The following is a 57,671-nucleotide window of genomic DNA, read 5'->3' on the forward strand; positions in this document are numbered from 1 at the left end:
CTACGTGCGCTACGGCGGCGACACGATTCAATTGGCGCCGGCGTTTGTTGCCGAGCCGGCGGAGATCGACCGCATGGTCAACGCGCTGGGTGATGCGCTGGCCGAGACGGCTTGACCGGCTCTGGAAATTTGCTGCCGATGCGCCGCCGCATTCAGGCCGGCTTCGACTGTTTTTTTTCGGCGCCGTCAGCCAGGACCGCTTCAACCAGTCCATCGACAAAAGCTTTGTTCAATGCCCTGAGGCCAAACTGGAAGCGGTACCAGATCGTGCCGTAGATCTGGTCGTATAACGCCTCGGCCGGGCGCGGAGACAAGATGCTGCCATCGGCTTGGCCGCGCCGGATCACGCTGACACCCAGCTTGCGCCGGATGCTCAGATACCGTTCGACGAACACGGCAGAGTTCCCGTTTTCCGCCATGCATTCGGCCAGCACCGCCATCTGCACGCGGCCCAAATCGCCCTGCAAGGCGGTGACATAACTCTGCGCATGCGCCCTGATGGCCTTGGCCGGGGGCTCTGTTTCCGACAGGGGAAGTAGCAGCGTTGCCTGGCGCATGTAGGCATCGATGAGCAGTTGCAGCCGGCCGTCCCACCACTTGTAAATGGTCATCTTCGAGACGCCGGATTCAGCGCAGATCGCCTGGATGGTCGCGCCGCGCAGGCCGCCCGATGCACACAGCCGGTACGCAGCTTCGAGCACCGCCGTGGCGGCGAGTTCAGAACGGGGTCTACCGCGAGGCTTGGCAAGGGGATGGGGCATGCGGGCGTCCTGAAGCGTCGGTGGATGCAGCGCCGGTCATGCAGCGCTTGGAATAGCGCCCCGATGTTATCGGGTGCGTCGTTGTCGATGTCGGTGGGGAATGCACCAAAGCCGCTCGCGACGGCTCTCAAAGTCCGCCTAAATCCGGCATGTTTGTTGCGTAGCTAGTTACTGTACGACGCGTATAGTTAATGCGATCTGTGCAATGCGCGAGTCGCCCAAACCAATCGGATAAACATGAAAAAAGACTTTGCATCGGCAGCTGTCGCGAGCGACAGCGAAGTCTTTCAGGCCGGCAACGTCGTGCTGCAGTCCGGCCGCACCTTCCGCAACATGTCGATCGTCTACAAGACCTTCGGCACGCTGAACGCCGACCGCTCGAACGTGATCGTCTACCCGACGTCGTACAGCGCGCAGCACCACGACACGCAGTTCATGGTGAGCGAGGGCGGTGCACTCGATCCGTCGAAATACTTCATCGTGATCCCCAACCTGTTCGGCAACGGCCTTTCGAGTTCACCGTCGAACACGCCCTGGCCGGACGTCGGCACGCGCTATCCCGATGTGACGTACTTCGACGCGGTGCACGTGCAGCGGCGCATGCTGGCCGAGTTGTGGGGCATCGACAAGGTGGCGCTGGTGTACGGCTGGTCGATGGGGGCGATGCAGGCTTATCACTGGGCCGCCCTGTTCCCGGACGCGGTCGAGCGCATCGCAGTGGTCTGCGGATCGGCCCGCTGTGCCCCTCACAACAAGGTGTTTATCGAAGGCGCGATGCACGCGCTGATGGCCGACCCGGCCTACCGAGACGGCGTGTTCACCGAGCGGCCGGTGCGCGGCTTTCGCGCCATGGGCCGGGTCTACGCAGGCTGGGCACTGTCGCAGACTTTCTACCGCGAAGAGATGTGGCGCGGGCTGGGCGCCTCGTCGCTCGAAGACTATCTGGTCACGTCGTGGGAGAGCACCTTCGCGCGCCGTGACCCGGCCGATCTGCTGGCGCAGTTCCGAACCTGGCAAAGCGGCGACATCAGCGCCAACGACCTGTATGGCGGCGATTTGAAGAAGGCGCTCGGCGCCATCCGCGCCCGCGTGCTGCTGATGCCCGGCGATCACGACCTGTACTTCCAGGTCGACGACAACCGCGCCGAGATGGCGCACCTGCGCAATGCCGAGCTCGCACCGATTCCGTCGGTGTGGGGCCATCGCGCGGGCAACCCGGTGAACCAGCCGGAGGACCGGGCTTTCATCGAAACCCGCGTCAAGACGCTGCTTGCAACATGACCACTTCCATCCACATCGACACCGCCGCTCCCGACCATGCGACGAACACTGCCGCGCCGCGCGCCGCTCGCAAGCCGGCCACTTTCCGCGTCGGCGCGCAGGACCTGAAGGCGCTGGCCGTGCGTTCCGACGCTGCCGCCGTGCGCCGCGCCGCCGGCCACCTGAGCGCCATCGCGCTCGGCGGCTTCGCGTTGTGGCATGCGCTCGGCACCGTGTGGGCCGTCCCGCTCACGCTGCTGCAGGGCTACTTCATCGCCTTCCTGTTCACGGCGGTGCATGAAACCGCGCATCAGACTGCTTTCAAGACACGCACCGGCAACTACCTGCTCGGGCACTTTGCCGGGTTCGCGATCTTCCTGCCCTACGAGTACTACCGCGCCTACCACTGGGTGCACCACCGCCACACGCAGGACCCTGCGCTGGACCCCGAACTCGCGTCGCCGTTGCCGCACACCCGTCCTGGCATCGCATGGCTGTGGACCGGCATGCCGATCTGGATCGGCCGGGCCCGACTGCTGTTCGTCCATGGCGTGTTGGGCAAGGTCAGCGTGCCGTGGGTGCCCGAGGACAAGCGAGCGTTGATCGTGCGCGAGGCGCGTTGCTGCCTTGCAGGCTACGCAGGTGTGATTGCCGTCTCTCTGGCGGCCGGATCGCTGGCCGCGCTCTGGCTTTGGGTCATCCCGTTGGCGGTCGGCCAGTTGTTCCTGCGCCCCTACCTGCTGGCCGAGCACACCGGCTGCGCGCATTCGCCCGACATGCTGGAGAACACGCGCACCACGTACACCAACCGCGTCGTGCATTTCTTTGCCTGGAACATGCCGTTCCATGTCGAGCACCACGCCTACCCCGCCGTGCCTTTTCATGCGTTGCCCCGGCTCAATGCGCTGCTGGCCGCGCACATCACCCACACCGTCGATGGCTACCCCGCAGCCACCGTCGACGTGCTTCGCCATCTCCGTTCGCTTCCTGCCTCGTCTTCATCAACCCCCGAAAGAAAACTTCCATGAATGCACACAAAAGAAGCCTGCTCGTGCGGCTGCTCCTTGCCGGCGCAAGCATCTTTCTCACGCAGCTGCCGGCGGCGGCCCTGGCGCAAGACAAGCCGGTGTCGGGCGGGACGCTCAACATGCTGGTGCAGCCCGAACCGCCGTCGCTGATGCTGGGCCTCAACCAACTCGGCCCGACGCAATTCGCGGCCAGCAAGATCTACCAATCCCTGCTGACGTACGGGCCCGACCTGAAGCCGCTGCCTTCGCTCGCCACCTCGTGGACCATCTCGCCCGACAATTTGACCTACACCTTCGTGCTGCAGAAGAACGTCAAGTGGCACGACGGCAAGCCTTTCAGCTCCGCCGACGTGGTGTTCTCCGCCGACAAGTTCCTGCGTGAGACGCACCCGCGCCTGCGCGCGCTGATGAACCAGCGCGTCGAGTCGGTCAAGGCCGATGGCGACGACAAGGTGGTGTTCAGGCTCAAGGAACCGTTCAACCCCTTCATCTATGCCTTCGAGGTGTCGACCATGCCGATCGTGCCCAAGCACATCTACGACGGCACCGACTACCGCACCAACCCGGCCAACAACACGCCCATCGGCACCGGCCCGTTCAAGCTGAAGGAGTGGAAGCGCGGCTCGTACATCCACCTGGTCAAGAACCCCGACTACTACAAGCCCGGCCTGCCTTACCTCGACGAGATCTACCTGCGCGTGATCCCCGACGCGGCCTCGCGTGCGGTGGCCTTCGAGCGCGGCACGGTCGACGTGCTGCGCGGCGGGGACGTGGAGAATTTCGAAGTGCGACGCCTGCAGAAGCTGCCCGACGTCGGTGTGACCACCGCCGGCTGGGAAATGTTCTCGCCCAACCTGTGGCTGCAGATGAACCTGCGCAAGCCGCCGTTCGACAAGAAGGAAGTGCGCCAGGCCATCATGTATGCAATGGACCGCAACTTCGTTCTGAAGAACATTTTCTTCAACGTCGGCAAGGTCGCGACCGGCCCCATCGCGTCGACTACGCTCTACTACGACAAGAACGTCCCGAGCTACAACTACGACATGGCCAAGGCCAAAAAGATGCTCGCCGACGCGGGCGTGAAGCCGGGCGACTACACCATCAAGGTGCTGCCCATTCCCTACGGCTCGGTCTGGGACCGGCTGGGTGAATACACCAAGCAGCAACTGGAGCAGCTCGGCTTCAAGGTCACCATCGAGGCGACCGACCCGGCCGGTTGGTCGAAGAAGGTGTCGGACTTCGACTTCGACCTGACGATGAACTTCCTCTACCAGTACGCCGACCCCGCCATCGGGGTGACGCGCAACTACGTCAGCACCAACATCATCAAGGGCACGCCCTTCGGCAACAACCACGGCTACAACAACCCCGAAGTCGACCGCTTATTGGGCGCTGCGCCCCTGCTCAAGAGTGCCGACGCCCGCCAGCGCATGTACTCGGAAGCGCAACGCATCCTGGTCGACGACGTGGCGGTGGGCTACCTGATCGAAATGCAGTACGCCACGCTCTACCGCAACAAGGTGCACAACTTGGTGACGACCGGCATCGGCCTGAACGAGTCGCTCGACAACGTCTGGATCTCGAAGTAACGCTCGCCTGCAGGTCGGAATGAACTCGCTCGAGTTTCTTTTCAAGCGGCTGCTGAAGGCGGCGTTCGTGGTGCTGGGCGTGGTGGTGTTCAACTTCCTGCTGATCCACCTGGCGCCGGGCGATCCGGCGACCGTCATCGCCGGGGAGTCGGGCGCTGGCGATGCGCAGTTCCTGGCGCAGTTGCGCCAGCAATTCGGGCTCGATCAGCCCTTGTACGTGCAGCTGTGGCTGTACGTCAAAGGCGTGCTGACCTTCAACATGGGCTTCTCTTACCGCAACAACCTGCCAGTGAGCGAGCTCATCCTCGACCGCCTGCCGGCCACGCTGCTGTTGAGCGCATCGGCCTTCGTTTTCTCGCTGCTGCTGGGCGTCCTGCTCGGCGTGATGGCGGCGGTGCGGCGCGGCAAGCTGGCCGATTCGCTCATCATGTCCGGCGCGTTGCTGTTCTATGCCACGCCGCTGTTCTGGGTCTCGCTGATGGCGATGCTGGTGTTCTCCATTCGCCTCGACTGGCTGCCGCCGTTCGGCATGGAGACCATCGGCGGCGGCCTCACCGGTGCAGCCCGCATCTGGGACGTGATGCAGCACATGGTGTTGCCAGTCGTCACGCTCGGCCTGTTCTTCACAGCGATCTACACGCGCCTGACGCGCGCCTCGATGCTCGAAGTCGGCTCACTCGACTTCGTCAAGACGGCGCGCGCCAAGGGCGTGCCAGCCGGGCAGATCACACGCCGCCACGTATTGCGCAACGCAATGCTGCCGGTCTTCACCTTCGCCGGCATCCAGGCCGGCCAGATTCTCGGTGGCGCGGTGCTGACAGAGACCGTGTTTGCCTGGCCCGGCATCGGCCGCCTGATGTTCGACGCGTTGATCCAGCGCGACTATCCGGTGTTGCTGGGCGTGTTCCTGGTGACCTCCGTGCTGGTGGTGCTGGTGAACCTGCTGACCGACGTGTTCTACCGCTTCATCGACCCGCGCATCGAGGCCAGCTCATGAGACATTTCTTTCGACGCTTCGCGCGCAACAAGGGCGCCGTGGTCGGCCTCGTCATCGTCGGCGTGGTGATGCTGGTGGCGCTGTTCGCCGGCCTGGTGTTCCCCGGCAGCCCCTGGAACGCCGTCGGCGATCCTTTGCTCGACCCGTTGACCGATGCGGCCTATCCGCTCGGCACCGACATGCTGGGCCGTGACATCGCCTCCGGGCTGGCCTACGGCGCGCGCGTGTCGCTGCTGGTCGGGCTGGTCAGTACGGCGGTAGCGACGTTCATCGGCATCTCGATCGGCGCTGTCGCCGGCTACTACGGCGGGCGCATCGACGATGTCCTGATGCGCCTGACCGAGTTCTTCCAGACCATCCCGACGCTGGCGATGGCCGTGGTGCTGGTCGCCATCTTCCAGCCCAGCCTGACGTCGATCATCACCGCCATCGCCGTGGTGTCGTGGCCACCAGTGGCGCGGCTGGTGCGCGGCGAGTTCATGTCGCTGCGCTCGCGTGAGTTCGTGCAGGCGGCGGTGGTCATCGGCCAGAGCGCGCCGCGCATCATCTTCACGCAGATTCTGCCCAACACCATGTCGCCCATCATCGTGACGGCCTCGTTGATGATCGCGACCGCCATCCTGACCGAATCGGCGCTGTCCTTCCTGGGCCTGGGCGACCGCAACCTGATGAGCTGGGGCTTCATGATCGGAGCCGCCCGCACCATGATCCGCGAAGCCTGGTGGATGAGCTTTCTGCCGGGGCTGGCGATCCTGCTGACCGTGCTGGCCGTCAACCTGATCGGTGAAGGTTTGAACGACGCGCTGAATCCGCACCTGCGCAACCGGGGCGAGCGATGAACGGCGGTCGGGGCTCGCCCTTGTTGCAGATCGAGGGCCTGTCGATCCCGATCCCGGGCGGCGGCGACCGCGCCTTCGCCGTGCAGGACATCCATCTCACGCTGTATGCGGGCGAGATCCTGTGCGTGGTGGGCGAGTCCGGCTCCGGCAAGTCGATGAGCGCCAATGCCGTGATGGGCCTGCTGCCGTCGTACATGCAGCCTTCGGCCGGCCGCATCCTGTTTCAGGGCCAGGATCTGCTGCGCCTGCCGGAAACCGCACTGCGCAAACTGCGCGGCAGTGCCATCGGCATGATCTTCCAGGAGCCGTTGTCGGCGCTGAACCCGGTGATGCGCGTGGGCGATCAGATTGCCGAGGTGCTCGAGGTGCATGGCTTGCGCGACACCGCGCAGGTGGCGCGCCGCGTGCGTGAGCTGATCGCCTTCGTCGGCCTGCCAGATCCCGACGTGATCCGACATGCGTACCCGTTCCGGTTGTCCGGTGGTCAGCGTCAGCGCGTGATGATCGCGATGGCGCTGGCGCTCGAACCCGCGGTGCTGATCGCCGACGAACCGACCACCGCGCTGGACGTGACCACGCAGGCACAGATCCTCGCGCTGATCCAGTCGATCCAGCGCAGCAAGCGAGGCGGCAGCGATGGCAGCGCCAGCGGGATGGGCGTGATGTTCATCACCCACGACTTCGGTGTGGTCGCCGAGATCGCCGATCGCGTGGCGGTGATGGAGAAAGGCGTGCTGGTCGAGGTCGGCACGGCGACGCAGGTGCTCAACGCGCCGCAGCATCCCTACACGCAGCGTCTGATAGCGGCCGTGCCGCGACGGCGCACCGACCTGCGCGACGCGGTGGCCGACAGCGTTCCCGTGCTGGACGTGCGCAACCTGAAGAAGACTTACGCCACCGGCGGCGGCTGGTTCGCGACCAGGCGCGTGGTGCAGGCTGTCGACGACGTCAGCTTCACCGTGCGCCGTGGCGAAACGCTGGGCATCGTCGGCGAATCGGGTTCGGGCAAGTCGACCATCGGCAAGTGCCTGTTGAAGCTGGTGTCGGTCGACGCTGGACAAATGCTGTTCAACGGCCGCGACATCGCCGCGCTGTCGGCGCACGCCTTTCGCCCGCTGCGCAAGGACATCCAGATGATTTTTCAGGACCCGTTCGCCTCGCTCAATCCGCGCCAGACGGTTGGCCGCATCGTCAGCGACGGCCCGGTCGCGAGCGGCAAGACGAGGGCCCAGGCCGAGGCTCGGGCGCGCGAACTGCTGACGCTGGTGGGGCTGGAAGACTCGTCGTTCGATCGCTATCCGAACGAGTTTTCCGGTGGCCAGCGACAGCGCATCGGCATCGCACGCGCGCTGGCGCTCGACCCGCAGGTGCTGGTGGCGGACGAATCGGTTTCTGCCCTCGACGTGTCGGTTCAGGCGCAGGTGCTGGCGTTGCTGCATCAGCTGCAGCAAAAGCTGCAGATCGCGCTGGTCTTCATCACGCACGACCTGCGGGTGGCGGCACAGGTGTGCGACACGGTGCTGGTGATGCACCGTGGCCGCATCGTCGAGCGCGGAAGCCCGCAGCAAATCTTCGACCGACCGCAGCACGCCTACACGCAGCGCTTGATCGCCGCCGTGCCGGGTCAGCAGTGGAACCCGACGCAGGCGCACAGCACCGCACCCCTTACCCAGGCTGCCTGAGCGGCCACCTATCTCAAGGAACGACGACATGAGCACACTTTCGATCGACGGCGACCGCCTCTGGGCCAGCCTGATGGAGCTGGCCCGCATCGGCGCCACACCGGCCGGCGGCGTGTGCCGTCTGGCCCTTACCGATCTGGACAGGCAGGGCCGTGACAAGGTCATTGGCTGGGCTCGCAAGGCCGGCTGCACCATCCGCATCGACCAGATCGGCAACATCTTCGCGCGCCGCGCTGGCCGTGAGAACGACCTGCCCACCGTGGCCTCCGGCAGCCACATAGACACGCAACCCACCGGCGGCAAGTTCGACGGCAACTACGGCGTGCTGGCGGTGCTGGAAGTTTTCCGCACCTTGAATGACCACGACATTCAGACCCGCCTGCCTCTGGAAATGGCGATCTGGACCAATGAGGAAGGCTCACGCTTCGTGCCCGTGATGATGGGCTCGGGCGTGTATGCGGGCGCCTTCACGCTCAAGACCGCGCTGGCCGCGGTCGACCGCGACGGCATCAACGTCGAGAGCGCCTTGAAGGCCATCGGCTACGCTGGCGACACGGCTGCCGCCGTCTCGGCCGGCGCACCGCTCTTCGCGGCCTACTTCGAGGCGCACATCGAACAGGGCCCGGTGCTGGAAGACGCCGACATCGTGATCGGCGCGGTGACCGGTGCGCTCGGCCAGCGCTGGTACGACATCACCGTGACCGGCCAGGAGGCGCACGCCGGCCCGACGCCGATGGCACTGCGCCGCGACGCGCTGCAGGCCGCTACCCGGCTGATGCAGGAGACCGTAGCCGTCGCGCTGCGCCACGCGCCGCACGGTCGCGGCACGGTCGGCACGGTCGACGTGTTCCCGAGCTCGCGTAATGTGATCCCGGGCCGCGTGAAGTTCACCGCCGACTTGCGCAACATCGACGACGAAACGCTGTCGAAGATGGACACCGAGATCCGCGCAGCCTGTGCCGAAGTGGCTGCCGCGACCCGGACCAAGGTCGACATCGAACAGGTCGTGTACTTCCCGCCGACCGCCTTCGCACCGCATCTTGTCGAAGGCGTGCGCCAGGGCGCGCAGACGCGCGGCTATAGCTGCATGGACGTGGTGAGCGGAGCCGGCCACGACGCGGTGTACGTCGCGAGCCAGTTACCGGTGGCGATGATCTTCGTCCCCTGCAAGGACGGCATTTCGCACAACGAAAGCGAAGACGCCAAGCCAGAGCACCTGACCGCTGGCTGCAACGTGCTGCTCGACGCCATGCTGCACGCGGCTGCCTGAGCCCCACGACCCATGGCTGCCATTCACTATCTGACGCACATCGAGTTCGAAGCCGGCGCCGTTGCGCTGCTGCCCGGGGTGCTCGCTGAACTCGCCATCAGACGACCCATGCTGGTCACCGATGCGGGCATCGTGCAGACCGGGATCCTCGCCCGCATCCTCGCGCTATTGCCTTCGCCGGACGACGTCGCCGTGTTCACCGGAACGCCGCCCAATCCGACCGAAGAGACAGTGGAAGCCGCCGCTGCGCAATACCTCGCGCAAGGCTGCGACGGGTTGGTCGCCATCGGCGGCGGCTCGCCGATCGACCTGGCCAAGGGCGTGGCATTGATGGCAACGCACGAAGGTCCGTTCGCGCGTTATGCCGGCATGGCCGCGATGCCTTTGATCGGGGCGCACGCGGCGCCGATCGTCGCCGTGCCCACGACCGCCGGCACCGGCAGTGAGGTCGGCCGAGGCGCGCTGATCCGGCTGCGCGACGGCCGCAAGCTGGTGTTCGTCAGCCCGCATCTGTTGCCCCGGCGCGCGCTGTGCGATCCGGACCTGACACTCGGCATGCCGGCTGCGCTGACGGCGGGCACCGGCATGGACGCCTTCACGCACTGCATCGAGACTTTTCTTTCGCCCCGCATCAATCCGCCCGCCGAGGCCATCGCGCTCGACGGCGCGGCACGCGCCTGGCGCTGGATCGAACCTGCCGTGACGCACCCGGACGACCGGCAGGCGCGCTGGGAGATGATGATGGCCGGCATCCAGGGCGGACTGGCCTTTCAAAAGGGTCTGGGCGCGGTGCATGCGCTGGCGCACCCGCTGGGCGCGCTCACATCGCCGTCACTGCACCACGGCACAGTCAATGCGGTCATCCTGCCGGCCGTGTTGCGCTTCAACGCGGACCACGTGGGCGACAAATACGCACGGTTACGCACGGCCTTCGGGCTTCACGAAAGTGTCGATCTGGCCGATGCGGTGCAGGCGCTCAACCTGCGACTCGGACTGCCGACGAGCCTGCGCGCCATGGGCGTGCCGCCCGATGTGCTCGAACACATCGTCGACGGTGCACTGGCCGACCATTCGACACCGACCAACCCGCGTCCGCTGACGCGCGAAAACCTGGCGACCCTGTTCACGGAAGCCTACCAGTGAGCACCGACATCGCGGCTGCCGACACAGTTGCCGAACGCATCGTCCATGGCACCTGTCCGCACGATTGCCCGGACACCTGCGCCATGCTGATCACGGTGAAGGATGGCGTTGCGACCAAGGTGCGGGGCGATCCGGATCACCCGACCACGCAAGGCGTGCTGTGCACCAAGGTCTCGCGCTACCTCGAGCGCACCTACAGCCCCGACCGCGTGCTGCACCCGATGCGCCGTGTCGGCGGCAAGGGACTGGGGCAGGGCAGCTTCGAGCGAATCGGCTGGGACGAGGCGCTCGACATCGTTTCGGCAAAGCTGAAAGCGATCGCCGCAGTCGACGCGCAGGGCGTCATGCCGTACGCGTATTCGGGCACGCTCGGGCTGGTGCACAACTTCGGCATGCCGCGGCGTTTCTTCCACAAGCTGGGCGCTTCGCAACCCGAGCGCGTGCTGTGCGCAACCGCGGGGCGCATGGGCTACAACACCGTGATCGGTGCGCAGATTGGCACCGACATCACGCACTTCGCCGAGTCGCGGCTGATCATTTTGTGGGGCACCAACCCGATCACCTCGAACCTGCACTTGTGGACGCGCATTGCCGAAGCGCGCCGCAAGGGCGCGCGCGTGATCGCAATCGATCCTTACCGCTCGCAGTCGGCGGAAAAGGCCGACTGGCACCTGGCGCCGCTGCCCGGCACCGATGGCGCGCTGGCGTTCGGGATCATGCATGTGCTGATCCGCGAGGGCCTGATCGACCGCGACTACATCGACAAGCACACCCTTGGCTTCGATGCGCTGGCGAAGCGTGCGGCGGACTTCACACCCGACGTGGTTGCCGGCATCACCGGGCTCGATGCCCATGACATCTGCCAATTGGCGCGCGAGTACGGCGCCGAGCGGGCCAGCGCCATCCGCGTCAACTTCGGCCTGCAGCGTCATGCCGGTGGCGGCAATGCGGTGCGCGCCATCGCTTGCTTGCCGGCGCTCACCGGCGCATGGCGCGAAGCGGCCGGCGGCGTGCTGCTGGACAACGCGGGCTCGCATGCGATCGACCTGGCTGCGCTCGATGGCCGGCACTTGTTGCCCGACCCGGCGCATCCGCCGCGCAGCGTCAACATGGCGCAGATAGGCCGCGCGCTCAACGAGTTGGATGACCCGCCGATCCAGGCGATGTTCGTCTACGCCTCGAACCCGATGGCGGTCGCGCCCAACAACATGCTGCTGCGCCAGGGTTTCCTGCGCCCCGACCTGTTCACCGTCGTGCACGAGATCTTTTTGACCGACACCTGCGACTACGCCGACATCGTGCTGCCAGCCACGACGCAGCTCGAGCAGTTCGATGTGCATCGGCCTTACGGCACGCTGTACACCATGCTCAACCAGCAGGCCATCGCGCCGCTTGGCGAGGCTTGCTCCAACGCCGAGCTGTTTCGTCGGCTGGCAGCGCGCATGGGCTACGACGACGACTGCTTCAAGCAAAGCGATGAAGAGGTCGCGCGACAGGCTCACGACATGACAGCGCCCGTCAATGCGACGCTGGATTTCGATGCGCTGAAGCGCAATGGCTGGCAGCGGCTCGACGTGGCGGACCGCTATGCGCCGTTTGCCAACGGTAACTTCCCGACGCCTTCGGGCAAGTGCGAGTTCGAGAGTGCCTCCGCGGCGAAACAGGGATGGAGCGCCGTGCCGGAGTTCATTCCGCCGCGAGAGTCGTCATTGGGAAACCCCGAGCTTGCGAAGCAATTTCCGTTGATGTTGCTCACACCGCCTGCACGGCATTATTTGAACTCCAGCTTCTCGTCGATCAAGTCGCTGGTGAAAGAGGTGGGTGATCCGTGGGTGGAGATTCATGCGGACGATGCTGCTGTACGCGGCATCGTGGACGGCGCCCGTGTGCGAGTTTTCAACCAGCGTGGCGCCTTCACCGTGAATGCGCGAGTCAACACGAAGGTGCGCCCCGGTGTTCTTGTGGCACCTTCGATCTGGTGGCAGAAGAAGTCGGCGGACGGGGAAAACTCGAACGCCGTGACCTCCGACGAGCTGACCGATATCGGCCGCGGCGCTACTTATTACGACACTGCAGTGGAGATAGCGCCGCTTTTTCCACTAGGGACCATCGGGCTCCCAACCAGTACAAAGTCCGACGGCTTGGCGGCCGGCTTCACGCTGGCGGCATGGGAGCGAAGTCTGGAGCCGATAGGGCCGGTTGAACCGGAGCCGGCTCACTCCAATGCGCGACTGAAGCTTTGAAAGGCCTCTTGGTACTCGGGAAGCCAACGGGACAAAGGTGGCCTGTTTTCGACGATATCGCCGGCTGCCCACAGGATGCGCTTCTCGTCGAGCGACCGCGGCACGTCATTGTCCGGGCACAGGATGTAGAAGTCTCCGGCATCCAATCGTTCCATCATGAAGTCCACGGTCTGCTCGGGTGTCCATGCGGCGGCAGGCCTTTCGGCTCGACCTTGTGCAGTGAGTTGGGTAAACACGAATCCCGGAATAAGCAAGTGCGCGCTGATTTGGCAGCTCGACGTATTTCTCAATTCGTGCTGCAGCGCTTCAGTGCAGGCTTTGACGCCAACCTTGGACACGTTGTATGCCGGATCGCCCGGCGGGGTCGTAATGCCTTGCTTGGAGCCGGTGTTGATCACGCAACCAGGTCGGCCGCGCCGGATCATCGAAGGCACGAACGTCTGCACCCCATGGACCACACCCCACAGATTCACGCCGAGCACCCGGTGCCAGTTTTCGACAGGCCCGAAGACAGTGCTGCCCGGCTGGATACCGGCGTTGTTCATCAAGACATCCGTGCCGCCAAAGCGGTCCCTCACCACTTGCTCCAGCCGCTGCAGGTCTTCGACTTCGGCGACATCGGTTTGCTGATAAATGACTTGGCTTTCACCGCCGGAAGCCACTGCGGCGACCTGTTTCGCCGCGCGTGAAAGTTGGTCGACGTCAATGTCCGCGAGGCACACATTGAGCCCCAACTTGGCAAAACGTAGCGCGGCCGCAAAGCCAATGCCGGCGGCGGCGCCCGTGACCACGGCTACGGAACCGGGTGTGAGTGCTGGGTGTGTCATGAATGAGTCCATTGATCAGGTTTGTTGAAAAAAGGCACCTCAGCGCGCAGAGAGCGACTGGGCCAGAAACTCCACGAAGGCCAGCACCCTCGGGGAATGTTGATGTCGTTGCGGATACACAGCAAAGATATCCGCGTCCGGCGTCTCGAAGGTCGGCAGGATCTCCACCAGGCGACCACTGCGCAAGTGCCGGGCGACGTCCCACTGAGCGCGCATCAGGATGCCATGCCCCTCGAGCGCCCAATTAACGGCAATCTCTCCGTCATTGGTCACCAGGTTTCCGCGTACTTTGATCGACTCGGTTCGACGACTTTCACCTCGGCCACTGCTGAGTCGCCAGACGCCATGGGCTTCATCGCCTTGCCGGATACCGATGCAATTGTGGGTGGTCAGTTGCTGTGGAGTCTTGGGCTGTCCGTGGCGCGCGATGTAACTGGGCGCTGCGCACAGGAGGCGCCGGTTGTTGGCGAGGCGGCGGGCGATGACACGCGAGTCGGGCGGCTCGCCAAAGCGCACGCACACGTCGAAGACGTCGTCGGTTATCAGCGGTGGATTGACCGAGAGCTGGAGTTGTACCTCGACCAACGGGTACTTGCGTGCAAATTTTGAAATGATCGGCGCCACCTCGCAGCGACCGAAGCCCAGGGTCGCATTGACGCGCAGCAGCCCCTTGGGCGTCACCTTGGCACTACCGAGCAACTGCTTCAGCTCATCGATTTCTCCGAGGATGCGGCGCGCGTGCTCCAGGTAAATTTCTCCCTCTGGAGTCATGCTCATTCGCCGCGTGGTCCGGGTGACCAGTGCCACGCCGAGCCGAGCTTCCATCTGGGAAAGTCGTTTGCTCACCGCCGGCGGTGAAATTCCCAGCTCGCGCGCTGCTGCCGTGAGGCTTCCCGAAGCGGCGAGAGTCGAAAAAAACCCCAGATCGCCGGGCTGGATATCCGTCAGCATGGTTGCCTGCATTCTTGACTTGAAGTTAACAAAGGATTGCTTTCACGGGAGCGTAGCGCGGTACCTATGACCCTACATTGCACTGCTCGCGATCTCCATTGCGAGTGGAGGAGAACGATGCGGAGCCCCGCTCGTCCCTTCAGCCATAAGAGCAATGCCAGGAGACAAAGTGGAAGCTGGATTGAACCCGCCGAGCCGGTGGACGCTGCCTGCGATAGGGCGGGCGTTGCTGAGTCTCACACGCGCCCGTGAAATGAGCGTGCTGATAGCGTTGGTGCTTGTCAGCGCGGGCATTGCGATGGCGACGCCGTACTTTCTGACGAGCGACAACCTCATGGGCGTCTTCCGCTCATTTTCGACAACCGCGATCATGTCGATCGGCATGGTGATGGTCATCATCACCGGGGGCATCGATCTTTCGGTCGGCTCGGTAATGGGACTCGCGGGTCTGGTCACCGCTCTGGCTTTTCAGCACGGCTTTTCGACTGTCGTCAGTGTGGCGTGCGGACTGGGTGTCGGAGTGGCGTTCGGAATGACGAATGGCTTGCTGGTGACTGTCGGGCGCTTGCCGCCCTTCATCGCGACGCTGGGCACGTTGAGTATCGGACGCGGCCTGATGTATATCGTCACCAAGGGTGTTCCCGTTACGCCCGAGACTCCGGAGATATTCAACCAGATCGGGCAGGGTTACCTTGGCAGTGTGCCGGCACCTGTGGTGATCATGGTCGTGCTGGCGATCGTTTTCTCCGTGGTCATGTCCTATACGACCTTCGGCCGGCACGTCTATGCGACCGGCGGCAACGAGCATGCCGCCTGGATCAGCGGCGTGAACACCGCCCGCACCAAGCTCATCGTGTACACGCTGTCCGGAGCCATCTCTTCCCTGGCTGGCATCGTCGCGTTCTCTCGCTTTCTGTCTGCCGAGCCGGCCTCTGGCTTCGGCGTCGAACTCGACGTGATTGCCGCCGCTGCGATCGGCGGCGCCAGCCTCGCGGGCGGCGTGGGCAGCGTGCAGGGCACCGTCATTGGCGCCGCCCTCACTGGAATCATTGCAAATGGCGTAGTGCTGATGAACATCAATACCTATGCGCAACAGGCCATCACTGGAGCGGTCATCCTCATCGCCGTGAGCATCGATGTTTGGCGCCATGGAGCAAAGGAGAACTAACCCCGCCGATCAAACAGAGGCCCACTTTGGGCCGCAAGGTAACCACCCCGAATCTTCAAACTCAAAAACTACGAGACATCATGAAAAAAATTCTTTCGCTAATTCAAGTTGCCGTTCTTGCCTTGCCCCTGTCGCTGGCATCTCAGACCAGCGCATTCGCAAAAGACCTGAAGGATCTGCAGATCGCCGTGATCCCCAAGGTGGCGGTACCCTTCTTCGATGATTGCAATACCGGCGCCAAGGCAGCGGCCGCAGCGCTGGGTGTTCAGTACCAGTGGGTAGTGCCGCAAAACACGCAGGGCTCGACCCAAGTGCGAATCCTTGAAGATTTGATAGCCAAGAAGGTCGATGGCATTGCCATCTCGGTGAATGAGCCGAAGTCGGTCGAAGCTGCCATCAAGAAGGCCATTGCGAGTGGCATCAAGGTCGTCACCTTCGATTCGGACTCTCCCAACAGCGGACGGTCGATGTATATCGGCACCATCAATACCGCAGCGGGTGAGACGATGGGTGAGTCGATGGCCAAGGCACTCGATGGCGAAGGGGAAGTCGCTGTGGTGACGGGTCAACTCGGTGCGGTGAACCTGAACGAGCGCATTGCAGGAATCAAATCGGCGCTAGGCAAGTATCCGAAGATCAAGATCGTCGCCACCGAAGGCACCGAAGACGATCTGGCAAAGGCTGTCGCCACGACCGAATCGATCATGCGCGCCCATCCTGCGCTCAAGGGAATCTTCGGTGTCAGCCAGGTCGGTGGTCCGGCAGTCTCCAAAGTCATGGCGACCAAGGAGTTCGCCGCCAAAAAGAACACGGTCAAAGTCTTTGCGTTTGATGATCTGCCGGACACCATCAAGGGTGTGAAGGAGGGCTACATCCAGGGAATCATGGTCCAGCGTCCGGTCACCATGGGCAAGCTGTCGGTCGAACATCTGGTCGATCAGATCAGCGGGAAGGAAACGACTTCGTCCAACGTTGACACCGGCGTCAACGTCGTGACGAGTCAGAACCTTGGGTCTTACACCAAGTAACCAGCGTCGACAGGGGCCCGACGCGGGCCTTTGTCTTCCGGAGTCGCGCGTGGCATCTTTTCTGCAGGTCAAAAATATATCGAAGACCTTCACGGGAGTGAAGGCTTTGAGTCAAGTCAGCCTCGATGTGGCCTGTGGAGAGGTCTTGGCTATCGCTGGCGAGAACGGCGCTGGCAAAAGCACCTTGATGAAGATCATGACCGGCGTCTACCAGCCGGACGAAGGCGGAGAGATCTGGATCGACGGCAAGCGCGTGCCACAGCTCACCGGCACGGCTCACGCACGGGACCTCGGCGTGTGCATCATTTACCAGGAGCTGTCCGTCGTCGACAACCTGACGATTGCAGAGAACATCTTCCTGAGCAAAGAAATGACCAACCGGCTTGGTTTTCTCGACAGGCGCAGCATGAACGCGGCGGCACGCGGCCTGCTCGATACGCTGGGCATCACGCTCGATCCCACCACCCGCGTAGGTCGACTCAGCGTCGGCCAGAAGCAAATGGTGGAAATCGCCAAGGCGATTTCGAATCGCTCCAAGATCGTCATCATGGACGAGCCGACCGCCTCCCTCAGTCACCATGAGGCCATGGCCCTGAAGGCGACGATTCGAAAGCTCAAGGCCGACGGTATCGGCGTCATCTACATCACGCACCGGCTTGAAGAGATCTTCGACATTGCAGACCGCGTTGCAGTGCTGCGCGACGGGCAAAGTGTCGGCACCCTCGCCGTCGGCGATATCGATCGCACCCGACTGGTGCGAATGATGGTCGACCGCGAACACAGCGACCTCTACGGCGAGTACGAGTGTCATGCCACCCGGACAGTGGCGCTCGAAGTCAACGGCCTGGACCTGAATCACCGGCTTACCCAGTCGGGTGCGGTCGGGGGCAACAGCTTTCGGGTTCATGAGGGCGAAATCCTGGGGTTCTTCGGATTGATTGGTGCAGGGCGCACCGAGATGATGGAAATGGTCTTCGGCCTTCGTCCGCATCGCGGCTCGGTGGCCATCGGGGGCCAGGTTGTGGCTATCCGGAGTCCACGCGACGCGATCGACAACGGTATTGGCTTTGTCACCGAAGACCGCAAAAAAGATGGACTGGTGCTCGGTATGACAGTGCGCGAGAACTTCAGCCTGACCCACCTGGAAAGCTATACGAAGCTGAGTTTTATCGATCGTCTTGCCGAAGCGCTGGGTTGTCAGACTTTCGTGCGCCGGCTCGGCATAAAAACTCCGACCGTCGAACAGAGATCCGACAAGCTCAGCGGAGGTAACCAGCAAAAAATCGTGATCGCGAAATGGGTTGCTCGCTCGCCCAAAGTCCTCATCGTCGACGAACCGACGCGCGGCATCGACATTGCCGCGAAAGCCGATGTCCACAAGCTCCTTCAGGAGCTCGCCAGCCGCGGGATGGCGATCATCGTCGTGTCCTCCGACTTGCCCGAAGTACTGGCGATCAGCGATCGTGTGACCGTCGTGCGGGAAGGCCGCATCGTCGCAGAGTTGAGCCGTGAAAACGCATCGCAAACTTCGGTGATGGAAGCCGCCGCAGCTTGAATATTTTCTTTGCAATCCATTTGAAAGTTGAACCATGAAAACCGTCGCAGTCGTCCACACCGGACCCGCAACCGTGCAACCGATCAAACAGCAGTTTCAGGAACTGTTGCCCGACGTGCGTGTGATCAATATCGTCGACGACAGCCTGCTGAACGACGTGATCGCAGCAGGTCATCTGACCGAGGCGGTTGCCGGCCGCATCCTCACCTACATGCAGGAGGGGCAGAAGATGGGCGCAGTCGCCATCCTCAATGCCTGTTCATCGGTAGGGGAAGCGGCCACGGCTGCGCGTGCGGGGCTTTCGATTCCGGTCGTCAAGATCGACGAAAGGATGGCCGAACGCGCCGTTGCCCTGGGGCCCCGCATCGGTGTGGTGGCAACCGTCCGTACGACGCTGGAGCCGACCATCCGGCTGATCCGGGCCAAGGCCGAGGAGACCGGCCAACAGATCGAGATCAGCGAGGGGTTGGCCGAGGGCGCCTTCCAGGCTTTGCTCGAAGGCAAGACCGAGGCACATGACGAGGTCGTCCGACGGACTATCCTGTCGCTGGTGGACAAGGTCGATGTCATCGTCCTGGCGCAGGCCTCCATGGCGCGACTGACCAGCTCGCTCGGTGACCTGAAAGTGCCCGTGCTGTCGTCTCCGCGCAGCGGCGTGGAGGCGGTGCGCGCCTTGCTCGAAACGCTTGTTTGAGTCCACTGCCGCTTTTGTTACTTTTTAACCGACCAACAACATTCTGAAGAAGGCATCGACATGTCAAAAAATATCATCGTGACAGGCGGCAGCGGCATGGCTGGCAAGTGGGTCGTCAAGGACCTGCTCGATCACGGGCACCGCGTGATGAACCTCGATCGCACCGTGCTCAAGGACTCGGCGGCGCGCACCGTCATCACCGATCTGACCGACGCGGGCCAGGTCTTCAACGCGCTGTGCAGCACGACGGTGCGCCACGAATTCAGCCCCTCGATCAAGCCTGAGCCGATCGATGCGATCATTCATTTCGCGGCGATCCCGCGGATCATGACGCACCCGGACAACGAGGTTTTTCGCATCAATGTGATGAGCACCTACAACGTGCTGGATGCAGCGTCCAAGTACGGCATCAAGAAGGTGATCATCGCGTCGAGCGAGACCACCTACGGCATTGTCTTCGCGGACAGTTACCGCATGCCCGAGTACCTGCCGTTGGACGAGGACTACCCGGTCGATCCGATGGACAGCTACGCCATGTCCAAAGTCATCAATGAGGCAACGGCCAAGGCGTTCCATGCGCGCACCGGCTCGGACATCTACTGCCTGCGCATCGGCAACGTGATCGACCCGGTCGAGTACGCAAAATTTCCCGAGTACTTCAAGGATCCCGGGTTCCGACGCCGGATTACCTGGAGCTATATCGATGCGCGCGACCTTGCGACGGCTTCGCGTCTGGCCGTCGACACGGACGGGCTGGGTTTTCAGGTAATGAATGTTGCTGCCGACGATGTCTCTTCCGACCTGCCGACCGCCGAGTTGCTCAAACGTTTCTATCCGACGGTGCCACTCAAGAAGGAGTTGGGCGAGTTCGAAACGCTCTTGAGCAACGAGAAGATCAAGCGCCTGCTCGGCTTCAAGCAGCAGCACAACTGGCGCAGCCACGTCAGCTGACTTCGCACGATATACGGAGCCTTGCATGCACGACTACAGATTGGCAGCTATTCCCGGCGATGGTATCGGGCCCGAAGTCATCGAGGCCGGCCTGGAGGTACTGCGTGTGTGCGCCGCGACCGACGGTGGCTTCGGCGTGGCGATCCAGGCCTTCGACTGGAACTCCGAGAACTACCTGCTGCATGGTCACTACATTCCCGACGGCGGGCTGGAGCAACTGCGGACTTTCGACGCCATCCTTTTCGGTGCGGTGGGCAGCCAGCGCGTACCCGACGATGTGTCGCTGTGGGGCTTGCGACTGGCGATCGTGCAGGCCTTCGACCAGTACGCCAATGTGCGGCCAGCGCGGCTGTTGCCCGGCGTCAGCAGTCCGTTGGACAAAGGCGACGACATCGACTGGGTCATCGTCCGCGAGAACTCTGAAGGCGAGTACGCAGGGCACGGCGGCCGGGCGCACCGCGGCTTGCCGATCGAAGTCGGAACCGAGACGGCCGTGTTCACGCGCGTCGGCGTGGAGCGAATCCACCGCTTCGCTTTCGAGCTGGCGAGTCAGCGGCCGCGCCGTCATCTGACGCTGGTCACCAAGTCGAACGCGCAGCGCTTCGGCATGGTGATGTGGGACGAGATCTTCTTTGAGGTTGCACGCGACTACCCGACGGTCAGGGTCGACCGGGAATTGGTGGACGCGGCGACCACCCGCATGGTGTTGAAGCCGGACTCGCTCGACGTGATGGTGGCAACCAACCTGCATGCCGACATCCTGTCGGACCTGGCGTCCGCGTTGTCGGGCAGTCTGGGCATCGGGCCGACCGCCAACCTGAATCCTTCACGACAGTTTCCTTCGATGTTCGAACCTATCCATGGCTCGGCTTTCGACATCACCGGCAAGGGCATCGCCAATCCGATCGCGACGTTCTGGTCGGTCGTCATGATGCTGGAGCACCTCGGCGAAGCCAGGGCGGCACAGCGGCTGATGCATGCCATCGAGGCGACCACTGCGACCGGCGAGCACACGCCAGACCTTGGCGGCCAAGCGACAACGCGCAGCGTGACGGCGGCCGTGTGCCGTGCCCTGACTGCCTGAGCTTCAGGCCGACCGCGCAGCCCGTTACAGGTAGTTCGCGCCCGCCTCTTTGGCGAAGCGCGCGGGGTCACCCTCCCAGACGATGCGCGCGTGCTCCAGCACATAGACACGGTCGGCATGCGGCAACGCAAAGGTCACGTTCTGCTCACCCAGCAGCACGGTGATCGGTGTGGTCTGACGCAGTTTTTCGAGCGCCTTGGACAGCTGCTCCAGGATCACCGGCGCCAGGCCGAGCGTGGGCTCGTCGAGGATCAGGATTTCCGGCTTCATCATCAGGGCACGGCCGATGGCCAGCATCTGTTGTTCCCCACCGCTCAGGGTTTGTGCCATCTGCGTCTGGCGCGACTGCAGGATCGGAAAGAGCTCGAACAGCCACGCCAGTTGTGCAGCCCGTTCAACGTCCGGCAGGTGCTGGCCGCCGAGGTCGAGGTTCTCGCGGATGCTCATTTCGCCGAACAGTTCGCGCGTCTCGGGGCATTGCACCAGGCCGCTGCGGGCGATGCGCGCCGGAGTCAGGCCGCGCTGCTTGACACCGTCGCGAACGATCTCGCCGGCGTAGGGCACAAAGCCCGAGATCGCATTGAACAGCGTCGTCTTGCCCGCACCGTTGAGGCCGACGACCGATACGAATTCGCCCCGGTGAACATGGATTGACACGGTGTCGAGTGCCTGCGCCTTGCCGTAGTAAACACTGAGATTCTCGACCTGCAGCAGCGGCCTCTGGTCCGCGAAGTTGGTCTCCGGGCGGGCCGATGTCTCGATCGCGCCGCCCAGGTAGACGCGGCGCACGGTCTCGTTCTGCAGCACCTCCTCTGCACGACCGGTGACGATCTCTTCGCCCAGGTACATCGCCAGCACGCGGTCGACCAGCGAAGACACGCTCTTGACGTTGTGGTCGACCAGCAGCACGGCGCGGCCTTCGTCGCGAAAGCTGCGGATCAGGTCGGAGAAGGCGCCGACCTCGGCGAGCGTCAGGCCGGCAAACGGTTCGTCGACCAGCACGACTTGCGGATCGCGCGCGATGGCTTTGGCCAGTTCGAGGCGCCGCAGGTCGGCGAAGGGCAGCGTGGGTGGGCGCCGGTCGACCACGGCACCGAGGCCGACCCGCTCGGCGATTTTTTCGGCTCGCTCTTTCAGCGAGCGATCGGCAAACACCTTCAGCAGGCTGTCGGGGAGCAGCGCCACCATGATGTTCTCGAGCACGGTCTGGCGGTTCAGCGGCCGCGAGTGCTGGAACACCATGCCGAAGCCGCGCCGCGCGATCTTGTGTGCCGGCAGACCGGCAAGGTTGTCGCCATGGAACAGCACCTGGCCATCGGTCGGGCGCTCGATCCCCATGATGCTTTTCATGGCGGTCGATTTGCCCGACCCGTTCGGCCCGATCAGCCCGAGGATTTCGCCGGCCGCGAGGTCGAAGCTCAGGTCCTTGACGGCGATCAGGCCGCCAAAGCGCTTGGTCAGCTTGCGGACCTGGAGGAGGGGTTGCGGCACCGCTGCGGTCATGGTGCGTGTCACGATCGGGTGCCTCGCGACAGCACGGAACCCAGGAAGCCGTTCGGGAAGAAAAGGATGGCCAATAGCGCGACGGCCGAGACGATGAAGGTCGCCAACTCGCCGGCCGGCCGGAGGAACTCGCCGGCCACGATCAGGAACACCGCACCCAGCGCCGCACCGAGCACGGTGCGGCGTCCGCCCAGCACCGCGGCCACGATCACCTGGACACCGACCGCCACGTCGACCACCGTGCTGACCGAGGCCGTGCCCATGTAGAACACCAGCAAGGCGCCCGCCAGCCCGGAGAAAAAGGCGCTGACGATGAACGCGGCGAGCTTGTGCTTGACGATGTTGAAGCCCAACGCACCGGCCTGCACCGGGTCTTGGCCGCTGGCCTGCAGGATCAGGCCGACGGGTGATTGCGCCAGCCCATACAGGATGGCGCCGCTGACGGCCATGAAGCCCAGCGCGATCCAGTAGTTGGCACCGGCGTCGATGGTCAGCACATCCGGGATCGTGAGGCCGATCTCGCCACCGGTCAGGTCGGCAAAGACGACCACGAAGTTCTGCAGGATCAGCACCGCCACCAGCGTCGTGAGTCCGAAGTAGGGCCCGCGCAAACGCAGCGCCGGCAACGCCAGCACGAAGCCAGCCAGCACGGAAGCGGCGGCACCGCAAGCGATGCAGAGATACACCGACAGGCCGTATTGGTGGTTGAGGATGCCGGCCGTGTACGCACCGACGCCGATCAAAAAGGTCGGGCCGAAATTGACCTCGCCGGCAAACCCGAACAGCAGGTCCCAGCTCATCGCGAAGACGCCGAAATAGTAGGCGACCGTCAGCAAGCCGAGGATGTAGGCCGACACGTACCATGGCAACGTGGCGGCGACCACCAGGATCCCGAGCGTGATCCAGAAGAAGCGCGATGTCACGAGCGCTCTCATGACGCACGCCGCCCTAGCAGACCTTGCGGCTTGATGTACATCACGACGATCAGCAGCAGCAGCGCCGGCACCGTGCGGTAAGCCGGCGAGATCAGGTAGGCCGTCATGGTTTCGAGATAGCCGACCACGTAGGCGGCGATGAGCGAGCCGGACACGCTGCCCAGGCCGCCCAACACTACGATCGAAAAGGCGCTCGCGGTGAGCGGCCCGACGCTGTACGAGCTGACGCCGAGGAACATGCCGAGCAGCACGCCGGCAATCCCCGCGAGCAGGCCGTAGATGGCCCAGACCACGATGTACACCTGCGTCAGTTCATGGCCCAGCAGTGTCACGCCGCGTGGATTCATCGAAGCCGCCAGCACCACCTTGCCCATCTTCGTGCGGTTGACGAAGAGCCAGAGCATGCCGATCACGCCCCAGCAGACGATGGCGGTGAAGATCTCGTTCTTCGGTGTTCTCACGCCCAGGATCGAGATCACGCCTTCGACGATCGGCATCACGGTCTTGGCGTTGTTGGTGAAGAAATACGCCACCAGCTCCTGCAGCATGATTCCCCACAGCAAGGTGGCGGTGAGGATGAAGATCTCTTTCTCTTCGGTCGCAATCCGCTTGGAGCGCTGGATCGGCTTGACGATCAGGAAGTAGGTCGCCAAAGCAGCCAGCAGCGCTGTGGCCAGACCGACCAGCGCGCCCGCATAGCTGTCGAGGTGAAGCACGTTCCCGGCCGCCCATGCGGCCACCGCCGCCGACACCATGATCGCGCCGTGCGACAGGTTAAGTACGCCGGAGACACCGAAGATCAGGGTGAAGCCGGTCGCGCCTAGGGCATAGAGCGCACTGATGGCAAAGCCATCTATCAGAATTTGAAGGGCAGTCATGGAGCGTGGACCGCCGTGACCGGCTGGTCTGGGTAATGAGCGGAAAAAATAGTGAACCGTGCAATTGGGCGCGTGACGCCCAGCTTGCGAACCGCCCGCCTTTGCACCGGCACGGGCATCGGCATCGGCGGCGGGATCGCCTCGGCTAGTTGCTGGCGTTCAGCTTGACGAAAGCGGGGAACTTGAGCTTGCCCTTCGCGAGCTCTTTCGGCCACACCGTGACCTGCTTGCCGTCCTGCCATTGCGACATCAGTCCGGTGATCAGGCCCTTGCCGTACTTGATGGAGTGGGTGAATGTATCGGCCTGACCGTAGAACTGGACGCGACCAATCGTGCCCTCCCAATCGGTTTTTTCGAGTGCCGCGACCAACTTGTCTGCATCGGTCGAGCCGGCGCGATGAATGGCATCGGCAATGAAGTAGACCTCGTCGTACGAGGTGTATCCGGCGTACGAAGGAAAGTTGCCGAAGCGCTTCTTGAAGGCATCGGCGAAGGGAATCGTCTTCGGCGTCATCGGTGCGTCAGGTGCCGACACCGCCTGCAAAACAACGCCCGCGGCCGCCCCGTTGGTATCGTTCCAGAACGTGCTGCTGGAGGCCTGCGAGGTGATCCCGAACATCGGAATCGGCACCTCCTGCGTCTTCCATTGCACCGTCGGCTGAACCCCCACATGCGAGATGCCAGTGATGATGACGTCCGGTTTGACGCCTTCGATCTTGTTGAAGATCGGCGTGAAGTCGGTGGTGTCCGGGGAGAAGCGGATGTGGTCGAGCACCTTCAGCCCGACCTTCGGCAGACAGGCCTCGTAGGCGACATCGAGCGGCTTGGTCCACGCTGCGTCTTCGCTCATGATCACTGCCGTCTTCATGTGCATGCCATCGACCAGCACGTCCTTGGCGGCATCGCAGACCGAGTTGGCCAGCGCATCCGAGGTCAGGTAGCCGTGGAAGGTGTACTTGTTCTTCTCGTAGTCCTTGTGCACGCTCAGGCTGATCTCGTTGGAGGCGGCGCCTGGCGTGATGAAGGGCGTCTTCAGGCGCGCCGCCCAGGGCTCGAGCGCCAGCACCACTTCGCTGATGTAGCTGCCGATCACGGCCACCACCTTGTCTTCGCTCACCGCGCGCTGGAACGCACGCACCGCATCGGCGGAGGAACTGTGGTCGTCGTAAGTGACGAGTTCGATCTTTCGCCCGTCGATGCCACCTTTGGCGTTGATCTCGTCGGCGGCCAGTTGCGCTGCCTGCGGGATGGACGCGCCGGCAATGGCCTGCGCCTCGGCGATCACGCCGATCTTGATGGTGTCGGCCGCCACCGCCAGCGTCGATACGCCGCCGGTTGCGCACAGCGTGAGCGCGACCGGAAGCCAGCGGTTGCGCAATGCGCGTGAATAAAGCAAAGCAGTACGTCGTGCCATGTCAAGTGCCTTCGATGTTGTTTTGGATGTTGGCGAGGTCAACGGGTCCATTGTTCAACGCTGCCCGCAGACGGTCTCAAGGACTTTCCCTTAGAGCGGGTCGCCTTAGCGCCTCGCAGAAACGTTCTGGAACAGGGTTCTGAAAGGAGACGTTGTGGCGCCTTGGCTCTGCACCTTTCAGGGCTTGACGAACTTGAGCACGAACTCGTCCTTGGATTGCGGTGGCGGTGGCGTGTTGCTGTCGCGTGCGTCGGCTGGGTTGTGCATGAAGTTGCCCTCGGCGGCCAACCTGAATCCGGCCTGCTCGACCTCGTTACGCAGGAAGCTCTCTTCGATGCGATGCAGCGTGCCCGCTTCTGAAATGCCCGTACCCGGCCGCCCCGCGTGGTCGGCGATGACGTAGACGCCGCCGGGTTTCAGGGCAGCGAAGACGGCGCGGTTGACCGCCGCGCGGTCGACGCCCATATGACCGAAGTCGTGGTAGTTGAACATCAGCGTGACCAGGTCCAGTCCGTTCGATGCGAGTTCTGGTGGCACGGGGTCCTCGAACGGCCGGACGATTGCCACGATGTTGGACGCATTCGGGTTCTTTGCGCGTTCTGCCAGCGCCATCGGTGATGGCCGCGGCGCGGCGCCTGCAACGGCTGCTGGCATGGGCCCGGTAGCGCCTTCCGGTTGCGCGGGCCGACTGCTCGGCGGACGCGGCGGGCTCTGCCCGTAGACGCGGCCGGTCGGGCCCGTTGCGCGCGCGATGAGTTCGGTCGTGTAGCCCCCGGCGGCGCTCAGGTCCAGCGCCACCATGCCGGGATACACGCCGATGAAAGCCAGCATTTCCTGCGGCTTGCGTCGTGCGTCGTTGCGGCGGTCCGCTTCGCTTCGGTCGGGACTGGCGACGATCTGCGCGACGCGGTCCGGTGAGAGTGTCGGCTGGTCCGGTCCTCGCGCGGGCGGCGCCACGCAGGCCGCGAGGCCGACCAAGGCGAAAGCCGCTGCGCTCGCGTGGGCAGCCCAGCGACGGGCGGGAAAATTCAGGCGGATGGGCGTGTGTGGCATGGGTTCGGTCTCGTCTGTGTCTAGGGGCGTTCGCGAGTCTAGGCCTGTGTGCCCCGTCACGCCGACGGGTGACTAGGGCAATCCCTGATGGTCGTCTGAAACCGGTTTCATACAATCCGCTTCGTTGAAACGAAACCCGTCGCACGCGGGTCGCACGAGTGAACTATCAATTCCAGTTCGATGCAGTGTTCGCGGCATGGCCGCTGCTGCTCAAGGGCACCTGGATCACCATCCAGCTGTCGCTGATCGCAACCGTGCTCGGCTTGGTCGTCGCGATTTTCTGTGCCTGGGGCAAGACCTCGGGTCCGGGCTGGCTGCGCTTCGTGATCAATGCGTACATCGAGGTCATTCGCAACACGCCTTTCCTCGTCCAGCTCTTTTTCTTCTTCTTCGCGCTGCCGGCCATCGGGCTGCGCTGGTCGCCGCAAACCGCCGCGCTGGTGGCGATGGTGGTCAACCTCGGCGCCTATGCGACCGAGATTATTCGCGCCGGCATCGAGTCGATTCCCAAGGGGCAGATCGAAGCGGGCCGCGCGCTCAACCTGAAGGCGTGGGAAATCTTTCGCTTCGTGATCATCAAGCCGGCGTTGAAGGCGATCTACCCGGCGCTCACCAGCCAATTCATTTTGCTGATGCTGAGTTCGGCGGTGGTGTCGGTGATCTCGGCGGACGACCTCACCTCTGTCGCCGCCAACCTGCAGTCGCAGACCTTTCGCAGCTTCGAGATCTACATCGTCGTGGCTGCGATCTACCTGCTGCTGGCGCTCGCTTTCTCGGCGTTGTTCAAGCTGATCTATCAGCGCACGCTCAACTATCCGGACCGCCGGTAAGGCAGGGGCACCACGACCATGCGTACCTTCGGCTTTCCCGAATTCATGTTCATCCTCGAGGCGGCGCGCTGGACGCTGGCCTTGTCGCTCATCGCCTTCATCGGAGGCGCCGTTCTGGGCCTGATCATCGCGTTGATGCGCACGTCGGACTCGATGGCGGCGCGCCGCGGGTCGACGGTGTTCATCCAGATCTTTCAGGGCACGCCGCTGCTGCTGCAACTGTTCCTGATCTTCTTCGGCGCTCCGGTGCTCGGCTTCGACATCAACCCGTGGATCGCCGCAGGTGTCGCACTGATCCTGAACAGCGCCGCCTTCCTCGGCGAGATCTGGCGCGGCTGCATCGAGGCGGTACCGAGCGGTCAGCGTGAAGCGGCCGAAGCGTTGAGCCTGAAGTACGTCGCCCGCATGCGCGACGTCGTGTTGGCGCAGGCATTCAAGATCGCTTTGGCGCCTACGGTTGGCTACCTGGTGCAGATCATCAAAGGCACATCGCTGGCCGCGATCATCGGCTTCACCGAGATCACGCGCGCCGGCCAGATCATCAACAGTGCGACTTTCCAGCCGCTCGTTGTCTTCTCGGTCGTGGCGGTCATCTACTTTGCGATCTGCTGGCCGCTTTCGCTGCTGGCGGCTCGCATCGAGCGCCGGGGTGCCCGTACTTTCACGCGCTGATTCCCAGTCCAATCACATTCACATACCTAGGAGATAACGAATGTCCCATCCTATTTTTCGCCGTGCTTTGACGGGTGCCATGGCCGCATTGGGTCTTGGCGCCGCGCTTGTCGCTTTTTCTCCGCTCGCCTTTGCCCAGTCCATGGCCGATATCAAGAAGAAGGGCGAGATCACCATCGGGGTGATGGTCGACGTACCGCCGTATGCGACCACCGACGTCCAGAATCAGCCCGATGGCTATGACGCCGACGTGGCCAAGTTGCTTGGCAAGGACTGGGGCGTCAAGGTCAACACCGTGACGGTGACCGGCCCGAACCGCATTCCCTATGTCCTGACCAACAAGGTCGATGTGTTGGTCGCCGTGCTCGCCATCACGCCCGAACGGTCGAAGCAGGTTCAGTTTTCGTCGCCATATTCGGCCGCGACCATCGTTCTCTACGGGTCGGTCAAATCACCCATCAAGAGCGCAGCCGATCTGAAGGGGATTCGCGTTGGCGTGGCGCGTGCGAGTACGCAGGACGTGGCGCTGTCGGCAGTGGCACCTGAAGGTACCGAGATCCGCCGCTTCGACGACGATGCTTCGGCCATGCAGGCGCTGATCTCGGGCCAGGTCGACGCCATCGGCTGCCCAACCACCGTTGCAGCGCAAATTGCCAAGCGTGTGCCTGCCAACACATTCGAAGAGAAATTCGTGGTGCGCCAGCAATTCATGGGCATCGTCATGCGACTCGGGCAAGACGATCTGCTGAAGAACCTGAACGAGTTCGTTGCGCGAAACACCGCAAACGGCGAACTCAACAAGCTGTATAGAAAATGGCTGGGCGTCGATCTGCCGAAGATGCAGTGATGGCGGTCGATTCGATCATCCGCATCGAAGCGGTCAACAAGTGGTACGGCACTTTCCAGGTGCTGACCGACATCGACCTCGACGTGAAGCAGGGTGAGCGCATCGTGGTGTGCGGGCCTTCGGGCTCGGGCAAGTCGACGCTGATTCGTTGCATCAACCGGCTCGAGACCGTGCAAAAGGGAAAGATCGTCGTCGACGGCATCGACCTCACGGCCGGCGGCAAGAACGTCGATGCGGTGCGGGCCGAGGTCGGCATGGTGTTCCAGCAGTTCAACCTGTTCCCGCACCTGACGATTTTGCAAAACTGCACGCTGGCGCCGATGCGCTCGCGCGGCATGACGAAGCCGCAAGCCGAGGAGGTCGCGATGAAGTACCTCACGCGCGTGCGCATCCCCGAGCAGGCGCACAAGTACCCGAGCCAGTTGTCGGGTGGCCAGCAGCAGCGCGTGGCGATTGCGCGCGCGCTCTGCATGACGCCGAAGATCATGTTGTTCGACGAGCCGACCTCTGCGCTCGACCCCGAGATGGTCAAGGAAGTGCTCGACACCATGATCAGCCTGGCCGACGACGGCATGACGATGCTGTGCGTCACGCACGAGATGGGCTTTGCCCGCAGCGTGGCCGACCGTGTGATCTTCATGGCCGACGGCAAGATTCTCGAACAAGCGCCGCCCGCCGAATTCTTCGGCAATCCGAAGAACGAAAAGCTCAAGCAGTTTCTTGGACAGATCCTCAGCTCGAATCAGGCGCATTGATGTCCACCGTTCTCGTTTCACTGTCGTCTTTCGGCGCTGCCGAAGTCGGCCGCCATGGTCAGTTGTGGTACGCCCAGTTGGCGAAATCCGCCGGTGCGGACTCGGTCGAAGTGCGCGGCGAAATGCTGCGCGATGCGGCGACTGAATTGCCTGCGCTGGCGGGGCTGGCTTCTGTGTATTCCAGTCCTGAAGGTTTGTGGGCCGAGGGCGGCTGGCTCGACAGCGCCGCGCTGGGTCGCGGCATCGCGGCAGCGACCACACTCGGTGCCAAGCGGTTGAAGATGTCGATCGGTGACTTTCGGGCCAGCTCGCACGGATCGCTGTGGGGCCTGAAGGTGCAGTTGTCCGAGACGCGCATCGAGCTCCTGATCGAGAACGACCAGACCGTGTCGGCGGGTTCGCTGCCGGCCTTGATGACCTTCTTCAATGCGGCGGAGAGCGCCGGCATTTCACTCGGAATGACATTCGACATGGGCAACTGGCATTACGTCGGTGAGTGTCCGATCGAGGCGGCCAAGGCGCTCGGCAAACGCGTGCGCTATGTCCATTGCAAAGGCGTGCAACGGCTGCCTGCGAAGTGGGTGGCGGTGCCGCTCGCTGAATCCGCAGCACCCTGGCGTGCGCTGTTCCGGGTCTTGCCAGCCGATGTGCCGCGCGCCATCGAATACCCGCTGATGGGCGACGACCTGCTGGCCGTGGCGCGCGAGCAGATCGCGTTCGTCCGCGCGTTGTGAGCGCACTGGAATCCGCATGACAGACGCTGCCCTCGACATCGCGCTGTTCGATGTCGCGCTGTTCGGGGAAGCGATGCTGTTGCTGGTCGCCGACCGGCCCGGTCCCCTCGAGAACGCCGAGTCTTTTTACAAGCGTACCGCCGGCGCCGAAACCAACGTGGCCATTGGTTTGGCGCGCCTCGGACTCAAGGTCGGCTGGGCCAGCCGGCTCGGCACCGATTCGATGGGGCGCTACCTGATTGCCGCCATGAAGGGCGAGGGCATCGATTGTTCGCATGTGATTTGCGACGCAGCACAGCGCACCGGCTTTCAGTTCAAAGGTCGTGTGACCGACGGCAGCGATCCGCCGGTCGAGTACCACCGCAAGGGTTCGGCTGCGGGCCAGATGGGGCCGGCCGATGTCGACGAGGCATGGCTGCGATCGGCGCGACATCTGCACGCCACCGGCGTCTTCGCCGCCATCTCCGACACGAGCCTGCAAGCTGCGCTGAAAACGATGGACGTCATGCGCGCGGCAGGCCGCACCATCTCTTTCGACCCTAACCTGCGGCCGACGCTCTGGACTTCGACCGAGGCCATGCGGTATTGGATCAACGAGCTTGCGTCGCGTGCCGACTGGGTCTTGCCAGGCTTGGAAGAAGGCTCGCTGCTGACCGGCGAAACGGAGCCCGAGGCCATCGCTAAGTTCTATCGCCGGCTCGGCGCGAAGCTGGTCGTGGTCAAGCTCGGTGCTGAGGGCGCTTACTACGACAGTGACGTGGTCGGCACGGGCCGCATCGAAGGTTTTCCCGTGGCGGAAGTGATCGACACCGTAGGCGCCGGCGACGGCTTTGCCGCTGGTGTCGTCAGCGCGCTGCTCGAAGGCAAGAGCGTGCCGGAGGCCGTCCGTCGCGGCGCCTGGATCGGCGCGCGCGCGGTGCAGGTGCTGGGCGATACCGAAGGCCTGCCGACGCGGGCACAACTCAATGAGGCAGGACTGTGACAGTGACTATGACGCGCAAGAACGTATTGGTGTTTCGCGATCTGCCCGATGATCAACTGGCTCGTCTGCGAGCGGCGCATGAAGTGACGGTGGCCGATCCGCGCACGCTGCCCGACGTGTTCAACGCCGCGCTGCCGACGACGCACGGACTCATCGGCGCCAGCCATCCGGTCGACGCGGCGCTGCTCGATGCAGCACCGCGACTCGAGGTGATTTCCAGCATTTCGGTCGGCGTCGACAACTACCCGCTGGCCGAGCTGAATGCGCGCGGCATCGTGCTGTGCCACACACCCGGCGTGCTCACGGAAACCGTGGCGGACACGGTGTTCGTGTTGTTGATGGCCACGCAACGGCGTGTGGTCGAGCTGGCGAATCTGGTGCGCGATGGGCAATGGAAGAGCAGCGTGGGCGAAGACCTGTTCGGCTACGACGTGCACGGCAAGACGCTCGGCATTCTAGGCTTCGGGCGCATCGGTCAAGCGGTGGCGCGTCGTGCGGCGCTCGGCTTCGGCATGCCGGTTCTGTATCACTCGCGCCGCGCGGTCGACCTTGCTACGCAAGCACCGGAACTTCAAGGCCGCGCCACCCACGCGCCGCTCGATGCGCTGCTCGCGCAGTCGGACATCGTGCTGGCGATGCTGCCTTTGTCTGATGCAACGCGCGGGATGATCGATGCGAAGTTCTTCGCACGCATGAAGCCGGGTGCGGCTTTCATCAATGTGGGCCGCGGCGCAACGGTCGATGAGGCCGCGTTGCTGGCCGCACTCGATCAAGGCAGCCTTCGTGCAGCCGGGCTCGATGTGTTCGCGAAAGAACCACTGCCGCTCGATTCACCGCTGCGCACGCATCCGCGCGTCACGCCATTGCCGCACATCGGCTCGGCCACGCACGAGACGCGACACGCGATGGCTGCGCTGGCCACTACCAACTTGCTGCAGGCGTTGGCGGGGGAGCAGCCGACTGCCGCGTACGACACGGCAGCAGGTTGAACGCAAAGGCTTCCTTGCAGCGCCCCGGCAAATCCACCATCGCCGATGTGGCAGCGGCGGCGGGCGTCTCGAAAGCGACGGTCTCGCGCTTTCTGAATCACCGCGAACGATTGCTGAGCCCCGACATCGCGACGCGCGTCGAAACCGCCATCGCCGCGCTCGGTTATTCGCCGAGCCCGATGGCGCAAGCGCTGAGCCGCGGTCGTTCGCGCCTCATCGGCCTGATCGTCGCGGACATCACCAACCCCTATTCGGTGGCGGTGTTGCGCGGCGCAGAGAAGGCCTGTCAGGACGCTGGCTACCTCGTGATGCTGTTCAACCTGGGCAACGACGTCGATCGGGAGCGCGAGGCGATCGATGCACTGGCCGGGTACCAGGTCGATGGCTTCATCCTCAATACGTTGGGCCGCGGCGCGGGTCTGGTCGATGCCGATGCGCTGCATGGCAAACCGGCGGTGCTGGTCGACCGTCGGCACGCGGGCATGCACACCGACTTCGTCTCGCTCGACAACCGTTCTGCGATGCGAGCTGCCTGCAGGCATCTGGTCGATGGCGGCTATCGCGAATTGCTTTACATCACCGAACCGTCGAAGGGCGTGAGTTCACGGCGCGAGCGCACAGCGGCTTTCGGCGCCTGCATGACCGCGCATCAGCCGAAGGTAGCGGGAGAAGTCTTCGAGAGCGTAGGAGATGGAGGTGCAGCGCTCGACGAAGCACTGCGTGCACTGCGCAAGCGCGCCATGCGGGGTCAGCGAACAACTTCTGGCAAAGGTGCCGCAGTCATTGCCGGCAACGCAGTCGTCACGCTGCGCGTGGCGCAGGCGATGGCGCGGCTCGATCTGCAGTTCGGACGCGACATCGGCTTCGTGGGATTCGACGACCCGGACTGGGCCTCGTTGATCGGGCCGGGACTCAGCACCATCTCGCAGCCGACCGACGAGATCGGCCGCACTGCAGCGAATTGTTTGATCGAGCGGTTGAAGGGGCTTGATTCGGCACCGCGGCAGTTGTTGCTGCCGGGGGAGCTGGTGGTGCGAGGATCTTCGCTGCGCGTGGGCGACTGATCGCATAATCGTCCCGGATCGCATCCACATCCGCAGCATATAGCGGGGAGTGCGTCGAATGGTTTTCGGGGAGTTTTATGCAAGCACCGTCACACGCGCTGACCATCGTCAGCGCGGCTATTCCCGTTGTCGCGGGCACGTCGGCCCTCGAGCCGGTCCGCCTGTCGGGCCTGGAAGGCATCAATAATCTTTTCGCCTATGAGCTGTTGCTGAAGACGCCCGATGCGCTCAACTTCGGCTCTATCGGCGCAGCGGACTTCAACCTCGACAACTTCATCGGGCGCGAGATCAGTTGCATCATCGAACTGGATGGCGCGGGGGTGCTCGTGGCGGGTTCAATCGGCGCCAGTACCGACCATATCGGCGCGGGCTCCCGGCAGATCAACGCGCTCATCACCGATGCGGCACTCTGGGGGGAAGAAGGGCGGCACGTTCAGTACAAGCTCACCCTTCGGCCTTGGTTGCACCTGGCAACCTTGTCTACCGACTGCAAAATATTTCAAAACAAGACCGTTGTCGAGATCCTGGACGAACTGCTCTCCGACTATGGTTTTCCGGTCGACAAGCGCCTCTTCGAAACCTATCCCGCCCGAGACTTTCAGACGCAGTGGAACGAAAGCGACTTCGCCTTCTTCGAGCGCCTGTGCCAGGAATGGGGCATCAGCTACCACTTTGCCCACGCTGATGGCAAGCACCGGCCCGTGCTCAGCGATGCGATGGGCAGCTACCAGCCCAACGACAGCGCGGCGTACCGCGCCCTGGATTACCACGCGCCCGGATGGAAAGTCGACTCCGAGTACATCAGCAGCTTCGTGCCCGCGAGCCATCTGACCAGTGGCCAGTACAGCACCACCGACTACGACTACGCCCGGCCCAAGGCAAACCTGTCTGCGAGCCGGAAGGATCCGAGGCCGACCGGCCAGGCGAACGGCGAGGTCTTTCAATGGCATGCCGCCGCGCCAGGCAGTGCGGGCAGTCAATATGCACAGCCGGGCGCCGGCGCTGCGCAATCGAACGACGCCTTGGGAGAAGGCCGCCTTCTGGCGCTGCTGCGCATGCAGGCACTGCGCACGCATGGAGATCGCGCTGAAGCCAGCGGCAATCTTCGCGGCATGGTGCCGGGCTGCACCTTCAGGCTGCAGAACCATCCCCGGCAGGCGGCCAATGTCGAGTACCTGATCCTTCAGACGCGCTTCGTCATCGAAGACGTCGCGCAGGACAGCCAGAGCAAAGACGCCATCCGCGATCGGCAGCAACGCTGGCAGGTGCAGGTGGACTTCACGGCGCATCCGGTCACCCAGACCTTGCGTCCGGCGGCAACGAGAGCCAAGCCGCTGACCGGTGGGCCTCAGCCCGCGCTCGTCGTCGGCCCTGAAGGCGAGAACCTCTGGACCGACAGTCTCGGCCGCATCAAGGTCCATTTTCCCTGGGACCGGATCGGACAGAAGAACCAGCACGCCACTTGCTGGCTTCGCGTGAGCAGTCCGTGGGCCGGCAACCAATTGGGTGGCGTGCACTTGCCGCGAATCGGGCAAGAGGTGGTCGTCGACTTCTACGGCGGCGACCCGGACCTTCCGATCTGCACGGGGCGGGTTCACAACCAGATGAACCTGCCGCCGTGGGCATTGCCGGACCAAAGCGCGCTATCGGGTTTTCGCAGCAGGGAACTGACCAAAGACGGCGGCAACAGCGCGGCAGGACGCAGCAACCACCTGGTGATGGACGATACCGCCACGAAGATTCAAATTCAGCTCAAGTCGGATCACCAACACAGTTCGCTGAGCATGGGGCACATCACGCGGGTGGAAGACAACGCGGGGCGGAAGGACGCCAGAGGCGAAGGGTTCGAGCTGCGTACCGATGGATGGGGTGCGGTGCGTTCCGAGAAAGGCCTGCTGCTTTCCACTGACGGTCGCACTCAGGCCGTCGGCGGCATGCTGAGCCGCGACGAACTGGTGCGCTGCCTGGAGCAGGCCCTCTTCATCGCCAAGGATCTCGACAAGGTCGCCGCACGATGCGAGGGCGGAAAGCGCGACACCGACCCGCAAGAAAAATTGAGCCAGGCCATCGACGCGCTCGGCCACGGCGCCAGCAACGAAGGCGATGCCAAGGGCAAGGCCGGAGGCGGTCAACCCGTGATGGGCCTGAGCGGCGCGGCAGGGTTGGCGCTGGGCACGCCACAAGACCTGACGCAATACGCCGGCGTCAACATCGACACCGTCGCCGGCAACAACCAGCAGCACTACGCCGACAAGTCCATCTTGCACGCCGCCGGCAAGGACATCGAGCAATTCGCCCACAAGGGCGACATCCGAAACATTGCCAGCGAAGGCAAGGTCATCGTGCAGGCGCAACACAACAGCGCCGAAATCACCTCGCAAAAGCGCCTGCACCTCAGCTCCACCGAAGAGGACGTGGTGGTCAATGCCAAGAAGAGCATCACCCTGGCACTGGAGGACGGCACCTACATGCGCATGGAAGCGGGCAATGTGACCTTTGGCATGACCAGCGTGTTCACCGTGCATTCAGCCGATGCGGTGTTTGTCGGGCCTGCCACATTGCCTGTGAGCTTCCCCAAGTTCTTCAAGGCGGAGCGGGAGAACCAAGTGGAGCAGTTGCTGCTGCACCGTCAAGACGGGCAAAGCAGCACCACACCGAAGCGCAAGTTCCACGCGGCCAAAGGGTCGGGCGAGATATTGAAAGACGAGAGCGGGGGAGACGCGACGGCAAAGCTGAAGAAAGACGTGACTTTGAATGTGAAGCGCTGAGGCGTATTGCTCTCATGAACAAATCAAATAGGCAGACGAAGATTCATTCGACACTCAAGAAACTGCTGATCACGTTCGCCATTGCATTGCTCGGCGCCTGCGTCGGCACAGGCCCGTACCCTGGCGTACCGATCCTCGGCGCCAAGTTGCCACCGCCCTACAAAGGTCCCGTCGCCGCTTCGCAGGTGGCGTACCGGATCGATGAGAACCGGTTCTTCGAAGTGGTGCCAACCGAGGACGCGGCTTGCTATCAAGCAGATATTTTCTACACCGACAAGGTCTTGGGGATTCATACCGAAGTGATGGGGCTCAATCAGCTTGGCGGTGTTGCCCTCGTCATCGATGCTGCGAATACCGACTACCTCGTCGGCCCCCCCGTTAAGGGCGGCGGCAGTTGCTACAACTGCGGTGGGTCGTGGTTGCCTTACTCGACGGATGCGGGCAGGACGTGGAAGCTCGGCGATGGTGGGCCAACTTCCCCGAGCAGTCCACTCACATTGTCCGGATCGAATGCCTATGCGGCTTCTTCAATTGGAGGCCAGAAGGTTGCATCGTCGGTAGATATCACAAAAGACAAGTTTGGCATCAGGGACTGGAAGTACGAGCCGGATGGTTTTCTTCCGCATCCCCGCAAAGCGCCGCTGGATACCAAATTTCGCTGTATTCCGAACGGGAAGGAATGACCATGAATGATCTCGTCAATGCCGACCTTTCGCCAGTAAAGCTTGTCACCGGTAAAGCAACATGGCTGGAATGCCCGTCGAACTCTTCCGTCCGTCGAGTGTTCAGATCTTTATTGCTCGCATGCGGCATCGGTCTGCTCGCGGGCTGCGTAGGCACAGGCCCGTACCCTGGTGTGCCCATCCTAGGCGCCAAGTTGCCACCGCCCTACAAAGGCCCCGTCGCCGCGTCGCAGGTGGCGTACCGGATCGATGAGAACCGGTTCTTTGAAGTGGTGCCTCGCGAAGGCGCGGCATGCTATCGGGCTGGGATTTTCTATACCGACACTACGCTGGGCATTCACACCCTGGTCATGGGGCTCAATCAACTCGGCGGTGTTGACCTCGTTATCGATGCCGCGAACACCGACTACCTCGTGGGTCCAACCATCGAAGGCGGCGGCAGTTGCTACAACTGCGGTGGGTCGTGGTTACCTTACTCGACGGATGCGGGCAGGACTTGGAAGCTTGGCGGTGGTGGACCATCTGTCTCGAATAGTCCGCTCACGTTGTCCGGATCGAATGCCTATGCGGTTTCTTCGATAGGCGGCCATAAGGTCGCGTCAATGGTTGACATCACGAAAGAGAAGTTCGGCATAAAGGACTGGAAGGATCAGCCGCGGGGATTTCTTCCGAGTCCTCGAAAAGCGCCTTTAGACACCAAATTTCGCTGTATCCCGAACGGGAAGGAATGACCATGGATGATCTTGTCAACGCTGATCTCCTGTCCGTGAAGCTCCAGACCGGCAAAGCAACATGGCTGGAATGCCGTGCCAGCGGCCAAGTTAAGCAACGCGAAGAGCCTACGCACGGTTTTGCCATCCCTGATTTGATGCCTGCAACCATCATATTTGTTCACGGTGTGAACAGTGAAGGAGAGTGGTACAGCGATGCAGCTCAGCAATTTGCGAATGGCCTTAACAAGCGCCTCGGGCGAGAAGATTTGGAGCCGCTGCGCTCTGACCCAAACAGGATGCATCGACTTAAAAATACGGCAGATGGGGAACGCATTCGGTCCCCCATCATCCCCTTCTACTGGGGCTACAGCGTCCCGGAAAAGCAGCGTCGCAGACTCGTCGGCGATCCCAAGAAATTCGATACCAGAGACACGCGCCACAGCGAAGTCTGGCGCGACACCTACGGCAATCCTCTCCGCAAAGACGGCACCTGGGGCGGCGGCCCTTTCCAGAACGGCTCCGGCAGTCTGACTTCGTGCTGGTTGCCTGAGGGCTTTCGCGTCAAGGTGCTGGCTCACACCCTGAAGATCGATGTCAACAAGCTCAACCCGGTGCTGGGCCGCCAACTGGTCGATTGCCCGGACCGCATGTACTACGTGCATGCCGCACGCCGGCTGGCTTTCCTGGTCAAGGAAATTCGGGAGGGCCACCCGCGCGAACCGATCAACATCGTCAGCCACAGCCAGGGCACGATGATCGCGCTGCTGTCGCTGTTCTACATGAAGGAGTTGGGGATTCGCGGCCCCGACACGGTGATGCTCAACAGCACGCCGTACCGCTTCGACACCCTCCTCACGGACTGGCTGTCGGCGGCCGGTGGCTTCAGCGATATGCAGACGGACGAAGCGCGGGTCAAGACCTTTCAGGCCGCGGCCGAGTATTTGAAAGCGTCACGCAATGGCTTCGACGGCGTCGCGCGCTTGCCCGATGTGGACTGCAGTCACGGACATGCGCCGAAGCACCCTTACGACGACAAGCTGTGGGCGCAGGTGCCCGATACCGAGACCGAATGGGAGGCCGACATCGGCAATGTCGAGATCGAACGCACCGGCAAGAAGTGGTGGCAGATCAAGGACCGCTACCGCGACGACAGCCGGGGCACGCTGTATGTCAACTTCAACCCGCAGGACCGGGTGATCGGTGTCTCGGCCGTGGCCGGGATCGGCTGGCGAGGCATTTCGCCGTCGTTGCTTGACAAGGGCAAGCTGACTTTGGGGGACAACGTCAAGCAGCGTTTGTTTGCGCGTGGCAACGACCCCGTGGATGCGCCCAAGTTCAACCGCGCCGTGGGTTCCGACAGCAGCTACAAGCAAGATTACTTTTACGAACAGATCAAGTACGAGCCGGTGCAACTCGATTCGGGCGGTGTGCTGGTGAGCAGCGATGGCTCGGCGGTGCAGACAGAAGAGAGCGGCTGGCACTACCTGGATGGCAGCGCGCCCGACAAGGCCTGGAAAATCGCTTCCGAGAAAATACTGGGCCTGATGCCGGTGCATGGTTCGGTGGGACTTCAGTACGGCAGCTTCTATGGTGATGGCGGCAAGAGCGAATATGTCTATATCAACGCCCCGGTCGTGCCAAGTCCAGCAGTGCTATCGAACGACTTTGATGGTGATCTGCAACCTTACGATGGGCAGGCTATGAGCGCCAGCGCTGGCAATGAAGCGATTCCAGAGGACCCCGAGCAGCAGGAAGACTTCGAAGACGACGTGACATACCAGACGCCACGATTCCTCAAGGACAAAGGTCGCTACGAGACCTGGGGCGAGGTGTATGAACGCCGCGACGAGGCGGTGGGAAAAACGATGGTCTCGCCCACCAACCATTCGCGCTTTCTGCGCTACCGCGACAAGAAGACAGGCGTCAGCACAGTCGCCCAGGTCCTGAGCTACGACCTGTGCCTGGGCCGCGGCTACGCCTGGAACGATCCGGAGTTTTGGGACTACCTGATCAAGCTCGCCGACTGGAAGGTGAGCGATCCGTATTACAAGTCTGGCGAGTTGGCACACGAGCGCCAGAACTGCACGAAGCCGCCTCCGGGCATCGCCACTGAAACCATTCACATGCAACCGCCGGCACCGTCCCCACGCGATCCGGCGATGCGGTAGCCGCGGCATGGCACAACGCAATCGCTACATGCCGCCATTGGCGGCCGACGTGGTCTTCAGGGCGCTGAAAGTCGCGGGCGTCGGGCTGGCCGTGGAGCAGACGCCGGCCTATGCGCTCTGGACGCAGGTGGAAGCCGCGGGCGGCGCTCGGCTGGCATTTCCGCCGCCGGTCGGCTCGCTCGACGCCTGCCGGCGCAGAGCGGATCTGTTCCGTGCCTTGGCGCTCGGCGATGCATTGACGCACTGGTCGGTCGATGGCTTGCGGCAAGAAAGCTTCGTGGAAAGCTACGCCATTCCTTTTCAGGCGGCGATCCCCACGCATCAGCATCGACCGTTTGTCGAATGGTCGGCTCCGTACATGCAACGGGTGCAGAACGCTCTGCACAACGAAGCAAGCCTGCCGTTTCACGAGATCAGCGATCGGCATGCGGTGCTGGGCGCCAAGACCCTCAGTGATACCAGCTGGTTGAGCGTGTTCAAGCGCTTCGACATCACCCCCGATCTCAACAGCCTGCTGCTGCTTGCCGAAGACGGCTATGCCATTCGCGCTGAAACGGGCGGCTGGGAGAACGCGCGCAAGGAGCCACTGGCCAGCATCCTGTCGCGAGACAAAGTCCGTGGCGACCTGAGCGAAACGTTCGCCAGCCTGCTGCTGCTGCGTCCGGTGGCCGCCGAGTGGCTGCGCGAGTGGTCGCTTCATGTGAGCGATCGAAGCGACATCACCACGCATGCGGATGGCCGGCGCAGCCGTGGCCCGCACGGCCCCGGCAAATTTCAGGCTCGGAGCTTCGACCCATCCGCCGGTCCCGCAGGCGCGTATTTCGGCGCAGACCGGCGGTTCGAGGCCACCGCGCACGTGCCTGCGGCCTGGAGCCATGTTCAGATGGCGCAATACGACAACATGCCCGCCTTGGCATGGTTGTGCCGCCCTCAGGTGGTCGACTGTCTGGACGACAACAAGTCGTTGCTTTCCACGGCCGAGCGCAGCGCCCGATGGCAAGCAGCCCTGCAAGCCGCAGTGAAGGAGTCGCTCGACGGCAAGCCGCCGGCGCGCATCTTCTACGACACGGGGAGCGATGACGCAGCGAGCGAGCGAGGTGCCTTGTTTCGACAAGCCGTTGCGAGCGTGTTGCCAGGGTTCAAACTGCACGAGCCCAAAGTCGGCTACGACCTCACGGCGCGCCTTGGTGACACCGGCGCGGCGAGTGCCTTTGCCGGCGTCGGGTTGGCCAGCCTGGCGGCCTGGGAGGCGGGTGGCGCGGCGCTGCTCGTCAACCTGCGACGTGACGACGGCGCGACCATCCTGCCGGTGCTCTCTGCCAATAGCGATCACCGCAAAAAATTCAAGAAGCGGCCGTATGAAGTAAAGACGGGGGCCTAGCGAATGAGCGCGAAAAAGCTGATTGAAGATCACGACAAGTGGCGCAAGGGCGCCGGGGGCGCACCGGCAGGCGTGGCAGGTGAGAGCGACGGCAGCAGCTATACGGGGCTCGACCTCAACCGCATCACCTTGACGTCAAGCAACTTCAATGGAGGCGGCTTTTCGACGACCACTTTCAAGCAGGCCGAATGGACGTCGTGCCGCTTCGACGGCACCTATTTCACCAAATGCGACCTCACCGACGCCACTATGACCGGCTGCAGCTTCAGCGGCTGCACGTTCAGCGATTGCAGCCTGGAGAACATGACCATGACCGGATGCAACTTCACGGGCTGTACCTTCGACGACGTGCGGTTCCAGGCGTCGCAATGGTCGGACTGCAAGCTCCAGGGCGGAACTTTGAAGAACCTGAAACTCGACCAGTGCAGATGGTCGAAGGTGGCGTTTCTCGATTGCACTGGCAGCCAGGTCGAGGGCAGCGGCATTCAGGGCACGCAGGTCGATTTCACCGGCTCCCACTTTCAGGGATTGCATTTGCAGAATGCAAATATCAATCGGAGCTGTAGCGTTGCGTGAGGCGGCGACATGGCGGCCGCCGTTGCGCCTCCGTTGTACTTAGCCGATCTCAGCGATCAGCTCGATCTCCACACAAGCACCCATCGGGATCTGCGCCACGCCGAACGCGCTGCGCGCATGCGCGCCTTTGACGGCGCCAAAGACTTCCGCGAAGAGCTCGCTGGCGCCGTTGGTGACCAGATGCTGTTCAGTAAAGGTGGGCGCGGAATTGACCAGGCTCATGACCTTGACGATGCGCGTGATCTTGTTCAGGTCGCCGACTGCCGCATGCAGGGTGCCGAGCAGGTCGATGGCGATGGCGCGGGCCGCCTTCCTGCCTTCGTCGGTGCCGATGTTGACGCCCAGCTGGCCGACCCACGGCTTGCCGTCTTGCTTGGCGATGTGGCCCGACAGAAAGATCAGGTTGCCGGTTTGCACGAACGGCACATAGGCCGCAGCGGGCACGGAGACGGCGGGCAGGGAGATGCCGAGTTGGGTCAGTTTGTCGTAAACGCTCATGGGGATTCCGAAAGAAGGGCAGCGTCAGCGCTGCGATTGGGATTGGGATTGAGATTGAGATTGGGATTGGGATGAAGACGCAGAACCGGTGGCAGCGAGTGCAGCAGCCGCTTTCGCTTCGCGCTCCCGCAACTCTTCGGCAGGCTGCACCGTCACGCCGACATGCAGCGTATGCCTGGCGCCGCCGTGCAGCACGCCGCGCATCGGAGACACGTCGGAATAGTCGCGGCCCAGCGCCAGCGTCACATAGTCTTCGCCAGGCTGGCGACCGTTGGTGGGATCGAAGTCGGCCCAGTCGCCAGCGCTTCCCGCACCATCGCCGCGGCCCGGCAGGTACACCGATACCCAGGCATGCGAAGCGTCGGCACCGATGAGGCGGGCCTTGCCGGGCGGTGGTTGCGTGAGCAGGTAGCCGCTCACATAGCGCGCCGGCAGACCCATCGTGCGAAAGCACGCGATCATGATGTGCGCGAAGTCCTGGCAGACGCCCTTGCGCTGCGCCAGTGCCTCGACCGCGGGCGTGTTGATCTCGGTGCTTTCAGGCTCGTAGTCGAAGTCGCGGTACATGCGCTGCGTCAAGTCCATCGCGACGTCGAAGGTCGGCCGGCCGGGCACGAAGCTGGGCCGTGCATAAGCCGCGAAGTTGTCGTGACGTGGCACGTAAGGCGACGGAAAGACAAAGTCCGAAGCGGCATCGAAGGTCGTGCCCTTGCGGTAGATGAATCGCTCGCGGACCGCTTCCCAAGCCAGGTCGCGTGCCACGGCCGGCGAGAGCACGGGGGTCTTCGTATCGACCACGCTTTCAGCGATGACGACCAACTCGTCGTGCGTCGAATCGAGCGCAAAAAATGCGCGTGCGTTGCCGTACAAATCAGGCAACTCGCTGCGTTGCGCCGGCTCGGGCGTGATGCGCAGCGTGTGGCTCACGAGCCGCTGCGACGCGGTGGCGAGCGGCTTCAAGTGCGCAAGGTGCTGCGCCGTCTCGACGGGCGGCGTGTAGTCGTAGCGGGTTTCGTGGGTGACGTGCAGCAGCATGTTTGGCTCCGTTGCGTTCCGGCTAGGCTCCGACGGAGCGAAGCGATTCGGACGTCAGGGTGAAGTAGCGAATGCCGATCGCGTCCGACACATGGTAAGCCGCCAGCTCGCACGCGCCGAACAGGTCCACGAGGGCGGGGTACTGGGCCTCGGCGCCGGCTTCGCACATGCGTTCCAGCGTCCAGCTGGCGGGGTCGGGCAGCTCGTAGGAGAGGGCACTCAGCTTGCCCGGTGCGCTGCCGGCCAACTTTGCAATGCGGCCCCGCAGCGTCTGTGTGACCCATGCCAGCGAGCGCGGATTGTCCCCGTCGAGCACCAGCAGGTCGACCATCGTTGCAACGTCGCGGCGCTGCTGGTAGCGCGCATGAAAGGTGATGGTGCTGTCGAACAGGGCGATCATCGCTTCGAAACCACTGATCTCGTGAACGGCGCCGTTCGCAAAGCCGGATGCGAGTGCGCTCGACAGGAATCCCAGCCGCTCGATGTGGCGACCGATCGACAGCAGGCGCCAGGCATCGTCGCGCGTCATGCGGTCGGTTTGCGCGCCGGTCATGGCTGCGAGCGCTGCGCTGGCGGCTTCGAGTGATCGCATGGCCGCGCCGGTGGCGTAGCTGCCTTCGCCGACTTCACCCGCCTGCTCGACGCTGCGGCGCAGGAATTCGTCTTCAGCGCGAACGATCTGGTTCCAGTGATCTTGCGACAGACGTTCTCGCACTGCGGCGGCCGATTCACGGATGCAGCGGAGACTGAAGCCGACGCTGCCGCCCTTGTCGACATTGCCCAACTCGGCGATGAGCGCGCGCTCGAACACACGGCGCGATTTGGGAGCGCTCGGAACGTCGCGTGGCACCAGTGCATTGCGCAGCGCCAGGCGATGCAGCCAGGCGAGGAGCGGGCGCGATGACTGGTCTTCGCCACGCAGCAGATCGAGGGTGAGGCGCGACAAACGCACGGCGTTTTCGGCGCGTTCGGTGTAGCGGCCCAGCCAGAACATGTGTTCGGCGGCACGGCTCGTGACCGGGGCCCGATGGCGCGCCAACGACGCGGGAGTGGCGTGCGGTTGCAGCAGGGTGGTGCGGTCGACCTCGCCATGCGTTTGAACCCAGACGTCGGCACTGCTGCCGCCACGCTGCATCGATGCAATTTGCGCGTTGGAGCCGGTGAGCCTCGCCAGGCCGCCTGGCAGTACGCGCCAGGACTGGGCGCCATCGCTCACTGCGAAGACGCGCAGCAGCATGGCGCGCGGCGCGATGTCGCCGGGGCTGAGGTCGGCCGTCCAGGTCGGCATCTGCGACAGCGGCAGGTAGCTTTGAACGGTGTGTGCTTCGCCCTGTCGCACGATGCGGCCGGCCCATTCGTCGAGCTCGCGGCGACCCAACTGGCTGCCGAGCACTGCCTCGAAGGTGGTGTGCGCGTTGGAGCCGGGGTAGGTGGGCTTGATGGCGCAATCGCCAAGCTGCGGCAGCACGGCTTCCATGGCCGCGCGCTCGCCGCACCACCAGGTCGGCAAGGCGGGGAGCTGCAGCTTTTCGCCGATGAGCCGACGGGCCAGTGCGGGCAAGAACCCAAGGAGCGCCGGCGATTCGAGGAACGCCGAGCCCGGCATGTTGGCGACGAGAAGGTTGCCGGCGCGAATAGCCTGTAGCAAGCCCGGTACGCCGAGCGTCGAGTCGGGGCGCAGTTCGAGCGGGTCCAGATATTGGTCGTCGAGCCGCTTGATGAGGCCGTGCACCGGCCGCAAGCCTTGCAAGGTCTTGAGATAGAGCCGCTGGTCGCGCACGGTGAGGTCGCTGCCTTCGACCAACGTTACGCCGAGGTAGCGCGCGAGGTACGCGTGCTCGAAGTAGGTTTCGTTGTACGGGCCGGGCGTCAGCAGGGCGATGTGCGGCGGCGCGCCCGCGGGGCACATGGCCTGCAGGCCCTCCATCATTGCGCTGTAGGTCGAAGCCAGTCGCTGTACATCGAGCGCTTCGAAAGCCTGCGGAAACTGGCGCGAGATTGCAAGACGATTTTCGAGCAGGTAGCCGAGGCCCGAAGGCGCCTGCGTGCGCTGCGACACGACCCACCAGTTGCCATCGGGGCCGCGAGCGAGATCGAACGCCGTGATGTGCAGCCATGTATCGCCGGGCGGTTTGACGCCGTGCATCGGCCGCAGGTAGCCCGGATGACCGCGCACCAGCGCCGCCGGCAACAAGCCTTCTGCCAGCAATTGCTGCGGACCGTAGACGTCTGCCATGACGCGATCAAGCACGCGCACGCGTTGCAGCACGCCGGCCTCGATCTGCGCCCAGCTTTCGGGCGAGACGATGAGCGGAAACAGGTCGAGCGACCAAGGCCGCTGCGGACCGTCGGCGTCTGCATAGACGTTGTAAGTGACGCCGTTGTCGCGAATCTGCCGTTCGAGACTGACGGCGCGGCGCGGCAGGTCGCTGAAGCTGCCTGAACCCAGGTTCTCGAAGAACTTGCCCCAGGCCGGTGTCAGCGGCGGCTTGTCTTGCGGTCCTGCGGCTTCTTCAGGCGCCGGCACTGGAGGCGCCGGCTGAGCCGACGCCGTGTTGTACAGCGGTGCGCCGGGCGGCGGGTTGACGGTTCGCGCCGGCGTCGGCCGCGTGGCCTCGCCTCGCAACTCATCGTAATGACCGGGCGCGGCCGCAGGCGCAAGCGATGAGGCGAGCGCGGCGGGCGATTCGAGCGCTTGCGCGCCGAAGAGAGATTCGTTCAGAGGTTCCACAGCCTGTGGATTGTCACATCGCGCTCACTTTGATGGAGTGACCACTAAACGAAATAACCGGCTGAAGTGTGGCTAGACACAATCAACGACGCAGATCGAGCGTGAACGGGAACTCGCGGCTGCCCGCCAGTTCGATGGTCGCTGGCGGCGTATTGAGCACGCCGGGGGTGTGGCCCATGCGCGTAAAGCGCGAGTGGCGCCGGCTCTCGGCCTCGTAGGCATTCACCGGAAATGTCTCGTAGTTGCGACCACCCGGATGCGCCACGAAGTATTGGCATCCGCCCAGCGAACCCTTCATCCAGGTGTCGACCAGGTCGAAGGTCAGCGGTGCATGCGCGCCGATGCTCGGATGCAGCGCCGACGGCGGATTCCAGGCCTTGTAGCGCACGCCGGCCACGAACTCGCCGGTGGTGCCGGTGGGCTGCAGCGGCAGCACCTTGCCATTGACGGTGATGACGTGGCGGCTCTCGTTCAGGCCGGTCACGCGAACTTCGATTCGCTCCAGCGACGAGTCGACATAGCGAACGGTGCCGCCCGAGGAGCCTTCTTCGCCCATGACATGCCACGGTTCGAGCGCGTTGCGAAGCGACAGCTCCACACCCATGGCCTGAATCTGGCCGACCAGCGGAAAGCGGAACTCGAGGTGCGGCGCGAACCAGTTCGGATCGAACGGAAAGCCGGCTTGGCGCATCTCGCTGATGACGTCGTCGAAGTCCATCTTGACGAAGGTCGGCAGCAGAAAGCGGTCGTGCAGCTCGGTGCCCCAGCGCGTCATCGGCGCCTTATACGGCTCGTCCCAGAAGCGGGCGACGAAGGCGCGAATCAGCAACTGTTGCGCAATGCTCATGCGTGCGTGCGGCGGCATTTCAAAGGCACGCAATTCCAGCAGGCCGAGGCGGCCGGTGCTGGAATCGGGCGAGTACAGCTTGTCGATGCAGAACTCGCTGCGGTGCGTGTTGCCCGACACGTCCACCAGGATGTTGCGCAGCGTGCGGTCGACCAACCAGGCCGGCATGTTCTCGCCGTAGATCTCGCGGTTTCGAGCGATCTCTTTCAGCGCGATTTCAAGCTCGTACACCTGATCGTTGCGGGCTTCGTCCACACGCGGCGCCTGGCTTGTCGGGCCGATGAACATGCCCGAGAACAAGTAGCTGAGCGACGGATGGTTGTGCCAATACAGCAGCAGGCTGGCGAGCAGCTCCGGTCGGCGCAGGAACGGGCTGTCCGCCGGCGTGGCGCCGCCCATCACGAAGTGATTGCCGCCGCCAGTGCCGGTATGGCGGCCGTCGGTCATGAACTTCTCGGCCGACAGGCGTGTCTCGAACGCGGCGTTGTAGAGGAACTCGGTGTGCTCGACCAGTTCCTTCCAGTTGCTGGCGGGATGGATGTTGACTTCGATGACGCCCGGGTCGGGGGTGACGGCCAGCATCTTCAGGCGCGGATCGCGTGGCGGCGGATAGCCTTCCATGACGACCTGCACGCCGAGTTGGGCCGACGTCGCTTCGATGGCGGCAACCAGGTCAAGGTAATCCTCGAGGCGTGCCAGTGGCGGCATGAAGACGTACAGCACGCCCGATGCAGTACCGACCTTTTCAGCGGCCGGGCCATTGGCGCGGCGCGGGTCGCGCACTTCAACGCAGAGCGCGGTGCGCGTGACCCAATGAGCCGACTCGCCGCGGCGTGGCTGACGCGTGGCGCTGGATGCAACGAAGGCGGCAGCAGCACTGGCTGCAGCGGCGTCGACTTCCGCCGCAGGGCCTTCACCGGCAGCAGCGGCGGTCGTGGCCTCTGCGCCGGTGGCCGATGCCTCAGCGCTCGCATCGTCTGCTACGGCAGCAGCAGCAGCAGCATGGCCACCAGCGCCTTGAAAGCGCAGCTCCGGCGCGGTAACCGGTGGCGCGCCGAAGACATAGGGCACGGCACCCAGGTCACCTGTCGGGGGCTCAGAGCTGGTCGCGTAGCGTTCGCGGTAGTCGGCTGAAGTCGGCAGCGCGGCGCGCGGTGCTGTCGGATCGCGTTCGATCAGGTATGGGTAGTCGCCCTTGCTGGCCCAGGGCTGCGAATCGAGCGGCAAGCGGTAACCCATCGGCGAGTCACCAGGGATGAGATACAGCCGGTCGTCACGCAGGAACCACGGGCCGGTTTTCCAGCCCGGTCCCTCCAGCGGCGGCGCATCCTTGTCGGCGCTGCCGGGCTCGATCGGCAGCATGTAGCCGATGACCGCATCGAGCTTTTGGGTGAACACGCGGCGCAGGCGCACGCGCTCCAGTTCGTCGTCGAGCTTCGACTCGAACGGGTCGACGTTGACAGGCAGCCGACGCTCGCGCCAGAGGTAGTAGTAAACGTCTTCGTAGCCCGGCTGCATGTAGCGCTCGGTCAAGCCCAGCTTGTGCGCCAGTACGGTGGTGAAGCGGCGCGCGTCTTCGCTGGTGTAGTGCGTCGGCACGCGTTCGTCGGCGAAGAGTTCGGGGTTGTGCCACAGCGTCTCGCCGTCGCCACGCCAGAAAATCGACAGTGCCCATCGCGGCAATTGCTCGCCGGGATACCACTTGCCCTGGCCGAAATGCAGAAAGCCGCCTTTGCCGTATTCGGCACGCAGCTTTTGGACCAACTCGGTCGCGTAGCCGCGCTTCGTCGGGCCGAGGGCGTCGATGTTCCATTCCGCCGCATCGCGGTCGCTGGTCGCCACATAGGTCGGCTCGCCGCCCATCGTCAGGCGCACGTCGCCGGCTTGCAGTCGCTTGTCGACTGCATCGCCGAGGGCCAGCACTTCGGCCCATTGCTCTTCGGTGTAGGGCTTGGTCACGCGCGGCGATTCGTAGATGCGCGAGACCTTCATCTCATGGCCGAATTCGACCTCTGCATCGTCGACCACGCCTTCGATCGGCGCGGCACTCGACGGCGTCGGCGTGCAGGCGAGCGGGATGTGGCCTTCGCCGGCGAGCAGGCCGGAGGTGGCGTCGAGGCCGACCCAGCCTGCCCCCGGCAGGAACACTTCGCACCAGGCGTGCAGATCGGTGAAGTCGACCGTCGTACCGCTCGGGCCGTCGAGTGCTTTCACGTCCGGCGTGAGCTGGATGAGGTAGCCCGAAACGAAGCGCGCCGCCAGGCCGATGTGACGCAGCAACTGAACCAGCAGCCAGCTCGAATCGCGACAAGAACCACTGCCGTTGGTCAGCGTTTCTTCCGGCGTTTGCACACCGGGCTCCATGCGAATCAGGTAGTTGACGTCCTTCTGCACCTGCTGGTTGATGCCGACCAGAAAGTCGATGGTGCGCTGCTCTTTGCGATCGACTTTTTCAAGATAGGCCTCGACCAGCGGTGTCCCCGGGTCTGCGATCAGGTAAGGCGCAAGTTCGACAGCCTGCGACTCGGTGTACTTGAAGGGGAAGTTCTCGGCCTGCGGCTCGAGGAAAAAGTCGAACGGGTTGTAGACCGCCATTTCGACCACCAGGTCGACCGTGACCTTGAATTCGGTTGTCTTCTCCGGGAACACCAGCCGCGCCTGGTAGTTGGCGAACGGGTCTTGCATCCAGTTGACGAAATGCTCTGCAGGCTCGACCTGCAACGAATACGAAATGATGTTGCTGCGGCAATGTGGTGCCGGGCGGAGCCGAACGACCTGCGGCCCCAATTGCACCGGACGGTCGTACTTGTAATGCGTGACGTGGTGAAGTGCGGCGTGAATAGACATGTTTTTTGGGCGCCGGAAGCGTCGAAAAGTGCAGGCTGAGAGGCGGTTGAGCGAAGGCCTCGTTCGAGACGCATACTAGCCGAGGTCAAGCAATTAACGCGCCAAAGAGCGCCTCAACGAGATTGATCAGGGAGTGATTCAAGTCATGCCACAGGGAGTGGATCTGAGCACACGCGTGCGTCGGTTTTGCGGCGCTGCGGGTGGGCGTTCGTGAGCACCGACGCGGAGTCGGACGCGGGGGTGCGCGGCCGCGGTGCCTTTGCCGCACTGGCGGGTTCGGTCGCTGGCGCTGTCGTGCAGTTGCAACAGGGCGAGCTCTGGAATGCAGTTGTTTACGCGGCTTTTCTGGCTGTCGGCGTGGTCGGGTTGTGCCTGATGGCACGGATTCGAGCGGACACGACCAGGCTCCGCAGTCTCCTGCTCGTCATGGCGTGTGCGGCGGGCATGCTGGCCGGCGCTGGGTCCGCCGGATGGCGCGCTGCAAGCTATTTGCGTGACGCGCTCGACCCGGCACTCGAAGGCCGTGATGTCGTGGTCGAGTGCGTGGTGGCGCAGATGCCGCAGCACAGTGAGACGGGCACGCGCTTCCGGTTGGAAGTCGCATCGGCACGATGGGCCATGCAAACGTCCGCGCCCGAAAACGACGACGGCCCGTCCGGGCCGACACGGGCTACACGGGTGGCACCGGCCGCACCTGTCGTGCCGCCGGGCATCGCTCTCGGTTGGTATGCCGCCAACACCTCGGCGTGGGGCAATGCATCCGACGATGGCGCGCGCACCCGGCCTGCCGCTGCACCCGGCCCCCTGCACGCAGGCGAACGCTGGCGCATGACCGTGCGGCTCAAGGCACCGCATGGCAGCTCGAACCCGCATGGCTACGACTTCGAGTTGTGGATGTGGGAGCAGGGCTTGCAGGCCAACGGCTACGTGCGCACCGGCGCGGGCGATGCGGCCCCCTTGCGCCTTGCCGATACATGGCAGCACCCAATCGAGCGTGGGCGCGAGTCGGTGCGCGATGCCGTGTTCACGCACGTGCCGGATCGCAAGTTGGCCGGCGTCATCGCGGCGCTCATCACCGGCGATCAGAACGCGATCGATCGAGCCGACTGGGATGTCTTTCGTGCCACCGGCGTCGCCCATTTGATGAGCATTTCAGGCTTGCACATCACCATGTTCGCCTGGCTTGCCGCGCTGCTGGTCGGCGCGCTGTGGCGGCGCAGTAACCGGCTCATGCTGATGTGGCCCGCGCCGCATGCTGCGCTGGTCGGTGGCGTGTTGTTGGCGGCGGGCTACGCGCTTTTCAGCGGCTGGGGCGTTCCATCGCAACGCACGATCTGGATGCTCGCAACGGTCGCGCTGTTGCGCCTGACGGGCCGGCGCTGGCCTTGGCCGCACGTCTGGCTGCTGGTCTGCGCGGTGGTGGTGGCGATCGATCCGTGGGCTTTGATGCAAGCCGGCTTCTGGCTCAGCTTCGTCGCGGTGGGCGTGCTCTTTGCGACCGATGGGGGTGCGGCCACTGTCGCCAGGGGTGGCGTGGCCGGCCATCTGGCTCGCACCTTGCGCGAGCAGTGGGTCGTCACGCTGGCGCTCACGCCGTTGAGCGTGTTGCTGTTCCAGCAGGTGTCGGTGGTCGGGCTGGCCGCCAATGCCATCGCGATTCCATGGGTCACGCTGGTCGTGACGCCGCTGGCGATGGGCGGCGTCGTCGTCACGCCGCTGTGGACCGTCGCGGCCTGGTCGGTGCAAGCGTTGGCGCTACTGTTGCAATGGCTCGCCTCGATGCCTTTCGCCACGGTGTCGATGGCGGTGCCGCCGATATGGATGGCGGTTTGCGGCGTAGCGGGCGGTGTGCTGGTGGCCATGCGGCTGCCCTGGTCGATGCGCTCCCTCGGCCTGCCGCTGTTGCTGCCGGTGCTGCTCTGGCAGACGCCGCGACCGCCAGGCAGCGAGTTCGAACTGCTCGCAGTCGATATCGGGCAGGGCAATGCGGTGCTCGTTCGTACCGCCACACACAGCCTCTTGTACGACAGCGGGCCGCGCTACAGCCTCGAAAGCGATGCCGGCCACCGCGTCATCGTGCCGTTGCTGCGCGCGATGGACGAGCGGCTCGACATGGTGGTCTTGAGCCACCGAGACATCGACCACACCGGCGGCGCGCCTGCGGTGCTGGCGATGCAGCCGCAGGCAGCACTGTTGAGTTCGATCGAGGCGACGCATCCGTTGCAGGCGCTGCGGCCAGCGGAGCGATGCGTTGCCGGAAAGCATTGGGAATGGGACGGTGTTCGCTTCGAGATACTTCACCCTCTCGCGGACGACTACACGCCGACGGCCAAGCCGAACGCGTTGTCTTGCGTGCTGCGCATCAGCAACGGCCGCGCCACCGCGATCCTTGCTGGCGATGTCGAGCGCGATCAGGAGGCTGCGCTGGTGCGACGCGAGCCGGGCCTCGCCGCAGACGTTCTGCTCGTGCCGCACCACGGCAGCAAGACCTCGTCGACCGCCGCCATGCTCGACGCCGTGTCCCCATCGCTTGCCATCGTGCAGTCGGGCTACCGAAACCGCTTTGGCCATCCTGCGGAAGAGGTGCGTGCGCGCTACGTGGCCCGCAATGCGGCAGTCGTCGACTCGCCGCACTGCGGGGCAGTGCACTGGCACAGCGAATCGCCACAGGCATGGAAATGCGAGCGCACGATCGGGCGTCGTTACTGGCATCACCACGTTCCTTAAAGCGTGCAGCAGCGCGTTTTCAGGCCTTGAACTTGCTAAGCTATGTGCGAAGGAGATTGGTCGTTCCATGCACAAATTCGACGAGATGTACGAGAAGCTTCCCTACGCGGGAGCAGCAATCCGCGGCCACTACCAGCGCTACGACCAATGGCTGGGCAAGCAACCCGGCGAGGTCATGCGCCAGCGCCGTGAAGAGGCCGAAATGATTTTTCGGCGCGTCGGCATCACCTTCGCCGTGTATGGCGCCAAGGACGAAGACGGCGCAGGCACCGAGCGTTTGATCCCTTTCGATCTGCTGCCGCGCATCATTCCGGCCCACGAATGGGAGAGCATGGAAAAGGGCCTGGTGCAACGCGTCACGGCGCTCAACCGGTTCTTGTACGACGTCTATCACGACCAGGACATCATCAAGGCCGGCATCATTCCGGCTGAGCAGATCCTGAACAACGCGCAGTTTCGCCCCGAGATGATGGGCGTGAGTCTGCCCAACAACATCTACTCGAACATCTCCGGCATCGACATCGTGCGTGCGCCCGATGCCGACGGCAACGGCGAGTACTACGTGCTCGAAGACAACCTGCGGGTGCCGAGCGGCGTGAGCTACATGCTGGAAAACCGCAAAATGATGATGCGGCTGTTCCCCGACCTGTTCAATCAGAACCGCGTCGCGCCCGTCGCGCATTACCCCGACCTTCTGCTCGAAACATTGCGCGCCAGCGCACCGGCGGCAACGGCCGAGCCCACGGTGGTCGTGCTCACGCCCGGCATGTACAACAGCGCCTACTTCGAGCATGCGTTCCTGGCGCAGCAGATGGGCATCGAACTCGTCGAAGGGCAAGACCTCTTCGTCAAGGACGACTTCGTCTACATGCGCACCACGCGCGGCCCGAAGCGCGTCGACGTCATCTACCGCCGCGTCGACGACGACTTCCTCGACCCTGAAGTCTTCCGCCCCACATCGACGCTCGGTTGCGCTGGCCTGATGCGCGCCTATCGCAACGGCAACGTGGTGATCTGCAACGGCGTCGGCACTGGCGTGGCGGATGACAAATCGATCTATCCGTACGTGCCCAAGATGATCGAGTTCTACCTCGGCGAAAAGCCGATCCTGAAGAACGTACCGACCTACATGTGCCGCAACAAGGACGAGTTGCAATACACGCTCGACAACATGAAGGACCTCGTCGTGAAGGAGGTTCATGGCGCCGGCGGCTATGGCATGTTGATCGGCCCGGCGGCGACGCAGGCCGAGATCGAAGAGTTCAAGAAGGCCGTCATTGCCAATCCCGAAGGCTACATCGCGCAGCCGACCTTGAGCCTGTCGACCTCGCCGACTTTCGTCGATGCCGGCATCGCGCCGCGTCACATCGACCTGCGGCCTTTCGTGCTGTCCGCCAAGGAAGTACAGATGGTGCCCGGTGGCCTGACGCGCGTGGCGCTCAAGGAGGGCTCGCTCGTGGTGAATTCGTCGCAGGGCGGCGGCACCAAGGACACTTGGATTCTGGAAGCCGAGCGTACGCCGCGCAAGCCTTCGCAGGCGCAGTCCCAAAGCCAGTCGGCTGCCGCGTAGACACGCGAAGCCTCGAAGAGAACAACGGAGAACATCGATGCTGTCACGCACCGCCGACCACCTCTACTGGATGTCGCGCTACACCGAACGGGCCGAGAACACGGCCCGCATGCTCGACGTCAACTACCAGACGTCGCTGCTGCCGCAATCGGCCGAAGTGGCCAAGTACGGCTGGCAAGGCTTGCTGTCGATCAGCGAGCTCCTGCCGGCGTACAACAAGAAGCACGAGCAGATCGTGCCCGGCGAGGTGATGGAGTTCATGGTCAAGGACGAGGGCAATCCGTCGTCGATCTTGTCTTGCCTGCGGGCTGCGCGCGAGAACGCACGGGCTGTGCGCGGCGCGCTTACCACCGAGGCTTGGGAGACGCAGAACACCACCTGGCTCGAAGTGAATCGCATGCTGCGTGCGGGCGACTTCGAACGTGACCCTGCGCAGTTCTTCGAATGGGTCAAGTTCCGCTCGCACCTGTCGCGCGGCGTCACGCTCGGCACGATGCTGCAAGACGAAGCGTTCTACTTTGCTCGCCTTGGCACGTTCTTGGAGCGCGCCGACAACACGGCACGCCTCATCGACGTCAAGTTCCATGCGCTGAACAGCGAGTTCTTCGGCACTGCGACTGAAGAAGATCAGGAGTACGACTTCTATCACTGGAGCGCGATCCTGCGCAGCGTGTCGGCCTTCGAGGTGTATCGCAAGGTCTATCGCGACGTCATCAAGCCCGAGCGCGTTGCCGAGCTGTTGATGCTACGCCCCGACATGCCGCGTTCTTTGCACGCGTGCCTGCACGAGGTCGTTAACAACCTCGCCAAGGTTGCCAATGACCAGAGCGCCGAGACGCAACGCCGTGCCGGCAAGCTGCTGGCCGACCTGCAGTTCGCGCGAGTCGACGAGATTTTGGCGACGGGGTTGCACGCGTACCTGACCCAGTTCCTGGATCGGGTGAACGAAATCGGTGGCCGCATCAGCCAGGACTTCCTGGTGCCGACGGCACACTGAGAAAGTGGAGGCCGTTGCGCGGCTGTCGCCTACCCGCACCGGGTGAGGCGGATGACGCTGCAACCAGTATGTCGGTTCTTAGACTTAGGCGTCCGAGAGGCGCTTATGACACTCCGTATCTATCTCGTCGAAGACCACCAGCGTATTCGCGACCAGTTAATCCCAATGCTGCAGGAGTTGCCGGACTGCCGAGTGGTCGGTGTGGCCGAATCGGAGGCCGATGCCTGCCACTGGTTGAATAACAACCAGGCGGCCTGGGATCTGGTGATCGCTGACTTGTTCCTGCAGGAAGGCTCTGGCCTCGCAGTACTGCGCTGCTGCCGCGACCGCAGGCCGCAACAACGCGTCGTGGTTCTGACCAACACCCCCAACACCAGCGTGCGCAAGTGGTGCAAGAAGCTGGGCGCCGACGCCGTGTTCGACAAATCCGAAGAGCTGGAAGCGTTCTACGCGTTCTGCGCTGCCTGAAATCTTTCAGGCGAGCGTTGCGCGACGTACTGCCTGTGCCCAGCGCGCCATTGCTTCTTCAGCCTGCGGCCGTTCCATCGTCGGCAAGAATCGCCGCTCCACTTTCCACAGCTTCGTGAGCTGTGCCACGTCGCTGTAGACGCCTGTCGACAGGCCCGCAAGGTACGCAGCGCCGAGGGCAGTCGTCTCGGTCACTTCGGGGCGCACCACCGGAATTCCGAGGAGGTCAGCCTGAAACTGCATCAGCAAATCGTTGACAGAAGCGCCGCCGTCGACGCGAAGTTCTGCCACCGGCTGGCCGCCCGCCGCAACCGCATCCCGGCTCATCGCCTGCAACAGTGCGGCGCTCTGGTAGGCAATGCTTTCAAGCGCGGCGCGAGCGATGTGCGCGACGGTCGTGCCGCGCGTGAGGCCAGTGATGGTGCCGCGCGCATCGGCATTCCAGTAGGGTGCGCCGAGTCCGGTGAAGGCCGGCACCATCATCACGCCGCCCGCGTCGGGCACGCTCTCGGCCAGCGACTGCACCTCGGCGCTGCCCTTGATTGCCTTCAGTCCGTCACGCAACCACTGCACGACCGCACCGCCGACGAAGACGCTGCCCTCCATCGCAAAGCGCGGCGTGGCGTCGATCTGTGCGGCGCTGGTGACCAGCAGGCCGTTTTGCGAGGGCCGGAATGCTTCGCCCGTGTGCATCAGCAAGAAGCAGCCGGTGCCGTAGGTGTTCTTGGCCATGCCGGCGTCAAAGCACGCCTGACCGAAAAGGGCGCTTTGCTGGTCGCCCGCAACGCCGCCGATCGGCAGCGATCGACCTAGCAAACCGGCGTCGATATCGGCGAAATGCGAGCTCGATGGTTGCACCGTGGGCATCAGCGAGGCGGGGATATCGAGGGCGCGGAGGAGGTCGGCGTCCCACCGGTTTTGGTGGACGTTGAAGAGCATGGTGCGCGATGCGTTGCTGACATCGGTGACATGCGCCTTGCCGCCGGTGAGCTGCCACATGAGCCAGCTGTCGACGGTGCCGAAAGCGAGTTCGCCCCGATCGGCCGCGGCACGTGCGCCGGGCACGTTGTCGAGCAGCCAGCGCAGCTTGGTACCGGAGAAGTACGCATCGATCACCAGGCCGGTCTTGTCGCGGATGGTGTCGGTGAGTCCGTCTTGGCGCAGTTGGGCGCACATCGGTTCGGCGCGGCGGTCTTGCCAGACGATGGCGTTGTGTACCGGCTCGCCGGTCTTGCGGTTCCACAGCACGGTGGTTTCGCGCTGGTTGGTGATGCCGATGGCGTGGATGTCCTTGGCGTCCAGCTTCGCCTTTGTGAGTACGTCGCGCGCCGTGGCGAGCTGGCTCCGCCAGATTTCGCGCGGGTCGTGCTCGACCCAGCCGGGCTGGGGATAGATTTGTGTCAGCTCCTGCTGCGCCAGCGCGACGATGTGTCCTTCTCGGTCGAACACGATGCTGCGGGAGCTGGACGTGCCCTGGTCGAGTGCAAGCAGATAGGGCGCGCCAGATGGCGTGCCGGAGTTCGTCGCGGAAGTCATGGCGGAAGCCTTCAATTGGCGCGAGCGATGTTGCAACGCACTTGTGCGCGCTCGAGCAGTGCGGGAAAGGGCGAGGGCGGATCGGCGTCGGTGAAAAGGCAATCGATCTGCGAAAGCGTGCCCAGTTCGATCATCGCGGGCCGGTTGAACTTGCTGGCATCGGCCGCGAGCCAGACCTCTCGCGCCTGCGCAATGATGGTCTGCGCGACCTTCACTTCACGCAGGTCGAAGTCGCGCAGCGAGCCGTCGGACTCGATGCTCGAAACCCCGATCAACGCGATGTCGACCTTGAACTGACGGATGAAATCGATGGTCGCTTCGCCCACGATCGCGCGGTCGCGTGCCCGCACCGAGCCGCCCGCGACGATGACCTCGCAAGCCGGGTTGCCACTCAGGATGG

General features: G+C 63.6%; 48 protein-coding genes (2 of these 48 running past the window's edge). 34 read left to right on the forward strand and 14 right to left on the reverse strand.

All coding sequences use genetic code 11. The annotated features are described in order from the left end of the window. Positions 1-115 carry the 3' end of an aspartate aminotransferase family protein gene (locus tag RCH10_RS20380; RefSeq protein WP_409053846.1) on the forward strand. The gene continues 1,247 nt to the left of window position 1, outside the view, so 115 of the gene's 1,362 nt are visible here — the last part of the coding sequence; its start codon lies off the left edge, out of view; it ends in the stop codon at positions 113-115. Between the two features lie 37 nt (positions 116-152). Here RCH10_RS20380 and RCH10_RS20385 read toward each other — a convergent pair whose 3' ends face one another. Beyond that, on the reverse strand, positions 153-761 hold the full coding sequence (locus RCH10_RS20385) for a TetR/AcrR family transcriptional regulator (RefSeq protein ID WP_409053797.1): 609 nt from the start codon (positions 759-761) through the stop codon (positions 153-155). Positions 762-998: 237 nt separating this feature from the next. Between RCH10_RS20385 and RCH10_RS20390 the strand changes: the two genes are divergently transcribed. From RCH10_RS20390 to RCH10_RS20430, 9 genes are read left to right on the forward strand one after another with little or no spacing between them, the layout of a single operon-like run. After that, positions 999-2,042, forward strand: coding sequence for an alpha/beta fold hydrolase (locus tag RCH10_RS20390; RefSeq protein ID WP_409053798.1), 1,044 nt, complete (start codon positions 999-1,001; stop codon positions 2,040-2,042). Continuing rightward, entirely contained in the window at positions 2,039-3,049 is a 1,011-nt protein-coding gene (locus RCH10_RS20395) for a fatty acid desaturase (protein ID WP_409053799.1), read from the forward strand. The genes RCH10_RS20390 and RCH10_RS20395 overlap by 4 nt, the downstream gene beginning before the upstream one ends. Beyond that, positions 3,046-4,638, forward strand: a complete 1,593-nt coding sequence (locus tag RCH10_RS20400; RefSeq protein WP_409053800.1) for an ABC transporter substrate-binding protein — start codon at positions 3,046-3,048, stop codon at positions 4,636-4,638. The genes RCH10_RS20395 and RCH10_RS20400 overlap by 4 nt, the downstream gene beginning before the upstream one ends. Before the next feature lie 19 nt (positions 4,639-4,657). Further along, the gene (locus tag RCH10_RS20405) at positions 4,658-5,635 is read left to right on the forward strand and encodes an ABC transporter permease (protein WP_409053801.1); all 978 of its coding nucleotides are present in this window, start codon (positions 4,658-4,660) and stop codon (positions 5,633-5,635) included. Continuing rightward, a complete protein-coding gene (locus RCH10_RS20410) occupies positions 5,632-6,474 on the forward strand; it encodes an ABC transporter permease (protein ID WP_409053802.1) in 843 nt (280 codons plus the stop codon). Before RCH10_RS20405 ends, RCH10_RS20410 begins: the two co-directional genes overlap by 4 nt. After that, entirely contained in the window at positions 6,471-8,156 is a 1,686-nt protein-coding gene (locus RCH10_RS20415) for an ABC transporter ATP-binding protein (protein WP_409053803.1), read from the forward strand. Before RCH10_RS20410 ends, RCH10_RS20415 begins: the two co-directional genes overlap by 4 nt. A gap of 28 nt (positions 8,157-8,184) precedes the next feature. Beyond that, positions 8,185-9,426 carry a Zn-dependent hydrolase gene (locus RCH10_RS20420; protein ID WP_409053804.1) on the forward strand — a complete coding sequence of 414 codons (1,242 nt, stop codon included), beginning with the start codon at positions 8,185-8,187 and terminating at the stop codon, positions 9,424-9,426. Positions 9,427-9,438: 12 nt separating this feature from the next. Beyond that, on the forward strand, positions 9,439-10,569 hold the full coding sequence (locus tag RCH10_RS20425; protein WP_409053805.1) for an iron-containing alcohol dehydrogenase: 1,131 nt from the start codon (positions 9,439-9,441) through the stop codon (positions 10,567-10,569). Then, positions 10,566-12,812, forward strand: coding sequence for a molybdopterin-dependent oxidoreductase (locus RCH10_RS20430; RefSeq protein WP_409053806.1), 2,247 nt, complete (start codon positions 10,566-10,568; stop codon positions 12,810-12,812). Before RCH10_RS20425 ends, RCH10_RS20430 begins: the two co-directional genes overlap by 4 nt. On the opposite strand, the gene RCH10_RS20435 is transcribed toward RCH10_RS20430, so the two are convergent. Beyond that, the gene (locus RCH10_RS20435; RefSeq protein WP_409053847.1) at positions 12,785-13,639 is read right to left on the reverse strand and encodes an SDR family NAD(P)-dependent oxidoreductase; all 855 of its coding nucleotides are present in this window, start codon (positions 13,637-13,639) and stop codon (positions 12,785-12,787) included. The two genes, RCH10_RS20430 and RCH10_RS20435, sit on opposite strands and share 28 nt — an antisense overlap. Before the next feature lie 39 nt (positions 13,640-13,678). Continuing rightward, positions 13,679-14,590 carry a LysR family transcriptional regulator gene (locus RCH10_RS20440; protein WP_323496108.1) on the reverse strand — a complete coding sequence of 304 codons (912 nt, stop codon included), beginning with the start codon at positions 14,588-14,590 and terminating at the stop codon, positions 13,679-13,681. A 253-nt stretch (positions 14,591-14,843) separates the two neighbouring features. On the opposite strand from RCH10_RS20440, the gene RCH10_RS20445 reads away from it, so the two are divergent. The 6 genes from RCH10_RS20445 (at position 14,844) to RCH10_RS20470 (ending at position 21,070) form a co-directional block, all read left to right on the forward strand. Further along, positions 14,844-15,758, forward strand: a complete 915-nt coding sequence (locus RCH10_RS20445) for an ABC transporter permease (RefSeq protein ID WP_323496107.1) — start codon at positions 14,844-14,846, stop codon at positions 15,756-15,758. 80 nt (positions 15,759-15,838) lie between these two features. Continuing rightward, on the forward strand, positions 15,839-16,786 hold the full coding sequence (locus RCH10_RS20450) for a sugar-binding protein (protein ID WP_323496279.1): 948 nt from the start codon (positions 15,839-15,841) through the stop codon (positions 16,784-16,786). Between the two features lie 49 nt (positions 16,787-16,835). Then, entirely contained in the window at positions 16,836-18,341 is a 1,506-nt protein-coding gene (locus RCH10_RS20455) for a sugar ABC transporter ATP-binding protein (RefSeq protein ID WP_409053807.1), read from the forward strand. Between the two features lie 34 nt (positions 18,342-18,375). Then, complete coding sequence (locus RCH10_RS20460; protein ID WP_323496105.1) at positions 18,376-19,035, forward strand: aspartate/glutamate racemase family protein; 660 nt, start codon at positions 18,376-18,378, stop codon at positions 19,033-19,035. Between the two features lie 60 nt (positions 19,036-19,095). Then, positions 19,096-19,986 carry an NAD(P)-dependent oxidoreductase gene (locus RCH10_RS20465; protein ID WP_323496104.1) on the forward strand — a complete coding sequence of 297 codons (891 nt, stop codon included), beginning with the start codon at positions 19,096-19,098 and terminating at the stop codon, positions 19,984-19,986. A gap of 25 nt (positions 19,987-20,011) precedes the next feature. Then, the gene (locus RCH10_RS20470; RefSeq protein ID WP_409053808.1) at positions 20,012-21,070 is read left to right on the forward strand and encodes a tartrate dehydrogenase; all 1,059 of its coding nucleotides are present in this window, start codon (positions 20,012-20,014) and stop codon (positions 21,068-21,070) included. 24 nt (positions 21,071-21,094) lie between these two features. On the opposite strand, the gene RCH10_RS20475 is transcribed toward RCH10_RS20470, so the two are convergent. From RCH10_RS20475 to RCH10_RS20495, 5 genes are all read right to left on the reverse strand, one after another. After that, a complete protein-coding gene (locus RCH10_RS20475) occupies positions 21,095-22,573 on the reverse strand; it encodes an ATP-binding cassette domain-containing protein (protein WP_409053848.1) in 1,479 nt (492 codons plus the stop codon). A gap of 8 nt (positions 22,574-22,581) precedes the next feature. Further along, positions 22,582-23,508: a branched-chain amino acid ABC transporter permease gene (locus RCH10_RS20480; RefSeq protein WP_409053809.1), complete on the reverse strand. Its 927-nt coding sequence runs from the start codon at positions 23,506-23,508 to the stop codon at positions 22,582-22,584. Continuing rightward, complete coding sequence (locus tag RCH10_RS20485; protein ID WP_323496100.1) at positions 23,505-24,386, reverse strand: branched-chain amino acid ABC transporter permease; 882 nt, start codon at positions 24,384-24,386, stop codon at positions 23,505-23,507. Before RCH10_RS20485 ends, RCH10_RS20480 begins: the two co-directional genes overlap by 4 nt. Positions 24,387-24,531: 145 nt before the next feature. After that, a complete protein-coding gene (locus RCH10_RS20490) occupies positions 24,532-25,800 on the reverse strand; it encodes an ABC transporter substrate-binding protein (protein ID WP_409053810.1) in 1,269 nt (422 codons plus the stop codon). Positions 25,801-25,977: 177 nt separating this feature from the next. After that, on the reverse strand, positions 25,978-26,853 hold the full coding sequence (locus RCH10_RS20495; RefSeq protein ID WP_409053811.1) for a class I SAM-dependent methyltransferase: 876 nt from the start codon (positions 26,851-26,853) through the stop codon (positions 25,978-25,980). 158 nt (positions 26,854-27,011) lie between these two features. Between RCH10_RS20495 and RCH10_RS20500 the strand changes: the two genes are divergently transcribed. From RCH10_RS20500 to RCH10_RS20565, 14 genes are all read left to right on the forward strand, one after another. Next, positions 27,012-27,683 (forward strand): amino acid ABC transporter permease, encoded by a 672-nt coding sequence (locus RCH10_RS20500; protein WP_323496097.1) that lies wholly within the window; start codon positions 27,012-27,014, stop codon positions 27,681-27,683. Between the two features lie 18 nt (positions 27,684-27,701). Beyond that, positions 27,702-28,355, forward strand: coding sequence for an amino acid ABC transporter permease (locus RCH10_RS20505; protein ID WP_409053812.1), 654 nt, complete (start codon positions 27,702-27,704; stop codon positions 28,353-28,355). A 40-nt stretch (positions 28,356-28,395) separates the two neighbouring features. Then, positions 28,396-29,202: a transporter substrate-binding domain-containing protein gene (locus tag RCH10_RS20510; RefSeq protein ID WP_323496095.1), complete on the forward strand. Its 807-nt coding sequence runs from the start codon at positions 28,396-28,398 to the stop codon at positions 29,200-29,202. Further along, positions 29,202-29,957, forward strand: coding sequence for an amino acid ABC transporter ATP-binding protein (locus tag RCH10_RS20515; protein ID WP_323496094.1), 756 nt, complete (start codon positions 29,202-29,204; stop codon positions 29,955-29,957). Before RCH10_RS20510 ends, RCH10_RS20515 begins: the two co-directional genes overlap by 1 nt. Next, entirely contained in the window at positions 29,957-30,691 is a 735-nt protein-coding gene (locus RCH10_RS20520) for a sugar phosphate isomerase/epimerase family protein (protein ID WP_409053813.1), read from the forward strand. The genes RCH10_RS20515 and RCH10_RS20520 overlap by 1 nt, the downstream gene beginning before the upstream one ends. A 16-nt stretch (positions 30,692-30,707) precedes the next feature. Beyond that, positions 30,708-31,673, forward strand: coding sequence for a sugar kinase (locus RCH10_RS20525; RefSeq protein ID WP_409053814.1), 966 nt, complete (start codon positions 30,708-30,710; stop codon positions 31,671-31,673). A gap of 8 nt (positions 31,674-31,681) precedes the next feature. Continuing rightward, positions 31,682-32,662, forward strand: coding sequence for a 2-hydroxyacid dehydrogenase (locus RCH10_RS20530; protein WP_409053849.1), 981 nt, complete (start codon positions 31,682-31,684; stop codon positions 32,660-32,662). Positions 32,663-32,676: 14 nt separating this feature from the next. Continuing rightward, complete coding sequence (locus RCH10_RS20535) at positions 32,677-33,726, forward strand: LacI family DNA-binding transcriptional regulator (RefSeq protein ID WP_409053815.1); 1,050 nt, start codon at positions 32,677-32,679, stop codon at positions 33,724-33,726. Between the two features lie 77 nt (positions 33,727-33,803). Then, positions 33,804-36,494, forward strand: a complete 2,691-nt coding sequence (locus RCH10_RS20540; RefSeq protein WP_409053816.1) for a type VI secretion system Vgr family protein — start codon at positions 33,804-33,806, stop codon at positions 36,492-36,494. 14 nt (positions 36,495-36,508) lie between these two features. Then, positions 36,509-37,177 (forward strand): hypothetical protein, encoded by a 669-nt coding sequence (locus RCH10_RS20545; protein ID WP_409053817.1) that lies wholly within the window; start codon positions 36,509-36,511, stop codon positions 37,175-37,177. 2 nt (positions 37,178-37,179) lie between these two features. Next, positions 37,180-37,908: a hypothetical protein gene (locus RCH10_RS20550; RefSeq protein WP_409053818.1), complete on the forward strand. Its 729-nt coding sequence runs from the start codon at positions 37,180-37,182 to the stop codon at positions 37,906-37,908. Positions 37,909-38,186: 278 nt separating this feature from the next. After that, complete coding sequence (locus RCH10_RS20555) at positions 38,187-40,058, forward strand: DUF3274 domain-containing protein (protein ID WP_409053819.1); 1,872 nt, start codon at positions 38,187-38,189, stop codon at positions 40,056-40,058. Between the two features lie 7 nt (positions 40,059-40,065). Beyond that, positions 40,066-41,439 (forward strand): hypothetical protein, encoded by a 1,374-nt coding sequence (locus tag RCH10_RS20560; RefSeq protein ID WP_409053820.1) that lies wholly within the window; start codon positions 40,066-40,068, stop codon positions 41,437-41,439. 3 nt (positions 41,440-41,442) lie between these two features. Continuing rightward, the gene (locus tag RCH10_RS20565; protein ID WP_409053821.1) at positions 41,443-42,015 is read left to right on the forward strand and encodes a pentapeptide repeat-containing protein; all 573 of its coding nucleotides are present in this window, start codon (positions 41,443-41,445) and stop codon (positions 42,013-42,015) included. A gap of 39 nt (positions 42,016-42,054) precedes the next feature. Here the strand turns inward: RCH10_RS20565 and RCH10_RS20570 are convergent, their stop codons facing one another. The 4 genes from RCH10_RS20570 to RCH10_RS20585 all read right to left on the reverse strand — a co-directional run bounded on the left by RCH10_RS20570 (position 42,055) and on the right by RCH10_RS20585 (position 49,973). Further along, positions 42,055-42,513 carry a RidA family protein gene (locus RCH10_RS20570; RefSeq protein WP_409053822.1) on the reverse strand — a complete coding sequence of 153 codons (459 nt, stop codon included), beginning with the start codon at positions 42,511-42,513 and terminating at the stop codon, positions 42,055-42,057. 24 nt (positions 42,514-42,537) lie between these two features. Beyond that, on the reverse strand, positions 42,538-43,548 hold the full coding sequence (locus RCH10_RS20575; RefSeq protein ID WP_409053823.1) for a transglutaminase N-terminal domain-containing protein: 1,011 nt from the start codon (positions 43,546-43,548) through the stop codon (positions 42,538-42,540). A gap of 22 nt (positions 43,549-43,570) precedes the next feature. Further along, complete coding sequence (locus RCH10_RS20580; protein WP_409053824.1) at positions 43,571-46,279, reverse strand: circularly permuted type 2 ATP-grasp protein; 2,709 nt, start codon at positions 46,277-46,279, stop codon at positions 43,571-43,573. Between the two features lie 82 nt (positions 46,280-46,361). Further along, complete coding sequence (locus RCH10_RS20585; RefSeq protein ID WP_409053825.1) at positions 46,362-49,973, reverse strand: DUF2126 domain-containing protein; 3,612 nt, start codon at positions 49,971-49,973, stop codon at positions 46,362-46,364. Positions 49,974-50,183: 210 nt separating this feature from the next. Here RCH10_RS20585 and RCH10_RS20590 point away from each other — a divergent pair, with 210 nt between their 5' ends. From RCH10_RS20590 to RCH10_RS20605, 4 genes are all read left to right on the forward strand, one after another. Continuing rightward, positions 50,184-52,700: a DNA internalization-related competence protein ComEC/Rec2 gene (locus RCH10_RS20590; protein ID WP_409053826.1), complete on the forward strand. Its 2,517-nt coding sequence runs from the start codon at positions 50,184-50,186 to the stop codon at positions 52,698-52,700. Between the two features lie 67 nt (positions 52,701-52,767). Then, positions 52,768-54,270 carry a circularly permuted type 2 ATP-grasp protein gene (locus RCH10_RS20595; RefSeq protein ID WP_323499059.1) on the forward strand — a complete coding sequence of 501 codons (1,503 nt, stop codon included), beginning with the start codon at positions 52,768-52,770 and terminating at the stop codon, positions 54,268-54,270. A 37-nt stretch (positions 54,271-54,307) separates the two neighbouring features. Continuing rightward, positions 54,308-55,267 carry an alpha-E domain-containing protein gene (locus tag RCH10_RS20600; protein WP_187051468.1) on the forward strand — a complete coding sequence of 320 codons (960 nt, stop codon included), beginning with the start codon at positions 54,308-54,310 and terminating at the stop codon, positions 55,265-55,267. Between the two features lie 105 nt (positions 55,268-55,372). Continuing rightward, the gene (locus RCH10_RS20605) at positions 55,373-55,735 is read left to right on the forward strand and encodes a response regulator (RefSeq protein WP_323499061.1); all 363 of its coding nucleotides are present in this window, start codon (positions 55,373-55,375) and stop codon (positions 55,733-55,735) included. A 6-nt stretch (positions 55,736-55,741) separates the two neighbouring features. On the opposite strand, the gene glpK is transcribed toward RCH10_RS20605, so the two are convergent. After that, positions 55,742-57,271 carry a glycerol kinase GlpK gene (gene glpK, locus RCH10_RS20610; protein WP_409053827.1) on the reverse strand — a complete coding sequence of 510 codons (1,530 nt, stop codon included), beginning with the start codon at positions 57,269-57,271 and terminating at the stop codon, positions 55,742-55,744. An 11-nt stretch (positions 57,272-57,282) separates the two neighbouring features. After that, positions 57,283-57,671, reverse strand: partial view of a DeoR/GlpR family DNA-binding transcription regulator gene (locus RCH10_RS20615; RefSeq protein WP_323499063.1) — the 3' portion only. The gene runs 382 nt beyond the window's last position; 389 of the gene's 771 nt are visible here — the last part of the coding sequence; the start codon falls outside the window, past its right edge; the stop codon is at positions 57,283-57,285.

This window comes from Variovorax sp. GrIS 2.14 (assembly GCF_046115955.1).
In the GTDB taxonomy this organism is placed as follows: domain Bacteria; phylum Pseudomonadota; class Gammaproteobacteria; order Burkholderiales; family Burkholderiaceae_C; genus Variovorax.

Bases quoted from the DNA above. Each gene is read 5' to 3' on its own strand.
- RCH10_RS20385 (WP_409053797.1), bottom strand. From the start codon at position 761: ATGCCCCATCCCCTTGCCAAGCCTCGCGGTAGACCCCGTTCTGAACTC.
- RCH10_RS20390 (WP_409053798.1), top strand. From the start codon at position 999: ATGAAAAAAGACTTTGCATCGGCAGCTGTCGCGAGCGACAGCGAAGTC.
- RCH10_RS20395 (WP_409053799.1), top strand. From the start codon at position 2,039: ATGACCACTTCCATCCACATCGACACCGCCGCTCCCGACCATGCGACG.
- RCH10_RS20400 (WP_409053800.1), top strand. From the start codon at position 3,046: ATGAATGCACACAAAAGAAGCCTGCTCGTGCGGCTGCTCCTTGCCGGC.
- RCH10_RS20405 (WP_409053801.1), top strand. From the start codon at position 4,658: ATGAACTCGCTCGAGTTTCTTTTCAAGCGGCTGCTGAAGGCGGCGTTC.
- RCH10_RS20410 (WP_409053802.1), top strand. From the start codon at position 5,632: ATGAGACATTTCTTTCGACGCTTCGCGCGCAACAAGGGCGCCGTGGTC.
- RCH10_RS20415 (WP_409053803.1), top strand. From the start codon at position 6,471: ATGAACGGCGGTCGGGGCTCGCCCTTGTTGCAGATCGAGGGCCTGTCG.
- RCH10_RS20420 (WP_409053804.1), top strand. From the start codon at position 8,185: ATGAGCACACTTTCGATCGACGGCGACCGCCTCTGGGCCAGCCTGATG.
- RCH10_RS20425 (WP_409053805.1), top strand. From the start codon at position 9,439: ATGGCTGCCATTCACTATCTGACGCACATCGAGTTCGAAGCCGGCGCC.
- RCH10_RS20435 (WP_409053847.1), bottom strand. From the start codon at position 13,639: ATGACACACCCAGCACTCACACCCGGTTCCGTAGCCGTGGTCACGGGC.
- RCH10_RS20440 (WP_323496108.1), bottom strand. From the start codon at position 14,590: ATGCTGACGGATATCCAGCCCGGCGATCTGGGGTTTTTTTCGACTCTC.
- RCH10_RS20445 (WP_323496107.1), top strand. From the start codon at position 14,844: ATGAGCGTGCTGATAGCGTTGGTGCTTGTCAGCGCGGGCATTGCGATG.
- RCH10_RS20450 (WP_323496279.1), top strand. From the start codon at position 15,839: ATGAAAAAAATTCTTTCGCTAATTCAAGTTGCCGTTCTTGCCTTGCCC.
- RCH10_RS20460 (WP_323496105.1), top strand. From the start codon at position 18,376: ATGAAAACCGTCGCAGTCGTCCACACCGGACCCGCAACCGTGCAACCG.
- RCH10_RS20465 (WP_323496104.1), top strand. From the start codon at position 19,096: ATGTCAAAAAATATCATCGTGACAGGCGGCAGCGGCATGGCTGGCAAG.
- RCH10_RS20470 (WP_409053808.1), top strand. From the start codon at position 20,012: ATGCACGACTACAGATTGGCAGCTATTCCCGGCGATGGTATCGGGCCC.
- RCH10_RS20475 (WP_409053848.1), bottom strand. From the start codon at position 22,573: ATGACCGCAGCGGTGCCGCAACCCCTCCTCCAGGTCCGCAAGCTGACC.
- RCH10_RS20480 (WP_409053809.1), bottom strand. From the start codon at position 23,508: ATGAGAGCGCTCGTGACATCGCGCTTCTTCTGGATCACGCTCGGGATC.
- RCH10_RS20485 (WP_323496100.1), bottom strand. From the start codon at position 24,386: ATGACTGCCCTTCAAATTCTGATAGATGGCTTTGCCATCAGTGCGCTC.
- RCH10_RS20490 (WP_409053810.1), bottom strand. From the start codon at position 25,800: ATGGCACGACGTACTGCTTTGCTTTATTCACGCGCATTGCGCAACCGC.
- RCH10_RS20495 (WP_409053811.1), bottom strand. From the start codon at position 26,853: ATGCCACACACGCCCATCCGCCTGAATTTTCCCGCCCGTCGCTGGGCT.
- RCH10_RS20505 (WP_409053812.1), top strand. From the start codon at position 27,702: ATGCGTACCTTCGGCTTTCCCGAATTCATGTTCATCCTCGAGGCGGCG.
- RCH10_RS20510 (WP_323496095.1), top strand. From the start codon at position 28,396: ATGTCCCATCCTATTTTTCGCCGTGCTTTGACGGGTGCCATGGCCGCA.
- RCH10_RS20515 (WP_323496094.1), top strand. From the start codon at position 29,202: ATGGCGGTCGATTCGATCATCCGCATCGAAGCGGTCAACAAGTGGTAC.
- RCH10_RS20520 (WP_409053813.1), top strand. From the start codon at position 29,957: ATGTCCACCGTTCTCGTTTCACTGTCGTCTTTCGGCGCTGCCGAAGTC.
- RCH10_RS20525 (WP_409053814.1), top strand. From the start codon at position 30,708: ATGACAGACGCTGCCCTCGACATCGCGCTGTTCGATGTCGCGCTGTTC.
- RCH10_RS20530 (WP_409053849.1), top strand. From the start codon at position 31,682: ATGACGCGCAAGAACGTATTGGTGTTTCGCGATCTGCCCGATGATCAA.
- RCH10_RS20540 (WP_409053816.1), top strand. From the start codon at position 33,804: ATGCAAGCACCGTCACACGCGCTGACCATCGTCAGCGCGGCTATTCCC.
- RCH10_RS20545 (WP_409053817.1), top strand. From the start codon at position 36,509: ATGAACAAATCAAATAGGCAGACGAAGATTCATTCGACACTCAAGAAA.
- RCH10_RS20550 (WP_409053818.1), top strand. From the start codon at position 37,180: ATGAATGATCTCGTCAATGCCGACCTTTCGCCAGTAAAGCTTGTCACC.
- RCH10_RS20555 (WP_409053819.1), top strand. From the start codon at position 38,187: ATGCATCGACTTAAAAATACGGCAGATGGGGAACGCATTCGGTCCCCC.
- RCH10_RS20560 (WP_409053820.1), top strand. From the start codon at position 40,066: ATGGCACAACGCAATCGCTACATGCCGCCATTGGCGGCCGACGTGGTC.
- RCH10_RS20565 (WP_409053821.1), top strand. From the start codon at position 41,443: ATGAGCGCGAAAAAGCTGATTGAAGATCACGACAAGTGGCGCAAGGGC.
- RCH10_RS20570 (WP_409053822.1), bottom strand. From the start codon at position 42,513: ATGAGCGTTTACGACAAACTGACCCAACTCGGCATCTCCCTGCCCGCC.
- RCH10_RS20575 (WP_409053823.1), bottom strand. From the start codon at position 43,548: ATGCTGCTGCACGTCACCCACGAAACCCGCTACGACTACACGCCGCCC.
- RCH10_RS20585 (WP_409053825.1), bottom strand. From the start codon at position 49,973: ATGTCTATTCACGCCGCACTTCACCACGTCACGCATTACAAGTACGAC.
- RCH10_RS20595 (WP_323499059.1), top strand. From the start codon at position 52,768: ATGCACAAATTCGACGAGATGTACGAGAAGCTTCCCTACGCGGGAGCA.
- RCH10_RS20600 (WP_187051468.1), top strand. From the start codon at position 54,308: ATGCTGTCACGCACCGCCGACCACCTCTACTGGATGTCGCGCTACACC.
- RCH10_RS20605 (WP_323499061.1), top strand. From the start codon at position 55,373: ATGACACTCCGTATCTATCTCGTCGAAGACCACCAGCGTATTCGCGAC.
- glpK (WP_409053827.1), bottom strand. From the start codon at position 57,271: ATGACTTCCGCGACGAACTCCGGCACGCCATCTGGCGCGCCCTATCTG.